The sequence below is a fragment of the Kitasatospora sp. NPDC057738 genome, from assembly GCF_042798815.1.
Taxonomy (GTDB): Bacteria; Actinomycetota; Actinomycetes; order Streptomycetales; family Streptomycetaceae; genus Kitasatospora; species Kitasatospora lactacystinica.
In genome coordinates this window covers 1-55,115 of sequence record NZ_JBHVJT010000064.1, presented here as the reverse complement: position 1 = coordinate 55,115, position 55,115 = coordinate 1, and the positions used below count along the sequence as shown (strand labels likewise).

The 55,115-nt window shown below is 74.7% G+C and carries 48 protein-coding genes (1 of these 48 running past the window's edge); 28 read left to right on the top strand and 20 right to left on the bottom strand.

Features of this window, described 5'->3' with window-relative positions; genetic code table 11:
- The 3 genes in view from ACFVGO_RS29290 to ACFVGO_RS29280 are tightly spaced (at most 21 nt apart) and all read right to left on the bottom strand, a layout consistent with a single transcriptional unit that may run on beyond the window.
- Window positions 1–454: the 5' portion of an HAD family phosphatase gene (locus tag ACFVGO_RS29290; protein ID WP_359914244.1), read on the bottom strand. Its footprint begins 215 nt before the window's first position; 454 of the gene's 669 nt are visible here — the first part of the coding sequence; its start codon is at window positions 452–454; its stop codon lies beyond the left edge, outside the window.
- Between the two features lie 21 nt (window positions 455–475).
- Entirely contained in the window at window positions 476–2,986 is a 2,511-nt protein-coding gene (gene hrpB, locus ACFVGO_RS29285; RefSeq protein WP_359914247.1) for an ATP-dependent helicase HrpB, read from the bottom strand.
- An 8-nt stretch (window positions 2,987–2,994) separates the two neighbouring features.
- Window positions 2,995–3,873, bottom strand: a complete 879-nt coding sequence (locus ACFVGO_RS29280) for a class I SAM-dependent methyltransferase (protein ID WP_359914248.1) — start codon at window positions 3,871–3,873, stop codon at window positions 2,995–2,997.
- A gap of 413 nt (window positions 3,874–4,286) precedes the next feature.
- On the opposite strand from ACFVGO_RS29280, the gene rpsA reads away from it, so the two are divergent.
- Together rpsA and ACFVGO_RS29270 are read left to right on the top strand one after the other, a co-directional pair.
- The gene (gene rpsA, locus ACFVGO_RS29275) at window positions 4,287–5,777 is read left to right on the top strand and encodes a 30S ribosomal protein S1 (RefSeq protein WP_316520647.1); all 1,491 of its coding nucleotides are present in this window, start codon (window positions 4,287–4,289) and stop codon (window positions 5,775–5,777) included.
- Between the two features lie 209 nt (window positions 5,778–5,986).
- Window positions 5,987–8,335, top strand: coding sequence for an MMPL family transporter (locus ACFVGO_RS29270; protein WP_380635011.1), 2,349 nt, complete (start codon window positions 5,987–5,989; stop codon window positions 8,333–8,335).
- On the opposite strand, the gene ACFVGO_RS29265 is transcribed toward ACFVGO_RS29270, so the two are convergent.
- Window positions 8,318–8,749 (bottom strand): MarR family transcriptional regulator, encoded by a 432-nt coding sequence (locus ACFVGO_RS29265; RefSeq protein ID WP_359914253.1) that lies wholly within the window; start codon window positions 8,747–8,749, stop codon window positions 8,318–8,320. The genes ACFVGO_RS29270 and ACFVGO_RS29265 overlap by 18 nt on opposite strands.
- A 62-nt stretch (window positions 8,750–8,811) precedes the next feature.
- On the opposite strand from ACFVGO_RS29265, the gene ACFVGO_RS29260 reads away from it, so the two are divergent.
- The gene (locus tag ACFVGO_RS29260) at window positions 8,812–9,453 is read left to right on the top strand and encodes an MBL fold metallo-hydrolase (RefSeq protein ID WP_380635009.1); all 642 of its coding nucleotides are present in this window, start codon (window positions 8,812–8,814) and stop codon (window positions 9,451–9,453) included.
- Between the two features lie 148 nt (window positions 9,454–9,601).
- Entirely contained in the window at window positions 9,602–10,201 is a 600-nt protein-coding gene (gene coaE / locus ACFVGO_RS29255) for a dephospho-CoA kinase (protein WP_359914259.1), read from the top strand.
- Between the two features lie 66 nt (window positions 10,202–10,267).
- Here coaE and ACFVGO_RS29250 read toward each other — a convergent pair whose 3' ends face one another.
- Window positions 10,268–11,500: a sensor histidine kinase gene (locus ACFVGO_RS29250; RefSeq protein WP_359914262.1), complete on the bottom strand. Its 1,233-nt coding sequence runs from the start codon at window positions 11,498–11,500 to the stop codon at window positions 10,268–10,270.
- Window positions 11,501–11,602: 102 nt separating this feature from the next.
- Between ACFVGO_RS29250 and ACFVGO_RS29245 the strand changes: the two genes are divergently transcribed.
- A complete protein-coding gene (locus tag ACFVGO_RS29245; protein ID WP_359914265.1) occupies window positions 11,603–12,157 on the top strand; it encodes a GNAT family N-acetyltransferase in 555 nt (184 codons plus the stop codon).
- Between the two features lie 111 nt (window positions 12,158–12,268).
- Here ACFVGO_RS29245 and ACFVGO_RS29240 read toward each other — a convergent pair whose 3' ends face one another.
- Complete coding sequence (locus ACFVGO_RS29240) at window positions 12,269–13,000, bottom strand: hypothetical protein (RefSeq protein ID WP_359914268.1); 732 nt, start codon at window positions 12,998–13,000, stop codon at window positions 12,269–12,271.
- 79 nt (window positions 13,001–13,079) lie between these two features.
- On the opposite strand from ACFVGO_RS29240, the gene ACFVGO_RS29235 reads away from it, so the two are divergent.
- Together ACFVGO_RS29235 and ACFVGO_RS29230 are read left to right on the top strand one after the other, a co-directional pair.
- On the top strand, window positions 13,080–13,970 hold the full coding sequence (locus ACFVGO_RS29235; protein ID WP_380357759.1) for a LysR family transcriptional regulator: 891 nt from the start codon (window positions 13,080–13,082) through the stop codon (window positions 13,968–13,970).
- A gap of 64 nt (window positions 13,971–14,034) precedes the next feature.
- Window positions 14,035–14,598, top strand: coding sequence for a GNAT family N-acetyltransferase (locus tag ACFVGO_RS29230; RefSeq protein WP_359914271.1), 564 nt, complete (start codon window positions 14,035–14,037; stop codon window positions 14,596–14,598).
- 157 nt (window positions 14,599–14,755) lie between these two features.
- Here ACFVGO_RS29230 and ACFVGO_RS29225 read toward each other — a convergent pair whose 3' ends face one another.
- Together ACFVGO_RS29225 and ACFVGO_RS29220 are read right to left on the bottom strand one after the other, a co-directional pair.
- Window positions 14,756–15,523 (bottom strand): hypothetical protein, encoded by a 768-nt coding sequence (locus tag ACFVGO_RS29225; RefSeq protein ID WP_359909589.1) that lies wholly within the window; start codon window positions 15,521–15,523, stop codon window positions 14,756–14,758.
- 467 nt (window positions 15,524–15,990) lie between these two features.
- Window positions 15,991–16,374: a hypothetical protein gene (locus ACFVGO_RS29220; protein WP_359909597.1), complete on the bottom strand. Its 384-nt coding sequence runs from the start codon at window positions 16,372–16,374 to the stop codon at window positions 15,991–15,993.
- A 99-nt stretch (window positions 16,375–16,473) separates the two neighbouring features.
- Here ACFVGO_RS29220 and ACFVGO_RS29215 point away from each other — a divergent pair, with 99 nt between their 5' ends.
- Entirely contained in the window at window positions 16,474–16,965 is a 492-nt protein-coding gene (locus tag ACFVGO_RS29215) for a MarR family transcriptional regulator (RefSeq protein WP_380635004.1), read from the top strand.
- A 49-nt stretch (window positions 16,966–17,014) separates the two neighbouring features.
- Here ACFVGO_RS29215 and ACFVGO_RS29210 read toward each other — a convergent pair whose 3' ends face one another.
- Window positions 17,015–17,728 carry a class I SAM-dependent methyltransferase gene (locus tag ACFVGO_RS29210; protein ID WP_380355278.1) on the bottom strand — a complete coding sequence of 238 codons (714 nt, stop codon included), beginning with the start codon at window positions 17,726–17,728 and terminating at the stop codon, window positions 17,015–17,017.
- A gap of 314 nt (window positions 17,729–18,042) precedes the next feature.
- Between ACFVGO_RS29210 and ACFVGO_RS29205 the strand changes: the two genes are divergently transcribed.
- The 3 genes from ACFVGO_RS29205 (at window position 18,043) to ACFVGO_RS29195 (ending at window position 22,129) form a co-directional block, all read left to right on the top strand.
- Window positions 18,043–20,133: a HelD family protein gene (locus tag ACFVGO_RS29205; protein WP_380635001.1), complete on the top strand. Its 2,091-nt coding sequence runs from the start codon at window positions 18,043–18,045 to the stop codon at window positions 20,131–20,133.
- A gap of 273 nt (window positions 20,134–20,406) precedes the next feature.
- Window positions 20,407–21,207: an aldolase gene (locus tag ACFVGO_RS29200; protein WP_380634999.1), complete on the top strand. Its 801-nt coding sequence runs from the start codon at window positions 20,407–20,409 to the stop codon at window positions 21,205–21,207.
- A gap of 1 nt (window position 21,208) precedes the next feature.
- Entirely contained in the window at window positions 21,209–22,129 is a 921-nt protein-coding gene (locus ACFVGO_RS29195) for a dihydrodipicolinate synthase family protein (RefSeq protein ID WP_380355270.1), read from the top strand.
- A gap of 70 nt (window positions 22,130–22,199) precedes the next feature.
- Here the strand turns inward: ACFVGO_RS29195 and ACFVGO_RS29190 are convergent, their stop codons facing one another.
- Window positions 22,200–22,775, bottom strand: a complete 576-nt coding sequence (locus ACFVGO_RS29190) for an XRE family transcriptional regulator (RefSeq protein WP_359909615.1) — start codon at window positions 22,773–22,775, stop codon at window positions 22,200–22,202.
- Window positions 22,776–22,949: 174 nt separating this feature from the next.
- Between ACFVGO_RS29190 and ACFVGO_RS29185 the strand changes: the two genes are divergently transcribed.
- Together ACFVGO_RS29185 and ACFVGO_RS29180 are read left to right on the top strand one after the other, a co-directional pair.
- Window positions 22,950–23,603, top strand: a complete 654-nt coding sequence (locus tag ACFVGO_RS29185) for a formylglycine-generating enzyme family protein (RefSeq protein WP_359909617.1) — start codon at window positions 22,950–22,952, stop codon at window positions 23,601–23,603.
- Between the two features lie 35 nt (window positions 23,604–23,638).
- The gene (locus ACFVGO_RS29180) at window positions 23,639–24,160 is read left to right on the top strand and encodes a GNAT family protein (protein WP_359909619.1); all 522 of its coding nucleotides are present in this window, start codon (window positions 23,639–23,641) and stop codon (window positions 24,158–24,160) included.
- Between the two features lie 7 nt (window positions 24,161–24,167).
- Here the strand turns inward: ACFVGO_RS29180 and ACFVGO_RS29175 are convergent, their stop codons facing one another.
- On the bottom strand, window positions 24,168–25,091 hold the full coding sequence (locus tag ACFVGO_RS29175; protein WP_380634996.1) for a phosphotransferase family protein: 924 nt from the start codon (window positions 25,089–25,091) through the stop codon (window positions 24,168–24,170).
- A gap of 43 nt (window positions 25,092–25,134) precedes the next feature.
- Complete coding sequence (gene soxR, locus ACFVGO_RS29170; RefSeq protein WP_359909625.1) at window positions 25,135–25,683, bottom strand: redox-sensitive transcriptional activator SoxR; 549 nt, start codon at window positions 25,681–25,683, stop codon at window positions 25,135–25,137.
- Between the two features lie 57 nt (window positions 25,684–25,740).
- On the opposite strand from soxR, the gene ACFVGO_RS29165 reads away from it, so the two are divergent.
- Together ACFVGO_RS29165 and ACFVGO_RS29160 are read left to right on the top strand one after the other, a co-directional pair.
- Window positions 25,741–26,472 carry a thiamine pyrophosphate-dependent enzyme gene (locus ACFVGO_RS29165; protein WP_380634994.1) on the top strand — a complete coding sequence of 244 codons (732 nt, stop codon included), beginning with the start codon at window positions 25,741–25,743 and terminating at the stop codon, window positions 26,470–26,472.
- Between the two features lie 86 nt (window positions 26,473–26,558).
- On the top strand, window positions 26,559–27,452 hold the full coding sequence (locus tag ACFVGO_RS29160) for a transketolase C-terminal domain-containing protein (protein WP_359909632.1): 894 nt from the start codon (window positions 26,559–26,561) through the stop codon (window positions 27,450–27,452).
- Window positions 27,453–27,479: 27 nt separating this feature from the next.
- Here the strand turns inward: ACFVGO_RS29160 and treZ are convergent, their stop codons facing one another.
- From treZ to glgX, 3 genes are all read right to left on the bottom strand, one after another.
- Window positions 27,480–29,252, bottom strand: a complete 1,773-nt coding sequence (treZ, locus tag ACFVGO_RS29155; RefSeq protein WP_359909635.1) for a malto-oligosyltrehalose trehalohydrolase — start codon at window positions 29,250–29,252, stop codon at window positions 27,480–27,482.
- Window positions 29,252–31,780 carry a malto-oligosyltrehalose synthase gene (treY, locus tag ACFVGO_RS29150; RefSeq protein WP_380634991.1) on the bottom strand — a complete coding sequence of 843 codons (2,529 nt, stop codon included), beginning with the start codon at window positions 31,778–31,780 and terminating at the stop codon, window positions 29,252–29,254. Before treY ends, treZ begins: the two co-directional genes overlap by 1 nt.
- 171 nt (window positions 31,781–31,951) lie before the next feature.
- Window positions 31,952–34,075: a glycogen debranching protein GlgX gene (gene glgX / locus ACFVGO_RS29145; RefSeq protein WP_359909641.1), complete on the bottom strand. Its 2,124-nt coding sequence runs from the start codon at window positions 34,073–34,075 to the stop codon at window positions 31,952–31,954.
- A 490-nt stretch (window positions 34,076–34,565) separates the two neighbouring features.
- Here glgX and ACFVGO_RS29140 point away from each other — a divergent pair, with 490 nt between their 5' ends.
- From ACFVGO_RS29140 to ACFVGO_RS29115, 6 genes are all read left to right on the top strand, one after another.
- On the top strand, window positions 34,566–35,756 hold the full coding sequence (locus tag ACFVGO_RS29140) for an SAV2148 family HEPN domain-containing protein (RefSeq protein WP_359909683.1): 1,191 nt from the start codon (window positions 34,566–34,568) through the stop codon (window positions 35,754–35,756).
- A 47-nt stretch (window positions 35,757–35,803) separates the two neighbouring features.
- A complete protein-coding gene (locus ACFVGO_RS29135; protein WP_359909644.1) occupies window positions 35,804–36,307 on the top strand; it encodes a GNAT family N-acetyltransferase in 504 nt (167 codons plus the stop codon).
- A 56-nt stretch (window positions 36,308–36,363) separates the two neighbouring features.
- Complete coding sequence (locus ACFVGO_RS29130; protein ID WP_359909647.1) at window positions 36,364–37,113, top strand: ABC transporter ATP-binding protein; 750 nt, start codon at window positions 36,364–36,366, stop codon at window positions 37,111–37,113.
- On the top strand, window positions 37,110–39,050 hold the full coding sequence (locus ACFVGO_RS29125; protein WP_380634990.1) for an FtsX-like permease family protein: 1,941 nt from the start codon (window positions 37,110–37,112) through the stop codon (window positions 39,048–39,050). The genes ACFVGO_RS29130 and ACFVGO_RS29125 overlap by 4 nt, the downstream gene beginning before the upstream one ends.
- 366 nt (window positions 39,051–39,416) lie before the next feature.
- Window positions 39,417–40,118, top strand: a complete 702-nt coding sequence (locus ACFVGO_RS29120; RefSeq protein ID WP_359909653.1) for an exonuclease domain-containing protein — start codon at window positions 39,417–39,419, stop codon at window positions 40,116–40,118.
- On the top strand, window positions 40,115–40,582 hold the full coding sequence (locus tag ACFVGO_RS29115) for a GNAT family N-acetyltransferase (protein ID WP_359909656.1): 468 nt from the start codon (window positions 40,115–40,117) through the stop codon (window positions 40,580–40,582). The genes ACFVGO_RS29120 and ACFVGO_RS29115 overlap by 4 nt, the downstream gene beginning before the upstream one ends.
- 126 nt (window positions 40,583–40,708) lie before the next feature.
- On the opposite strand, the gene ACFVGO_RS29110 is transcribed toward ACFVGO_RS29115, so the two are convergent.
- From ACFVGO_RS29110 to ACFVGO_RS29100, 3 genes are all read right to left on the bottom strand, one after another.
- Entirely contained in the window at window positions 40,709–41,803 is a 1,095-nt protein-coding gene (locus ACFVGO_RS29110; protein WP_380634988.1) for a polysaccharide deacetylase family protein, read from the bottom strand.
- A 173-nt stretch (window positions 41,804–41,976) separates the two neighbouring features.
- A complete protein-coding gene (locus ACFVGO_RS29105; protein WP_359909662.1) occupies window positions 41,977–42,870 on the bottom strand; it encodes an aminoglycoside phosphotransferase family protein in 894 nt (297 codons plus the stop codon).
- Between the two features lie 195 nt (window positions 42,871–43,065).
- Complete coding sequence (locus tag ACFVGO_RS29100; RefSeq protein WP_380635019.1) at window positions 43,066–45,300, bottom strand: MMPL family transporter; 2,235 nt, start codon at window positions 45,298–45,300, stop codon at window positions 43,066–43,068.
- A gap of 572 nt (window positions 45,301–45,872) precedes the next feature.
- Between ACFVGO_RS29100 and ACFVGO_RS29095 the strand changes: the two genes are divergently transcribed.
- From ACFVGO_RS29095 to ACFVGO_RS29080, 4 genes are all read left to right on the top strand, one after another.
- Window positions 45,873–48,062: an MMPL family transporter gene (locus ACFVGO_RS29095; RefSeq protein ID WP_359909665.1), complete on the top strand. Its 2,190-nt coding sequence runs from the start codon at window positions 45,873–45,875 to the stop codon at window positions 48,060–48,062.
- A gap of 314 nt (window positions 48,063–48,376) precedes the next feature.
- Complete coding sequence (locus ACFVGO_RS29090) at window positions 48,377–48,583, top strand: cold-shock protein (RefSeq protein ID WP_030060364.1); 207 nt, start codon at window positions 48,377–48,379, stop codon at window positions 48,581–48,583.
- Window positions 48,584–48,742: 159 nt separating this feature from the next.
- Complete coding sequence (locus tag ACFVGO_RS29085) at window positions 48,743–50,413, top strand: DEAD/DEAH box helicase (protein WP_380355242.1); 1,671 nt, start codon at window positions 48,743–48,745, stop codon at window positions 50,411–50,413.
- A 330-nt stretch (window positions 50,414–50,743) separates the two neighbouring features.
- Entirely contained in the window at window positions 50,744–51,457 is a 714-nt protein-coding gene (locus ACFVGO_RS29080; RefSeq protein WP_359909667.1) for a ricin-type beta-trefoil lectin domain protein, read from the top strand.
- 72 nt (window positions 51,458–51,529) lie between these two features.
- On the opposite strand, the gene ACFVGO_RS29075 is transcribed toward ACFVGO_RS29080, so the two are convergent.
- On the bottom strand, window positions 51,530–52,423 hold the full coding sequence (locus tag ACFVGO_RS29075) for a helix-turn-helix transcriptional regulator (protein ID WP_359909669.1): 894 nt from the start codon (window positions 52,421–52,423) through the stop codon (window positions 51,530–51,532).
- A gap of 115 nt (window positions 52,424–52,538) precedes the next feature.
- Here ACFVGO_RS29075 and ACFVGO_RS29070 point away from each other — a divergent pair, with 115 nt between their 5' ends.
- The 3 genes from ACFVGO_RS29070 to ACFVGO_RS29060 all read left to right on the top strand — a co-directional run bounded on the left by ACFVGO_RS29070 (window position 52,539) and on the right by ACFVGO_RS29060 (window position 54,266).
- Window positions 52,539–53,555, top strand: a complete 1,017-nt coding sequence (locus ACFVGO_RS29070; protein ID WP_380634984.1) for a hypothetical protein — start codon at window positions 52,539–52,541, stop codon at window positions 53,553–53,555.
- An 82-nt stretch (window positions 53,556–53,637) separates the two neighbouring features.
- Complete coding sequence (locus tag ACFVGO_RS29065; protein ID WP_380634982.1) at window positions 53,638–53,859, top strand: type II toxin-antitoxin system VapB family antitoxin; 222 nt, start codon at window positions 53,638–53,640, stop codon at window positions 53,857–53,859.
- Complete coding sequence (locus tag ACFVGO_RS29060; RefSeq protein ID WP_380634980.1) at window positions 53,856–54,266, top strand: PIN domain-containing protein; 411 nt, start codon at window positions 53,856–53,858, stop codon at window positions 54,264–54,266. The genes ACFVGO_RS29065 and ACFVGO_RS29060 overlap by 4 nt, the downstream gene beginning before the upstream one ends.
- Window positions 54,267–54,279: 13 nt before the next feature.
- Here ACFVGO_RS29060 and ACFVGO_RS29055 read toward each other — a convergent pair whose 3' ends face one another.
- Window positions 54,280–55,014, bottom strand: a complete 735-nt coding sequence (locus ACFVGO_RS29055) for a sirohydrochlorin chelatase (protein WP_359909680.1) — start codon at window positions 55,012–55,014, stop codon at window positions 54,280–54,282.
- Between the last annotated feature and the right edge of the window lie 101 nt (window positions 55,015–55,115).

Sequence of the window (55,115 nt, the reverse complement as noted above, 5' to 3'; positions counted from 1 at the left end):
AGATCACCGTCACGTCGAACAACTCCCATACGCCCAGGGCCTCGTACGGGTCGTACGGGTCGAGGCCGAAGGAGTTGGACAGCAGTGCGACCTTGAGGCCGGCCCGCCGCGCCGAGCGGGCGAGTGCGATCATGTCGTCGGCCGGACGGACGCCCGACCACGCCCGGCCCATGAGGTTCTCGTGCTGCGGCACGCCGAGGATGGGAGCCACCTGCCGGTTCCACTCCGACTGGCTCAACCGGCCGGCTTCGAGTTCGGTGTACAGGCGGCCGGCTTCCGGCTCCTGGCCGAGCGTGTGCCGCCATGCCTCGGCGTCGAGGCCCTGGGTGAGGCACCATTCGCGGTGCGCCGGTCCGGCATTGGCGGTCAGTACGCCGACGAAGTCCAGGATCAGAGCCGCGAAGGGGAGTTCGGCTTCGCGGGGGCGGGTGACGGTCGGGGCGGTCAATGCCATGGCGAATGTCGTCCTCTCCTGTCACTTCCGGGTGTTGGTGCGGCGGGTGGGTTCGGCCGTGGTCGGGTCTTCGGGCCAGGGGTGGCGGGGGTAGCGGCCCCTGAGGTCGGCGCGGACGGCGCGGTAGCCCTCGCGCCAGAAGCTCTCCAGATCACCGGTGACGGCGGCGGGGCGGCCGGCGGGGGAGAGCAGGTGGATGGTCAGCGATATGCGGCCGCCGGCCAGGGCGGGGGTCGCTGTCCAGCCGAAGAGTTCCTGCAACTTGACTGCCAGTACTGGGCGTTCGGTGGTGTAGTCGACTCGTATCTTCGAGCCGGACGGCACGGTGATGCGTTCGGGGGCGAGTTCGTCGAGGCGTCCTGCTTCGCCGCTCGCCCAGGGGAGGAGCCTCTGGAGAGCGGCCGTGGTATCGATCCTCGCCAGGTCGGAGCGGCGGCGGGCGCGGGAGAGTTCGGGCTCCAGCCATTCCTCCGCGCGTTCCAGCAGCGCCTCGTCGCTGACGTCGGGCCAGGGGTCTCCGAGGGCGGCGTGGAGGAACGCGAGGCGCTCGCGGAGGTTGGACGGGAAGCTCAACAGGGTGCTGACGCCCTCGCGGGCCAGGCCTTCGAGGAGCGCGGACCGGACGAGTGAAGGGTCGGGGCGGTTGAGGGGTTTCTCCGTGAGCTCGATCGCGCCCAGTGACTCGACCCGGCGGGAGACGACCTCGCCGCGCCGGGTGTCCCAGTGGACCTCTTCACGAGCGGTCAGCAGCGCCGCGCCCGCGACCAGAGCAGTGTCCTCGTCCAGCGTCGCGGCGTGCAGCACCCGGGCGGAGTGTGACCCCGCCGGGCGGTCGGCGACCGCGACGGCGAGCCAGGGCACGGCGCCGAGCGTGGTGCCGGGGGCGAGTTCGGCGGCCGTGCCGGAGGCCATCAGGTACGGGCTGCGCTCGCCGGGGGCGGGCTTGTCGACCCGGGCGCGGGCGATGCGTTCGGGGAAGGCGAGGGCGACGACGAGGCCGGCGGCGGCGCCGTCGGAGAGCTGGGTGGCGGGCTCGGAGCCGGCGCCGCGCAGGAGGCGGCGGACCTCGTCGCGCCAGCGGCCCGCGTAGGGGTCCCGGGAGGAGCGAACAGTCCGCCAGACCGCGCCGAGGTCGTCGCCGAGCGCCCTGGGCGGTTCTTCGGAGAGCAGCGCGACCACTTCGGCGGCCCGCCGCGCACCGACCGCCGCCGCGCCGTCGACCAGGGCGCGGCCGAGCCGGGGGTGCAGCCCGGTGCGGGCGAGCCGGATGCCGCGGGCCGTGGCCCGCCCGTCCGAGGAGACGGCGCCGAGGGCCTGGAGGGTCTGTCGGGCGGCGGCCATCGCCCCGGCGGGCGGGGCGTCGGGCAGGGCGAGGCCGGTGGCGTCCGGGTCGCCCCAGCAGGCGGCCTGGAGGGCGAAGGGGGTGAGGTCGGCGAGCGCGATCTCGGGGGTGGGGAAGCGGGCGGCGAGGGCGTCCTCGGCCTCGTTCCAGCAGCGGTAGACGGTGCCGGGGGCTTCGCGGCCGGCGCGGCCGGCGCGTTGGCGGGCGGCGGCGAGGGAGGCCCGGACGGTGACCAGTCCGGCCAGGCCGCGGGCGTGGTCGGTGCGGGGTTCGCGGGCCAGTCCGGCGTCCACCACGACCCGGACGCCCGGCACGGTGAGGCTGGACTCGGCGACGGCGGTGGTGAGGACGACCCGCCGTGAGGGGGACGGCGTGAGGGCGGCGTCCTGCACGGCTTGCGGGGCGCGGCCGTGCAGTTGCAGCACCTCGGCGGTGACGCCGCCCAGCTGCCCGGCGACCCGGGCGATCTCTCCGACGCCGGGCAGGAAGCAGAGCACGTCGCCGTCGCGCTCGTTCAGGGCCCGCCGGACGGTCGAGGCGACGTGGTCGAGCAGGGCCGGGTCCACCCGGGTGCCGTGGGCGGGCCGGACGGCGCGCGGCGGCGGCGCCCAGACCACCTCGACCGGGTGGGACGTCCCGTGCGCCTCCACCACGGGCGCGCCGCCGAGCAGTTCGGCCCAGGCCTCGGTGTCGGAGGTGGCCGAGGCGCAGACCAGCCGCAGTTCGGGCCGCAGTGCCGCCCGGACGTCGAGCAGGAAGGCGAGCGCGGTGTCGGCGTCCAGGTGCCGTTCGTGGCATTCGTCGAGCACCACCACGTCCACGCCGGGCAGTTCCTGGTCGCGCTGGAGCCGTTGCAGCAGCACGCCGGTGGTGACCACCTCGACCACGGTGTCCGGGCCCGCCGTGCGCTCGCCGCGCACGGTGTGGCCGATCCGGCCGCCGACCGGTTCGCCGAGCAGCCAGGCCATCCGCCGGGCGGCCGCCCGTACCGCGAGCCGGCGGGGCTCGGCGACCAGCACCCGGCGCACCGGACCCCCCGGATCGAGCAGTCCGGCCAGGGCGAGCGGCACCAGGGTGGTCTTGCCGGTGCCGGGCGGTGCGGCGAGGACGGCGGTGCCGTGTTCGTCCAACGCGCGGTGCAGGGCGGGCAGGGCGGTGCGGACGGGCAGTTCGCGCCAGGCCGGGTTCATGGAGGGGCTCAGCCCCGCTCGGTGACGAAGATCGCCGTGCCGGGGATCAGCCGCCCGCGCAGCGGGGACCAGCCGCCCCACTCCTGTTCCAGTCCGGCCGGCCACTCGGGTTCGACCAGGTCCACCAGTCGGAAGCCGGCGGTGACGAGTTCGCGGACCCGGTCGCCGAGGGTGCGGTGGTGTTCGACGTAGGTGGCGCGGCCCTGTTCGTCCTGTTCGACGTAGGGGGTGCGGTCGAAGTAGGAGGACACCGCGGTGAGGCCCTCGACGCCGGGCTCGTCCGGGAAGGCCCAGCGGATCGGGTGGGTCACCGAGAACACCCAGCGCCCGCCGGGCCGCAGCACCCGGTGGACCTCGCGCATCAGCGCGGTGGTGTCGGCGCTGAACGGGACGGCGCCGTAGGCGGAGCAGGCGAGGTCGAAGGAGGCGTCGGCGAAGGGCAGGACGGCGGCGTCGGCCTGGACGACGGCGACGGGGTCGGTGCCGCGGCCGAGGTCGATCCGGCGGGAGTGCTGGAGCTGGCGGTAGGAGATGTCCAGGGCGACCGGCCGGGCGCCCCGGGCGGCGAGCCAGCGGGAGCACTGGGCGGCGCCGGCGCCGATCTCCAGGACGTCCCGGCCGGCCACCTCGCCGAGCAGCCGGGCGTCGGCCTCGTCCAGGCCTTCGGGGCACCAGGTGAAGCGGTCGTCGCCGAGGAACTCGCCGTGTTCGTCCTGGTACTCGTCGGCGTTGCGGTCCCACCAGTGCCGGCTGGCGCGGCTGCTCTCCCCGGTGCCGGCCTCGCGGCGGATCGCGTCGTCGCCGTCCTCCTCCTCGGCCCGCGAGGGGGAGGTGTCAAGATCGTGCAGGTCCGACTGGGGGGTGGTGGCCACGGTGACAATGCCCATCGCGTAGGGTATGGAGTGCGGAAGCGCCGCTGCCGCGAACCGGCCCGTCAGGGTCCGGATCCTGGCGGTGGCATCCGGGGACGTGGCCCCTTCGGGTGTCGCCGCAAGGCGCGCATTCGGAGGATATGGCCTGATCCGTACCGGGCTCCACCGTCTTGCCGTCCTTCGGCATTGACCGTGCCTGGCCGTCCCCGTATGCTACAAGTTGCGCTGCGGGCCTGCGCGCCTCGGACGGAGCAGGTCGCGCTCGCATCTGTCGAAGACCCCACGGTCGCAAGACGGACGCCGGTTCTCGTTGTACGGGAATCCCGGTGTGCCGTGTTCTTGGCTGTCCGGCTTTCGGTGGGAGCGATACGGGCCCTCCGCGTGGCATTACCTACGACTTTCATGTCCGTACCGGAGCCCTTTTCCTAATGACGAGCCCCACCGACTCCTCCCTCAGCACCACCCCGCAGGTCGCGGTCAACGACATCGGCGACGCGGAGGCCTTCCTCGCCGCCATCGACGAGACCATCAAGTACTTCAACGATGGCGACATCGTCGAGGGCGTCATCGTGAAGGTCGACCGTGACGAGGTTCTCCTCGACATCGGTTACAAGACCGAGGGCGTCATCCCGTCCCGCGAGCTCTCGATCAAGCACGACGTTGACCCGCACGAGGTCGTCGCCGTCGGTGACAACATCGAGGCCCTGGTTCTCCAGAAGGAGGACAAGGAGGGTCGTCTCATCCTGTCCAAGAAGCGCGCTCAGTACGAGCGTGCCTGGGGCACGATCGAGAAGATCAAGGAAGAGGACGGCATCGTCACCGGTACCGTCATCGAGGTCGTCAAGGGTGGTCTCATCCTCGACATCGGCCTCCGGGGCTTCCTCCCCGCCTCGCTGGTCGAGATGCGTCGCGTCCGCGACCTCCAGCCCTACGTGGGCAAGGAGCTCGAGGCCAAGATCATCGAGCTGGACAAGAACCGCAACAACGTGGTCCTGTCCCGCCGTGCCTGGCTGGAGCAGACCCAGAGCGAGGTCCGCCAGACCTTCCTCACCACCCTGCAGAAGGGCCAGGTGCGCTCCGGCGTCGTCTCCTCGATCGTCAACTTCGGTGCCTTCGTGGACCTGGGTGGCGTCGACGGCCTGGTGCACGTCTCCGAGCTGTCCTGGAAGCACATCGACCACCCGTCCGAGGTTGTCGAGGTCGGCCAGGAGGTCACCGTCGAGGTTCTCGACGTCGACATGGACCGCGAGCGTGTCTCCCTGTCGCTGAAGGCGACCCAGGAGGACCCGTGGCAGCAGTTCGCCCGGACCCACCAGATCGGTCAGGTCGTCCCGGGTAAGGTCACCAAGCTGGTTCCGTTCGGTGCGTTCGTCCGCGTGGACGAGGGCATCGAGGGTCTGGTCCACATCTCCGAGCTGGCCGAGCGCCACGTCGAGATCCCGGAGCAGGTCGTCCAGGTCGGCGACGAGATCTTCGTCAAGGTCATCGACATCGACCTCGAGCGTCGTCGCATCAGCCTGTCGCTGAAGCAGGCCAACGAGGCCCTGGGTGCCAACCCGGCCGAGGTCGAGTTCGACCCGACCCTGTACGGCATGGCCGCCTCGTACGACGACCAGGGCAACTACATCTACCCGGAGGGCTTCGACCCCGAGGCGAACGACTGGCTGCCCGGCTTCGAGAAGCAGCGCGAGGAGTGGGAGCGCCAGTACGCCGAGGCGCAGACCCGCTTCGAGCAGCACCAGGCCCAGGTCATCAAGAGCCGCGAGGCCGATGCCCAGGCCGCCGAGGAGGGTGGCGACGCCGTCGCCGCTGCCGCCGGTGGTTCCTACTCGTCCAGCAGCGACGAGGGCTCGGGCGCCCTGGCCTCCGACGAGGCCCTGGCCGCTCTGCGCGAGAAGCTGGCCGGTGGCCAGAGCTGAGGCTCTCGCTTCCCGCTAGCCGATAGCTAGACGGTGGGCCCCACCCGGATTTCCGGGTGGGGCCCATTTCGTTTTTCGCCATGACTTATCACGCTTTGACTTATGTGTGTTTTATGTGAAGGAAAGTGTGAGATGAGGCTCATTGCCCATCTATAGGCCGGAGTTCGGGTTGCACCTAGATTGAGGGGAGCTGCCCGAAAGGCTCCTTCATGCGAAACCCCTTTTTCGCCACCCCCGCCTCCGCCCCCACCGCCGTGGTCGGCGGCCGGCTCGCGGCCCTCGGCCGGTTCTGCTTCCGCCACCGTCGCTGGGTGCTCGGCCTGTGGGCCGTCGTCCTGGTGGTCGGGGTCCTGATCGGGGGACGCGTCTTCGAGGGCTCGGTGGCCGGAGCCTCCTCCGCCAGCGCCGAGGCCGACCGGGGCGGTGCGGTGGTCGCCGCGGCCGACCCGGCCAAGGGCACCGTGACCGCCGTGGTGGACGGCAGGCCGGTGGACGATCCGGCGGTGAAGGCCGCCGTCGAGAAGGCCACCGCCGAGATCGCCGCCCTGCCCGGGGTCTCCTCCGCGCTCGACGCGTACGGCTCCGGCCCGGCCCCCGCCGCGCTGCGCTCCGCCGACGGGACGGCGAGCCTGGTCACCGTGCGGATGGCCGACACCGCGAGCACCGCCCAGACCGACGCCGTCACCGAGCGGCTCGGCGCGCTGAACGGGGCGGGCGGTGCCCACGTCACGGTCGGCGGGGACCTGGTGCTCCAGCAGGAGGTCAAGCAGCAGACCGAGAAGGACACCCGGTTCGGCGAGATGGTGACGCTGCCGCTCACGCTGATCGTCATGGTGCTGGTCTTCGGCGGGCTGGCGGCGGCCTCGCTGCCGGTGATCGGGGCGGTCGCCTCGGTGGGCGGCGCGCTGCTGGCCATGTTCGGTTTCAGCCGGATCATGGACATCGACACCAGCGTGCTGCCGATCGCCACGGTGCTGGGGCTCGGACTCTCGATCGACTACGCGCTGCTCATGGTGAATCGTTTCCGCGAGGAACGCGGCCACGGCGCGGACATCGCCGCCGCCGTCGAACGGACCGCGGCGACCGCCGGACGCACCGTGGCCTTCTCCGGGCTGACCGTCGCCGTCGCGCTCTCCGGACTCTTCGTCTTCACCAGCCCGGTGCTCGGCGCGGTGGCGGCCGCCGGGGTGAGCGTGGTGGTGATCGCCGTCGCCGCCGCGCTGACCCTGATCCCCGCACTGCTCGGCTTCGCCGGCGCGCGGATCAAGACACCCGCCGCGCCCGTGGCGGACGAGGGGTTCTTCAGCCGGACCGTGCGCCGGGTGCGCAAGCGGGCGGTGGCGGTCACCCTCGCCTCGGTGGCGCTGCTGATGGCGGCCGGCGCGCCGTTCCTCCACGCCGACATGCGCAGCTCCGGCGCCGCGGTGCTGCCCGCCTCCTCGGCCGGGCGGCAGGTCGCCGAGGCGATCGACCAGCGTTTCCCGCAGGCCTCGGCCGCGCCGATCACCGTGGTGGTCGAGGGCGGGGCGTCGGTGGCGCAGGCGTACGCGGACGACGTGGTCGCCAAGCTGCCCGGGGTGAGCGGGGTGCGGGCGGTGTCGCCGGTGGGCGACGCGGTCTCCACGATCGACGTGCTGGTGCACGGGGACCCGCAGGGCGGGCAGGCCAAGCAGGTGGTGGAGGAGCTGCGGGCCGACCGCGGCGGGCTGACCACCTACGTCACCGGCGGCGCGGCCTCGGTGGTGGACTTCCAGGACGAGCTGCTCTCGCGCGGACCGTGGGCGCTCGGGCTGGTCGCGGTCGGCACCCTGGTGCTGCTCTTCCTGATGACCGGCTCGGTGGTGATGCCGGTCAAGGCGCTGCTGATGAACCTGCTCTCGCTGGGCGCCTCGCTCGGCGCGCTCACCCTGGTGTTCCAGGACGGCTGGTTCAGCGGGCTGCTCGGGTTCAGCCCGACCGGCGGGCTGGAGACCTTCATCCCGGTCCTGGTCTTCGCCTTCGCCTTCGGGCTGTCGATGGACTACGAGGTGTTCCTGCTCGCCCGGATCAGGGAGCTGACCCTGCGCGGGCACGACTGCGTCCGGGCGGTGGAGCTGGGCGTGCAGCGCAGCGGTCGGATCATCACCTCGGCCGCGTTGTTGATGGTGATCGTCTTCGCCGGGTTCGCGCTCGGGGACATGCTGATGGTCAAGCAGATGGGCATCGCGCTGGCCGTCGCCGTCGCGGTGGACGCCACCCTGGTGCGCTGCCTGCTGGTGCCCGCCGCGATGAGCCTGTTCGGCGAGTTCAACTGGTGGGCGCCCGGCCCGCTGCGGCGACTGCACCGGCGGTTCGGGCTGAGCGAGCACGTCGACCTGCCGGAGATCGAGCCGGCGGTGCTCCCGGTGCCGCGCGCCGGGACCGGGTCGGAGAGCGTCGGGTCGGATGGCGTCGGGGTCGAGGCCGTCGGGGTCGGGGTCGGGTCCGAGAGTGCCGGATCCGCGGTTGTCGGGTCCGGGGGCGGCGCGGCCGGGGGCGGTGTGCCCAAGGGCCTGGTGGGTTCAGCCCAGCCGGCGTAGCAGGTCGACCGCCGAGCGGAGCCGGTCCTGTTCGGCGGGGTCGAGGCGGGACTCGATGGCGGTGGCGATCCGGTGTTCGCGGCGCGCGCGCTGGTCGAGCAGCGCGTCGCGGCCGGCCTCGGTGGCGGCGACCAGCAGTTTGCGGCCGTCGGTGGGGTGGGGCTGCTGGGTTACCAGTCCGGCGTCGGTCATCAGCGCGACGGTGCGGGCCATCGACTGGTGGCGGACCCGCTGGAGCGCGGCGAGTTCGGCGACGGTGCAGGAGAGCTCGTCGCGGACCAGCAGGCCGAGGACGGCGGCCTGGTTCTGCGGCAGCTCGTCGTCGGTGCGCAGGGAGCGGACCAGGGTGCCGAGGGCGGCGCGCAGGTCGGCGGCGAGTTCCAGGGTGTCCGGGTGCGGGGCTTCGCTGGGCATGGGAGAAGTCTATCGGCAATTCATACAGCAAGGCTGTACAGCATTGCTGTATGGTTTTTGCCATGCGAATCACCAAGTTCGGACACGCCTGCGTACGCGTCGAGCACCGCGGCACCACCGTCGTCGTCGATCCGGGATCGTTCACCGACCCCGCCGCACTGGCCGGGGCGGACGCCGTCCTGATCACCCACGAGCACATGGACCACTTCGAGGAGTCCCGGCTGCGCGCCGCGCTGGAGGCCGACCCGGCCCTGCGGGTGTGGACCAACCGGGCCGTCGCCGCCCAGCTGGACGGCGTGGCGCAGCGGATCGAGGCGGTCGGTGAGGGCGACGCCTTCGAGATCGGCGGGCTGGGCGTCTCGGTGCACGGCGAGTGGCACGCGCAGATCCACCCGGACATCCCGCGGGTGCAGAACATCGGCTTCCTCTTCGACGGGCGGCTGTTCCACCCCGGTGACGCGTTCACCGTGCCGCCGCACGCCGTGGACACCCTGCTGCTGCCGCTCGCGGCGCCCTGGAGCAAGGCCTCCGAGGTGATCGACTACGTCCGGGAGGCCGGGCCGCGCCAGGCGGTGCCGGTGCACGAGGCGGTGCTCAGCCCGATCGGGTTCGCGGTGCAGACCCTGCTGGTCGGGCCGCAGGGGCCGGGCACGGGCGCGGAGCTGACGGTGCTGGGGGAGGGCGAGAGCCTGGAGCTGGGCTGACGGCGTTGCCCGCCGGCGGCCCGTGCCGACGGTGCTCCTCGCGGGCGGCCCGTGCCGACGGTGCTCCTCGGCGGCTGCCCGTGCCGACGGTGCTCCTCGCCGGCGGCCCGTACTGACGGGCCCGGTGCCGCGCCGGTAGCCTGACGCCATGCTGAAGATCGGACTGACGGGTGGCATCGGCGCGGGCAAGAGCGAGGTGTCCCGGCTGTTCGCCGCGCGCGGCGCGGTGATCGTGGACTCGGACGTGATCGCCCGCGAGGTGGTCGCCCCCGGAACGGACGGTCTGGCGGCCGTGGTCGCCGAGTTCGGACCGCAGGTGCTGCGGGAGGACGGCGCGCTGGACCGTCCGGCGCTCGGGGCGGTCGTGTTCGCCGACCCGGAGCGGCTGAAGGCGCTGAACGCGATCGTCCACCCGCTGGTGCGGGCCCGCTCCGCCGAGCTGGAGGCGGCGGCCGCGCCGGACGCGGCCGTGGTGCACGACGTGCCGCTGCTGGCCGAGAACGGCCTGGCGCCGCTGTACGACCTGGTCGTGGTGGTGGACGCGGCCGACGAGGTACGGCTGGACCGGCTGGTGCGGTTGCGCGGGATGGCCGAGGAGGAGGCCCGGGCCCGGATGGCCGCGCAGGCCTCGCGGGAGGACCGGCTGGCGATAGCGGACCTGGTGATCGACAACAGCGGCGGCCTGGCGGAGCTGGAGGCACGGGTGGACGAGGTCTGGGCGGAGCTGGCGCGGCGCGCGACGGTCTGACGCCGGGCCGGGACCGGGCAGGCCCGGCCCGGGCGGCGCCCCTCCGTTCGGGCGGCGCCTCTTCGTTCAGGCGGCGCCGAGCGGCAGCCGGGCCCGGACGGCGAAGCCGCCCTCGGGCGTCGGCCCGGCGTGCAGGGTGCCGCCGAGGTCGCCGGCCCGGGTGCGCATGCCGCGCAGGCCGTGGCCGCCGGAGGGCAGTTCCGGGTGATCGGCCCGCCCGCCGCTGGCTTCGGCGTCCCCGTCGGCGGCGGGGGAGTTGACCACCGTCAGGCGCAGCCCGTCCGGTGCGACCTCGACGGTGACGGCCACCTCGGCGGCCGGGGCGTGCTTGTGCGCGTTGGTCAGCGCCTCCTGGACGATCCGGTAGGCCGCGTACTGCACGGCGGGCACCGGGTCGGGCAGCCCCTCGTCCGGTCCGCTGACGGTCAGCCCGACCGCCAGTCCGGCCAGCCGGGACTCCTCGACCAGGGCGGGCAGCCCGCGCAGCGAGGGCGCCTGTCCGGCGGGGGTGGTCAGCACGCCCAGCAGGCCGCGCAGTTCGGTGAGCGCCTGGAGGCCGAGGGCGCGGATCAGGCCGAGGGTCTCCCGGACGGCGGCCGGGTCCTCGGCCCGGGCGACCTGCCCGGCGCCCGCGTGCAGGGTGATCAGCGAGACCCGGTTGGACACCACGTCGTGCATCTCCCGCGCGAGCCGGGCGCGTTCGGCGGCCACCGCGCGCTCCTCGGCGTGCCGGCGGGCCTCCTCCAGCAGCCGGTTGCGCTCGCCGAGCAGCCGGTTGCGTTCGGCCAGCACGGCGACGGTGCGGGCGCGCTGGTGGGAGGTCAGCCCGAGGGCGAGCGGCACGGCGCAGAAGACCAGCGGGTCCTCGATCAGGTTGGCGAGCTCGGACGGGGCGTCGACGTCCCCGAGGTCGAACGGGACGAGCAGCCGCAGCCCGGCCAGTGCCGCCAGGACGTACACCGGCGCGGTCCGGCCGCGCCGCGCGGCCAGCCCGTAGAGGGCGACGGCCAGCGGGAGTTGGCCGCTCAGCAGGGTGACCGCGGTGACCGCGGCCGGGTGCCGGCCCCGCAGGGCCAGGGCGAGCGCGCCGAGCGCCATCAGGCCCGCGTTGGTCCCCGGCGAGGCGGTCGGGCCGACGTCCGGGTCGTTGGCGGCGAGCGGGACGAGGACCAGCAGCACCAGGGCGGTCGGCGCGAGGGCGCGGACCGGGCGGGGCAGGTGCAGCGGCGGGCCGGGCAGCGGTGCGGCGAGGTCGGCGGCCGACTGGTCGGCGGACGCCTGGTCGGTGGGCTGCTGCATGAGGGGCATGCTGCCACAGCGGCGCGGCACCGGGACGGCCGTCGGACCGAGTGGCTGGGAAGGGACTGGTTAAAGGCCCTGGCAGGAGGAGAGCATGGCGGGATGGATGATCGTTTCTCGCCCGGGCCGCACCCCGCCGGGCCGCCGGTGGTCGAACGGCTCGCGCAGTACGGCCGCGCCGAGCAGGAGGAGATCCTCGGCCCCGGGGAGGACCCGTACGGCGTCGCCCACACCGGGCTGACCTTCCTGCCCAAGGAGATCCACTTCGGTGTCCGGGCCGCCGACGGCCGACTGGTCGCCCACACCGGGCTGCTGCCGCTGCCGCTCACCGTGGGCGGCACCGACCTGACCGCCATGGGGGTCGGCGGGGTCTGCGTCGCGCCCGACCGGCGCCACAGCGGCCTCGCGCGGGCCGTGGTCGGGGCCGCCATCGACCACGCGCGCACGCTCGGCCACCGGTACGCGCTGCTGTTCTGCCGACCGCCGCTGGCCGCGTTCTACCGGGGGCTCGGGTTCCGGGAGGTGGCGGAGGGGGTGACGGTGGAGCAGCCGGAGGGCCGGCTGGCGGAGATGCCGCTGCGCACCATGTGGGCGCCGCTGGTGCCGGGGGCCGGATGGCCGGAGGGGCCGGTGCGGCTGCGGTCGCTGCCGATGTGAGGCGGGCTCGGGGCGCCCCGGCCGGGACCGCCGCCGGTGCGGCGCCGGGCCGGGCGCTCGTCGCCGCCCCGTGGGGTCCGGCCGGGTGGTCGACACCGCCGCGGCGTCGGGTCAGGCGCTCGTCGCCGCCGCCGTGGAGTCCGCGTGCGCCACGGCGGCGCGGGCCAGGGCGCGGACCATGGGGTGTGCCCGGGTGCCGTCGCCGGACAGCTCGGGCTGGAACAGCGAGGCCAGGAAGAACGGGTGTCCGGGCAGCTCCAGGACCCGCACCTCGCCCGAGGCGTCCGCGCCGCTGAACCGCAGGCCGTGCGTGGTCAGCCGGTCCAGGTAGGCGGAGTTGAGGCCGTACGCGCAGTGGTAGCGCTCCTGGGTGCGGGTGGCGCCGAGGACCCGCTCGGCGAGGCTCCCGGGGGTGATCGCGACGGCCCCCTCGTGGCCGACCAGTGAGCAGGCCAGCGGGGCGATCACCTGCTGCTCCGCCTCCGGGTGCTCCTCGCCGTGGACGGCCCCGGCGAGGCCGCAGACGTTCCGGGCGTACTCCAGCACCGCGTGCTGGAACCCGGCGCAGGTGCCCAGGAAGGGGATGCCGCGTTCGCGGGCGGTCCGGACGGCGGCCAGCGCGCCCGCCTCGCTGCGGTAGGGGCTGCCGGGCAGCAGCCAGACCGCGTCGAAGCCGTCCAGGGCGCCGGGTGCGGCGGCGTCCCCGGTCGGGATCCAGTAGGCGTCCAGGACGAGGTGGTCGTGCTCGGCGAGGGCGGCCAGCAGGCCCGGGATCCGGGCGTGCGAGCGGACGGCGGGGGAGCGGTCGCCGACCAGGGCGATCCGCGGGGTCAGGTAGGTCATGCGGCTATCCTGACCCTGCACCCGAGATCAGCGCCAACGATGATTCCTTAAGTATCGATCAGATCGGTTGATGACCGCCGTGGACCCGCAGCAGCTGCGCACCTTCGTCACCGTCGCCCGCCTGGCCTCCTTCTCGGAGGCGGCGCGGGAGCTCGGCTACACCCAGTCCGCGGTCTCCCAGCAGATCGCCGCGCTGGAGGCGGACCTCGGCACGACACTGCTGTCCCGCCGGCCGGTCGGCCCGACCGCGGCCGGGCGGCGGCTGCTGGAGCACGCCGCACCGCTGCTGGTCCGGCTGGAGGCGGCGCGCGCCGACGTCGCGCGCCTGGCCGGAGCCCCGAGCGCCCGGCTGGTGCTCGGGGCCACTCCGCTGGCGGTCGGGGCGACCCTGGGGCGTGCGCTCGGCGAGGTGCGCCGGGCCCATCCGCTGACGGAGCCGGTGGTCCGGGTCCTCGCCCAGGACGTGCTGCCCGCCCAGGTCGCCACCGGCGAGGTCGACCTCGCCCTGATCGACGGGCTGGCCGCGCCCAGCGACCCGCTGCCGCTGCCCGACGTCGGCCCGCTGCGCACCGTCGCGGTGGCCGAGCGGCCGGTCGCCGTCGCGCTGCCCGTCGGCCACCCGCTGGCCGGCCGCGGCGGCCTCGCGCTCGCCGACCTCTCCGCCGCCCGCTGGCTGGACGCCCCCGACCTCACCCCGACGGCGGCCCGGCTGCGCGCGGCCACCGGCGTCGACGGCTTCCGGCCCGCCATCCGCTACCAGGGCACCGACGTGCACGGACTGCTCGCGCTGGTGGCGGCCGGGCACGGGCTCACCCTGCTGCCCGAACCGGTGCTCGCGGCGGCACCCGGGGTCGGGTACGCGCCGATCGCCGCGCCCCGGCTGGTGCACCGCACCGAGCTCGTCCACGGCAGCCTGCCGGAGGGGCCGGCGGCCCTGCTGGCGCGGCTGCTGGCGCGGTCCCGGGCCTGAGCGGCCCGTCGGAGGCGCCGAATTCGGTTGCGCGGGCCGCCGGTGCCGATGACATCATCACGCGATGAATACCAGTACGACGATCATCAGACGAGTGCGGACCGACGAGTGGCAGCAGCTCAGGGACACCCGCCTGGACGCGCTGCTGGACCCGGTCGCGGCCGTGGCCTTCCTGGAGACCCACGAGCAGGCCGCCGCCAAGCCGGACGAGTTCTGGCAGGACCGCACGACCCGGGCGGCGACGGACCCGCACGTGGCGCAGTTCATCGCGCAGGCCGAGGACGGGACCTGGCTCGGCTCCATGACCGGAGTGGTCGAGCGGTCCGGCGGGGACGGGGCCCTGGAGGGCGACGTCGTCGAGGTCGACCAGGTGCACGTGGTCGGCGTCTACGTCCGGCCGCGGGCGCGCGGCACCGGGCTGGCGCTCGACCTGATCCGGACCGTCCAGGAGTGGGCGTGGTCGCTCACCGAGCCCCGGATCGAGCGGGTGCGGCTGTTCGTCCACGAGGACAACCCCCGCGCCGAGGCGATGTACCTCAAGGCCGGCTTCGAGCCGTCCGGGGTGGCGCTGCCGGTGCCCGGCGGCGGGACCGGCCGGGAGGTCGAACTGGCGGTCCTGCGGGGCTGACCGGCCGCCCGGCCCGCGGGCCGGGCCCGGGGGCGGACCCGAAGGAGCCGCCCGGCCCGTCCGGTCCCCTGTTCCGGACGGGCCGGGCGGCCGTCTGCGGGGCGCCGCGGGCGCCGGCGGTGCCGGCCGTCCGCGGCGTGTCGGGGCCCGTCGGGCGTCAGTGCCCGTCGCAGCCCGGGAGGGCCTCGCACATTGGCGCGGTCATGCCGGTGCCGACGTACTTGTCCTCGGGGGCCTTCCAGGCGTCCTTGGGCTGGGCGCCGGCCTTGGTGGTGGCCCAGACCGCCAGCTCGCTGACCGCACCGCCGTCGCTGACCACGTACTCGTGCAGGGTGACGGTGCTGCCGTCGGCCTGCGGGACCGTCAGGACGGCGGCGAAGTAGGGCGCGTCCGGGGCGCTGTCGACCTTCACGGTGGCGCCGGGCGCGGTCTTGGCGCAGGACTTGAGCGCCTCCGTCAGACGGCCCTCGGCCAGGTTGGTGCTCTGCTTGGTGCCGCTGCTGCGGGTCGGGTCGCCGTGGAACAGCAGGGTCTGCTCGGCCGTCCAGCGGTCCCCGCCGAAGCCGACCGAGGCCCGGGCGGAGGCGGTGCCGGTGAACAGCGGCTCGTCGTCCTTCGCGACCGCGGCGCGGCACAGCTCCATGCCCTTGAACTGGACCTGGCCGGAGAGCTGCTTGGCGTTGGCCGCCAGCGGCGTGTAGTGGTAACTCTCGTCCATCGGGATGCTCTTGGTGTCCATCCAGGCCTTGTCCGGGATGCCCTTGTCGGACCCGCTGGGCTTGTTGGGGTTGACACTGGGCCCGGTGGTGGCGGCGGGGAGGGCGGGGTTGGCGTCCTGGCTGCCGTTGTCCGGCCCGCAGGCGCTGAGGGCGCCCAGGCAGACGAGGGCTGCGGCGGTGGCGGTGACGACTCTGGTGGTGCGCAACTGACGGTTCCTCGGATGTCCGGTGGCGTGGGCGGGGGTCGGGCGCGCACCGGCCGTGGGCCGCTGGTGCGCGGCGCCGTCCGTCCGTCCCCGCCGCCCGGTCGACCCGTGGTCGCGGGCTTGCGGCATGGCAGCTCCTCCCCTGTGCATGCGGCCGCCTGGCCCCTCGCCCCGCTGTCCGCCCCGTGACTGATGGCCGGTCAGGGTCGATGGTGTGTCGACGGCGGTCGAAACCTATGCCACCGGACCGCCGGTCGCAAAGCCGGGTTCCGGCCGGAGGCCCGGATTCCCTTTGGGACTGGTGGGGCTCATGGGGTGAATGTGACCGGGCCCGGAGGGGTGCGGCGGGCGGGGCGCGGAGGGTCCCAGGGGTGCGCGACCGCCTCCGCGCGCGGGTCGGGGCGGCGCATCCGGGCTGGTGGGGGCGGGTGCGCGGCGCCGTGCGACGGATCCGCGGGCGGCCCCGGTCAGGCGACCCGGCCGCCGATCCCGGAGCGGCCCGCCGGGACGCCGTCGAGGGTGACCACGGTCTGCCGTCCGACGGCCTCGCCGAGCGCGCCGGTGATCGCCGCGGTGGCCGCCGCGACCAGACGGGCGGGCGCGTCGGGCACCTGCGGCAGGTGGTAGGCCGACTCCCGCAGGCTCAGCAGGACCACCGGCGCGACCTCCTCGGTCGGCAGTCCGCCGATGCCCCGGCGGCGCTGGGGGACCCCGATCAGCTCGACCGCGACCAGGGGGCGGACCCGTTCGCCGAAGACGGAGGTGACGGCCTCGGTGAGGCCGGCGATGAGGGCCCGCTCGACCTCGGGGTCGAGGGACTCCTCGCGGATGTGCAGGCTCAGGTGCGGCATGGTGGAGCTCCGTTCGGCTCGGTTCGTACCATGGGCTGACGGGTTCGCTTTGCACATAAAACAGCTTTGAAGTCAAAGGTAACTGAGGAGGGGTGTGCGATGTCAACGGCCGAAGGGGAATCGCGGAACACGCCGTCGTCGACCGGGGAGGGGCTCGACGACGCGGTGCGGTCGATGCTGCTGCTGATGCCCCGGCTGGTCGGGCGGGCCAAGCGGATCCCCGTCCCCGAGCCGCTGCGCGGCCTCGCACTGGCACCCCGTCACCTGTCGCTGCTGGCCTGCCTGCTGCTGGACGGAGCGATGGGCGTGAACGACCTCGCCGCCCGGCTGGAGGTCGCCCCCACCACGGTCAGCCTGATGGTCGGCGACCTCAGCCGGCAGGGCATCCTCGAACGGCGCGAGGACGAGGCCGACCGCCGGCGCCGGATCGTCGCGATCGCCCCCGCCCGGCTGCCCGCCATCGAGGCCTGGCTCGCCCCGGGGGCCGTCGCCTGGCGCACGGCCCTCGGGCCGCTCGACGCGGCGCAGCGGCGCCTGGTGGTGGACACGCTGCTGGCGTACGAGGCGGCGGTGGGGCGGGAGCGGGACTGACGGCGGCCGGTGCGCCGGGCGGGAGGCCGGTCAGTGGCCGGGAGCCCGGTCAGCGGCCGGGGGCCCGGCGGAAGAGCGCGGTGAGGAGGAAGGGGACGCCGAACAGCGTCGAACCGGGGCCCTGGGCGGCCATCGGGCGGATCTCCAGCGGGGTGAACTCGCGGAACAGCGAGCGGAGTTCGTCCGGCGAGTAGGCCAGGCCGCCCTCCAGGGCGCCGAGCCGGTAGAGCTCCTCGTCGGTCCGCTCGGAGCCCGTCGCGCCGGCCGCGAAGGCGGTGACGGCGAAGTGCCCGCCCGGTGCCAGCACCCGGTCGAGCAGGGCCAGGTAGCTGACCCGGCGGTGCGGCGGGAGGTGGTGCAGGCAGCCGGAGTCGTAGACCAGGCCGTAGTGGGAGTGGGGGAGCCGGGCCTCGAAGATGCTCGCCCGGTGGAACCGCAGGCCGGTGCCCGCGCCGGCCTCGCGGGCGCGCTCCTCGGCCCAGGCCACGGCGGTGGCGGAGAGGTCGACGGCGTCCACCTCGAAGCCGAGCGAGGCCAGGTGGACGGCGTTGCGGCCGGCGCCGCAGCCGAGGTCGAGCGCCCGGCCGGGGGCGAGCAGGCCGCGGTCCAGGTAGGAGGCCAGGTTCTCGTCCGGTTTCGGCGTGAAGAACGGGCGATCGGCGGACCGGTCCGCGTAGAACCGGTCCCAGAACGGTTCGGCCGGCGGGAAAAGGCCGTCGAGGAGGGCGAGGACGTCTTCGGTGGTGCGGATCGTACGGTTCATTCCGCCGATCGTAGGCCGTCCGGCGGGCGGGCGCGCGGGGCGCAAAGGCCGCTGTGCGGTGGGCTGTTGGGTCGCCGGGGCGCGGTACGGCAGAGGTGTTCCGGACCCGGGCGAGCGCGTGGCGGCACCCCCGCCCCGGGCCGGGAAAGGGCATTTTCGCGGAGCGGGGAGAGGCGCCCCGGGGGCGTGCCGGAATTCCGCCGGGAAAACTGCCGTACGGGATTCGAGGGCCACATGCGAACCGGACAAGTCAACATTTACTTCTCCGGATTTCCTCTGCATAGTGGCGGGTCGAATCGAGAGGGGGCTCTTCCTTGTCGCAGATCCACGACAACGCCGCACAGCAGGTGGAGCTGGAGCGGGTGCAGGTGTCCGTCATCGGCGAGCTGTTCGACGAGCGGCTCGCCGGGGCGCGGGAGCAGCTGGGGCGGGTGCTCGCGTCGGCGGCGGACGGCGCGGGCGAGGTGTACGAGCGGGAGGTGGCGGCCGGGCGGCTGGCGGGCGAGGTGCGCCGGCTGCAGGGTGCCGAGGGCGGGCTGGTCTTCGGCCGGATCGACCTGGCGGACGGGACGGTGCTGCGGATCGGGCGGCTGGGGCTGCAACGGGACGAGGACGAGCTGCCGTTGCTGGTGGACTGGCGGGCGGAGGCGGCACGGGCCTTCTACGAGGCGACGCCGGTCCACCCCCTGGGGCTGCGGCGGCGCCGCCACCTGAGCCTGACGGGCCGCACGGTGGTCGGGGTGAGCGACGAACTGCTGGACGGTTCGGAGCCGGCCGCCGGGGACGTCGTGGGGGACGGCCCGTTGGCGGCGGCGCTGCGGGAGCGGCGGACCGGGCGGATGGGGACGGCGGTCGCCACGCTCCAGACCGAGCAGGACGCGATCGTCCGCTCCTCGCACCGCGGGGTGACGGTGGTGCAGGGCGGCCCGGGTACCGGGAAGACGGTGGTGGCGCTGCACCGCGCCGCGTACGTGCTGTACGCGTTCCCGAAGGCGGCCGAGCGCGGTGTGCTGGTGCTGGGTCCGAACGCGCGGTTCCTCGACTACATCTCCCAGGTGCTGCCCTCGCTCGGGGAGAACGACGTCGTCCTGGCGACGTGCGAGGAGCTGGCCGGCGTCGCGCCGGGCGCCGTGGACGGGTTCGGGGCGGCGCGCCTCAAGGGCGGCGCCGAACTGGCCGACGCGCTGGCCGGGTCGGTCCGCTCGCGGCAGGCCCCGGGCGGGGACTTCACCGTCCGGGTCGGGCGGGAGTGGGTCCGCCTGGAGGAGGCGGAGGTCGCCGGGGCGCGGGCGGCGGCGCAGGCGAGCGGCCTCGCCCACAACCGGGCGCGCCGGCTGTTCCTGGAGCTGCTGGTGGACTCGCTGACCGGCGCGCTGGCCCGCGGCACGGTCGAGGCGCTGGAGCGCATCGACGCCGAGGTCGCGCTGCTCACCGGCATCGACCTCGACCGGATGGCGGCCCGGGACCTGCGCAGACTCGGCGTCGACGACGAACCCGCCACGGGGGCCGACGAGTTCGACGCCGACGCCGTCCGGGCCGCGCTCCTGGACGACGCGTACGTGGACCGGGCCGTCGAGGAGCTCTGGCCGCGGCTCGTGCCGGGCGAGGTCGTCGACGCCCTGCTGGCCGACGCCGACGCACTGGCCGAGCGCCTGCCGCACCTCGGCGACGACGAGCGGGCGTCGCTGCTGCGCACGCCCGGCGCGCCGTGGGCCGACGCCGACGTGCCGCTGCTCGACGAGGCGGCGAGCCTGGTCGACGGGCCGCCCGAGCAGGCCTTCGGGCACGTCGTCGTCGACGAGGCGCAGGAGCTGACGGCGATGCAGTGGCGGATGGTTCTGCGCCGGTGCCCGGGCCGGTCGATGACACTGGTCGGCGACTTCGCGCAGGCGGGCCCGGCGGCGACCGCACGGGACTGGCACGAGGCGCTCGCCCCGCACGTCGGCCGCCGCTTCGACCTGCGGACGCTGACCGTCAGCTACCGGACCACGCGGGAGATCCTGGCCACCACCGGGGAGTTGCTCGGCCGGATCGCCCCGGGGCAGCCGCCGGTCCGGTCGATCCGGCACGGTGAGGAGCCCCGGACCGTCGCGGTGGCGCCGGAGCGGCTCGCCGGTGAGCTGGTGCGCGAGCTGCGGGCGCAGGCCGCCGCGCATCCGGGCGAGCTGCTCGGCGTGGTGTGCGCGGACGGCCGGACGGCGGAACTGGCGGCCGCCGGGGTCGAGCGGTACGCCCGGCTGGTCCCGGCGTCGGAGGCGCGCGGCCTGGAGTTCGACGAGGCCGTCGTGGTCGACCCGGACGGGATCGTCGCCGCCCGGCCCGCGGGCGAACGGGACCTGTACGTCGCCCTGACCCGCGCCACCAAGCGGCTGTGCACGGTCACCCTTCGGGAGGCCGGGGCGTAGCGGGGTGCCTCCGCACGGGAAGTCGGCCCGGCCGACTTCCCGTGCGGGAGGGGCCGCGTCCGGGTTCCGGGGGCCGCGTCCGGGAACCGGGGTCCTGGTAGTGGGTGACCCGTCGACGTGAGGACACAAGGTGTCCTAAAGTGAATGACGTGTCTTCCCGGGGCTCCGCGGCGCCGCCGGGCGGGTCGCCGCCTGCCCGCGGCCCGCCGGTGCGCGCCGCACCCCGCGCCCCGGCGGACCGCTCCGACCGAAGAGCGAAGGAGAACCACGGCGATGGCCGACACGTTCGAGACGGGCAAGACCGACCTGGTGGACCTGGCCCACCAGCGGATGCGGACCGCGATCCCCGACAACGACTGGACGGTGCGCCAGAAACTGGCCCTGACCTGCCGCATCCTGTTCGACGCCGGCCACGACTCCGGGCTGGCCGGCCAGATCACCGCCCGGGCCGAACGCCCGGGCACCTACTACACCCAGCGCCTGGGCCTGGGCTTCGACGAGATCACCGAGGACAACCTCCTCCTCGTCGACGAGGACCTCCACGTCCTGGAGGGCGACGGGATGGCCAACCCGGCCAACCGGTTCCACAGCTGGGTCTACCGGGCCCGCCCGGACGTCAACTGCATCATCCACACCCACCCGCTGCACGTCTCCGCGCTCTCGATGCTGGAGACCCCGCTGGTCGTCTCGCACATGGACATGTGCCCGCTCTACGACGACTGCGCCTTCCTGGAGAAGTGGCCCGGCATCCCGGTCGGCAACGAGGAGGGCGAGATCATCTCCGCCGCCCTCGGCGACAAGCGCGCCCTCCTGCTCGCCCACCACGGCCAGCTGGTCGCCACCGGAACCGTCGAGGAGGCGTGCACCCTGGCCCTGCTCTTCGAGCGGGCCGCCGAGCTCCAGCTCCTCGCCGGGGCCGCCGGGAAGATCCAGGAGATCCCCGGACCGCTCGCCAAGGAGGCGCACGACTGGATCTCCACCCCCAAGCGCGGCCAGGCGAACTTCGCCTACTACGCCCGCCGCGCCCTGCGGGCCGGCCACGGCGACGCCCTCGTCACCCGGAAGGACTCCTGAGATGCCCGCGACCACCCTGGAAGGGATCATCGCCTACCCGGTGACCCCGTTCTCCGCGGCCGACGGCGGCCCGGACCTCGACCGGCTCACCGAGCTGATCGACCGGCTGGTCCGCTCCGGCTGCCACGCCATCGCCCCGCTCGGCTCCACCGGCGAGAGCGCCTACCTCGACGACCAGGAGTGGTACACCGCCGCCGAGGCGTCGGTGGCGGCCGTCGCCGGCCGGGTGCCCACCGTCGTCGGCATCGCCGACCTCACCACCCGCAGCGCCGTCCGCCGCGCCCGGTTCGCCGAACGGGCCGGCGCCGACGTGGTGATGGTGCTGCCGCTCTCGTACTGGCGGCTGGACGAACGCGAGATCACCCGGCACTACACCGAGATCGCCGACGCGATCGGCATCCCGCTGATGATCTACAACAACCCCGCCACCGCCGGGGTCGACCTCCGCCCGGAACTCATGCACCGGCTGGTCGACCAGGTGGAGAACATCACCATGGTCAAGGAGAGCAGCGGCGACATCCAGCGGATGCACCGGCTCACCCAGCTCTCCGACGGCGCCCTGCCGTTCTACAACGGCTCCAACCCGCTGGCCCTGGAGGCGTTCGCGGCCGGCGCGGCCGGCTGGTGCACGGCCGCACCCTGCCTCATCCCCGAGCTCACCCTCGACCTGTACCGGGCGGTGCGCGCCGGTGACCCGGAAACGGCCCGCCGGGTGTTCTACCGGCAGCTGCCGGTGCTGCAGTTCCTGCTCGGCGGGGGTCTGCCGACCACGGTGAAGGCGGGCCTGGCCCTGCGCGGCCTGGACGTCGGCGAGCCCCGGCACCCCTTGCTGCCGCTGGACGGGGCGCGGACGGCGCAGCTGTCCGCGCTGCTGTCCGCGGCGGGGGTCGCCCTGGCGGACGGCGCCGGGCCGAAGGCCTGACAGCGGCGTGGGGCCGCCCTGAAGCCGGGCTAGGGACGGCTTCAGGGCGGCCCCGGGCCCGCCGGGCCCGTCAGGGCAGCGTGGGAACCCGGTCCGAGGGGCCGTCCGGGTCGTCGTGGATGACCACGAGGATCTCGGCCGGCTCCGGCCCGGTGCTCCGGCAGCGGTGGGGCAGCGCCGAGTTGAAGTACACGCTGTCCCCGGGGCCGAGTTCGACGCTCCGCTCGGGGAACTCCAGCACGGCGGTGCCCGCGTGGACGAAGAAGAACTCCTCGCCCGTGTGCGACTTGAACGGCGGGTCCGCCGGTTCGGTCGGCGGGTACATCATGAACGGCACCATCCGCTTGCCGCTGAGCCCGGTCGCGATGCCCTCGTAACGGGAGACGCCGGAGCCCGCCCCGGTGCCCACCGGAGTGCGCTCACCGGCCCGGACGACGGTGACGAGCTCGGGCTCCACCTCGTCCGAGAAGAGCCGGCCGACGTCGACCTTGAGGGCGTGGGCCAGCTTGAGCGCCGTCGAGATCGACGGGTCGCTGATGCCGCGCTCGACCTTGGAGAGGTAGCTCTTGGTGACGCCGACCTGCTCGGCGAGTGCCTCCAGGCTGAGCCGGTTCTGCTTCCTCAGCACCCGCAACCTGCCGGCCATGCGCCACCTCTCACCCACGGAATCGTCCGGTCCATTATCGGTCCGGCGTGCGGGGAAGCGCGGTTGCGGTGCCGGTCGGTGCCCGGTGGTCGTCCGGTGGCCGGCCGGGCCGGGGGGCGGGGCGTTCCTGCGGCCCGTCCGACCGGACCCGCAGAAACGCCCTAGGATCGCCGGATGATCACCGTACCGTCCGGCCGGGTCACCCTCTCCGACCGTCGCACCCGGCGCAGTTGGGCCGTCGACGTCGCCCCGTTCCGGCTGGCGGCCTGTCCGGTGACCCGCGAGCAGTACGAGGGCGCGACCGGCGACCGCCGCCCCGCGCACAGCGTCTCCTGGCTGGACGCCGTCCGCCACTGCAACGAGCTGTCCCGGCGCGAAGGCCTCGCACCCGCCTACGAGGTGGACGGCGAGGACGTCTCCTGGGACCGTGCCGCCGACGGCTACCGGCTGCCCACCGAGGCCGAATGGGAACACGCCTGCCGCGCCGGCACGGACGGCCCGCGCTACGGCCCGCTGGACGACATCGCCTGGTACCGCGGCAACTCGGGCGAGCGCCCGCACGAGGTGGGCGGGCTGCGCCCGAACGCCCACGGGCTGTACGACCTGCTCGGCAACGTCTGGGAGTGGTGCTGGGACCGGTACGACCCCGAGGTGTACGGCGAGTACCGCGTCCTGCGCGGCGGCGGCTGGTTCGACGAGCACTGGAGCTGCCGCGCCTCCGTCCGCCGCCGGAGCCACCCGACGCTGCGGATCGACGACGTGGGATTCCGGCTCGCCCGCTCGATCCACAGCCTGCCGCGCACCGGTCCCCGGCCGCCGCTCGGTTGAGGAACCGTCGCGTCCGCTCGGGCGTTGGCGCCTGCATGAGTGAAGAATCAGTGTCCCTGCGCCCGATAGCCGAGGCCGACCTCCCCGTGGTCGAGGGACTGGTGAACGACCCGGAGATGCTGGGGGAGTTCCAGTGGTACGGCTGGCGCGATCCGCAGCGGTACCGCCGCCGGTGGCTGGAGAGCGGGCTGCTGGAGGAGGGGCAGTGGATGCTCGCGGTCGAGGTCGGGGGCAGGTTCGGCGGTTTCGTCGCCGCCAACCGCAGCGGGGTGCGGCCGTCCGCCCCGTACTGGAGCATCGGCGTGCAGCTGCTGCCGCACGTGCGCGGGCGCGGCATCGGCACCCGGGCCCAACGGCTGCTGGTGGACCACCTGTTCGCGCACTCCCCGGTGATGCGGCTGGAGGCGGACACCGAGGCGGGCAACCTGGCCGAGCAGCGCGTCCTGGAGAAGCTCGGCTTCACCCGGGAGGGCGTGCAGCGCGCGGTGACCTTCCGGGCCGGCGCGTGGCGCGATGTCGTCCGGTACAGCCTGCTGCGCACCGACCCGCGTCCGTAGGGCGTGCCTAGGCGATCCCGAACCACTCCTCGGCGAGGGCGTCCAGCGTCCGCGCCGAGGGCTTCAACTCCCGCAGGTACCACGGCAGGTTGCTGTACACGTGGAGCAGGGTGCACGCCATCAGCAGCCTGGGCTCGAAGCGGCGGCCGTAGGCGTTCAGCAGGTGGCCGAGCAGGTGCGGGTCGGCCCGGGTGGTGAAGAGTCCGACGGCGACCAGGTCGTAGGCCGGGTCGCCGATCATCGCGGGCTCGAAGTCGATCAGGCCGGTGAGGCGCCAGCCGTCGGCCGGGTCGGTGAGCAGGTGCTCGCGCATGAACTCGGTGTGCAGCAGCGAGCGCCCGGGGGCGGCGAAGAGCGGGGCGGCGGCGAGGAAGTCCGGGATCTGCTCCAGCCACTCCCGCGCCAGCCCGCGTTCGCGCTGGCGGGCCACCGCGCCCGCGGCCCGGCGGGCCAGGAAGGCCGGCCAGTCGCCGGGGCCGAGGACGTCGGCGAGCGGCTCGGGGTCGAGGGCGTGCAGGGCGGCGAGCGCCTCGCCGCAGCGGCGGGCGATCCGCTCGCGGTCGGGCGGGGGGATGCGCGGCCAGGCCGGGGCGAGGCCCTCGCCGGGCAGACGGGACATCAGGACGTGGCGCCAGCCGTTGACGTACTCGCCGGCCTCGTGGACGGTCGGGGTGGGGATCGGCAGCGCGCCGTCCAGGCGGGTGAGCACGCGCTCCTCGACGATGCCGTCCCGGGCGGCGGCGGCCGGGAACAGCTTGAGCACCAGCGCGTCGCCGACCGCGTAGACCGGCACGGAGCCCTCCGGGAAGCGCTCCAGGGGCAGGCCCCCGACGCCCAGCCGGGCGCAGAGCGCCTCGGCGCCGGGGCGCATCACCGTCTCGTCGGGGACGACCGCGTCCCACTCCTCGTCCGTCAGCACCAAGGGCAGCACCGGCGTACCGTAGGCGGGCGAACGGCCCCGGCGCAAAGGGTTTTCAGTGCCCCTCCGGGCGGGTGCCGCAGGTCTCCATGCCCGACGGGACCGGTTCGGGCCCGCCGTCCGGGTCGCGGGTGAGCAGGTAGCGGGCGCCGGGGCCGGCCTCGCCGGCGCGGTCGGCGGCGTTGTAGAGGGCGCAGCGGGAGAGGGACAGGCAGCCGCAGCCGATGCAGCCGGTGAGCTTGGCCTTGAGCCGTTGGAGTTCGGCGATCTGCTCGTCGATCCGGCTCTGCCAGGACGCGGCGACCCGGTCCCACTCGGTGCCGCTGGGGGCCGGGCGCTCGGGGAGGCGGTCGAGGGCGACCTTCGCCTCGTCCAGGGACAGGCCCACCCGCTGGGCGGCGCGGATGAAGGCGATCCGGCGCAGCGTGCCGCGGGTGTAGCGGCGCTGGCCGCCGGAGGTGCGGGTGGCCTGGATCAGGTCGAGGCTCTCGTAGTAGCGCAGCGCGGAGGCGGCGAGGCCACTGCGGCGGGCGAGTTGGCCGATGGTGAGCAGGTCGCCGTGGTGCGGGCCGGGGGCCCGGCGGCCGTCGGAGTGGGCGGTCATGGGAACCCACTGTAGCCGCTTGACCTCAAGTCGGCTTTAAGGTGCAGCATCGTGGTCATGACGACGAACGCGACCGCCACGAACGCGACCGGCACGACCGCGACCGGCACCCGATTCGAGGACCTGCCCGCCCTGATGGCGCTGATGACCGGCGCCGAGAAGCACGGCCCGGCCGCCACCTCCACCCTGGACGCGCTCTGGGTGCTGTACGACCGGGTGCTGCGGGTGACCCCGGAGACCGCCGAGGCCCAGGACCGCGACCGCTTCCTGCTCTCCAAGGGCCACGGCCCGATGGCGTACTACGCCGTACTGGCGGCCAAGGGCTTCCTCGACCCGGCCGTGCTGCCGAGCTTCGGCGGCTACGACTCGCCGCTCGGCCACCACCCGGACCGCACCCTGCTCGCGGGCGTCGAGATCGCCTCCGGCTCGCTCGGACACGGCCTGCCGCTGGCCGTCGGCACCGCGCTCGGGCTGCGGGCGCAGGGCCTGACCGACCCGGCGGTGTGGGTGCTGGTCGGCGACGCGGAGTTCGACGAGGGCTCCAACGCCGAGGCGGTGGCCTTCGCCGGGGCCTACGGGCTGGAGCGGCTGCACGTGGTGGTGATCGACAACTCCTCGGCCACGCACGGCTGGCAGGGCGGCATCGCCCAGCGCTTCGCGGCCGAGGGCTGGTCGACCGCCACGGTGGACGGGCGCGACCACGGGGCGCTGCACCGCGCGTACACCGCGGAGCACCCGGGCCGCCCGCACGTGGTGGTCGCCCGGGTCGAACCCAAGGAGCAGCACTGAGCACCCGGCGGCGGCCCCGCCCCGCCAAGACCGATCAGGCCGAGACCGATCAGGCCAAGACCGAGCCCCCGAGAGGAACTTCACCGATGGACACCATGCGCGAGCGCTTCGTGGACGTGACCACCCGCCTGCTGGACGAGGACCCCCGGCTGGCCGTGGTGCTCGCCGACATCACCGCCGCCGCCTTCGCCCCGGCACAGCGGCGCCACCCCGACCGGGTGGTCAACGTCGGCATCCGCGAGCAGCTGCTGATCGGCGCGACGGGCGGCCTGGCGCTCACCGGGATGCGTCCGATCGCCCACACCTTCGCCAGCTTCCTGATCGAGCGGCCCTTCGAACAGGTCAAGCTGGACCTCGTCCACCAGGGCGTCGGCGCCGTGCTGGTGAGCGCGGCGGGCTCGTACGACTGGCCGGCCGGCGGCCGCACCCACATGTCCCCGGGCGACGTCGCCCTGCTGGACACCCTGCCGGACTGGACGGTCCACGTCCCCGGCCACCCGGACGAGGCCGAGCAACTGCTGCGCCACGCCTACGCGGACGGCGACCGCAATGTGTACGTCCGGCTCTCGGAGCACCGGAACGCGGCCGCGGTGCCGGTCGAGCCGGGCCGCTTCACCACCGTCCGGTCCGGCTCGCGCGGAGCCGTGCTCGCCGTCGGGCCGATGCTGGACGCGGTGCTCGCGGCCACCGAGGGCCTGGACGTCGCCGTGCTGTACGCGGCGACGGTGCGCCCCTTCGACGCCGCCGGGCTGCGTGCGGCGCTCGGCGACCGGGCGGACGTGGTGCTGGTCGAGCCGTACCTGGCGGGCACCTCCGCGAACGAGGCGCACGCGGCGCTCGCCGACCGCCCGCACCGGGTGCTGGGCCTGGGGGTGCCGCGCGAGGAGCACCGGCACTACGGCTCGATCGCGGAGCACCTGGCCGCCTACGGCCTGGACGCCCCGGCGCTCCGGGAGCGGATCGGCACCTTCCTCCGGTGAGCCCGGCCGCTCCGGTGGGCCCGGCCGCTACGGTGGGGCCGTCGTGCCGGCGGGCGTCCGGCCGGGCCGCACGGCGACGACCGCCACCGCGTCCGCCGCCAGCCGCACCGCCGTCCCCTCCAGCTCCGCCGCCCCGAAGGCCGCCACCACCTCGCGCCCGGTGGCCCCGAGCGGCAGCGCGGCCCCGTCCGGCCCGAGGTTGACGGCGATCCGGTACGGCCCCCGGTGCACCACCAGCCGGCCCGCCGCCTCGTCGAAGTCCGCGCGCACCGCGCCGAGGTCGGGGTCGGACAGCTCCGGGTGCTCGCGCCGCAGCCGGATCAACGTCCGGTACCACGTGAGCAGTTCGGCGTGGGGGGCGCGCCGGAGCTCGGTCCAGTCGAGGACCGAGCGCAGTACGGTGGCCGGCTCCTGGGGGTCGGGGACGGCCTCGGCGGCCCAGCCGTGCCCGGTGAACTCCCGGCGCCGGCCCTGCCGGACGGCCTCGGCGAGGTCCGGGTCGGTGTGGTCGGTGAAGTACTGCCAGGGGGTGGCGGCGCCCCACTCCTCGCCCATGAAGAGCATCGGGGTGAACGGTGAGGTGAGCACCAGCGCCGCGCCGCAGGCGAGCCGGCCGGGCGAGAGGCTGGTGGAGACGCGGTCCCCCAGCGCCCGGTTGCCGACCTGGTCGTGGGTCTGGAGGTAGCCGAGCAGCCGGTGGCCGTTGCCGGGCGGGGTGAACGGGCGTCCGTGCCGGCGGCCGCGGAACGAGGACCAGGTGCCGTCGTGGAAGAACCCCCGGGTGAGCGTCTTGGCGAGGGCGGCGAGCGGCGCGTGCGCGAAGTCCCCGTAGTAGCCCTGGGATTCGCCGGTGAGCGCGCAGTGCAGGGCGTGGTGGAAGTCGTCGCTCCACTGCGCGGTGAGGCCCTGTCCGCCCGCCTCGGGCGGGGCGGTGGTGGCCGGGGTGTTGAGGTCGGACTCGGCGATCAGGAACAGCGGCCGGTTGGTGGCGACCGCCAACCTCCCCACCTCGGCGGAGAGTTCCTCCAGGAAGTGGACGGCCCGGTCGTCCGCGAGGGCGTGCACGGCGTCCAGCCGCAGCCCGTCGATGCGGTAGTCGCGCAGCCAGGCCAGCGCGCTGCCGATCAGGTAGGCGCGCACCTCGTCCGAGCCGGGCGCGTCCAGGTTGACCGCCGAGCCCCACGGGGTGTGGTGCCGGTCGGTGAAGTACGGGCCGTACGCGGGAAGGTGGTTGCCGGACGGGCCGAGGTGGTTGTGCACCACGTCGAGCACCACTCCGAGGCCCTTGCGGTGGGCGGCGTCCACGAAGCGCTTGAGCCCCTCGGGCCCGCCGTAGGGCTCGTGGACGGCCCAGGGCGAGACCCCGTCGTAGCCCCAGCCGTGCCGGCCGGGGAACGGGCAGACCGGCATCAGCTCGACGAAGTCCACGCCCAACTCGACCAGGTGGTCCAGGCGTTCGGCGGCGGCGTCGAAGGTGCCGCGGGCGGTGAAGGTGCCCACGTGCAGCTCGTACAGCACCGCGCCGGGCAGTGCCCGGCCGCGCCGGCCGGGCCGCGACCAGCGGAACGCGGCGTGGTCCACCGCGCGGCTGGGCCCCTCCGGGCCGTGCGGCTGCCGGGCCGAGCGCGGGTCGGGCAGCGGCGGGCCGTCGTCCAGCCGGAAGGCGTAGTCGCCCGCCGGGGCCTCGCCGGACCACCAGCCGTCCCGGTCCGGGCAGCGGGCCAGGTCGTAGCCGAAGCCGTTGACGTCGACCCGCACGCGGGAGGCGGCGTTGGGCGCCCACACCTCGTAGCGCGGCATCAGTCCCTCCTCGTCAGCAGGGCCACCGGCAGGGCCGCCAGCAGCTCCGCCACCGGCACCGTGCCCGCCGGGAGGCCGCGCCCGGTCAGCTCGTCCGTCCAGGGCCCGCCGGCCGGCAGCTCCAGCACGGTGTCGCGCCAGCCGCCGGCCCGCTCCAGCCCGTACGGCAGCCGGGTGACGGCGGTGACCACGTCCCCGCCCCGGGCGAAGGCCAGCAGGTGGTCACCGGCGGGGCCCGCGGCGTGCAGCGGCCGGTACGGGCCGAGCGGGCGGGTGCGGCGCAGGTGCAGCGCGGTGGCGGTGAGGTGCAGCTTCTCCCGGGCGAGGTCGCCGGGGCGCGGCGCGGCCGCGTCGGTGAGCCGCACGGCGAGCGCGCCGAAGTCCACCACGCCCCGGTTGTCCGGGTCGACCAGGGTGTACAGCGGCTCCTCGCTGCCCTGGTAGAGGTCCGGCACGCCCGGCACGGTGAGGTGCAGCAGCGCGGCGGCCAGGGTGTTGGCGCGGGCGTACGGGGCGAGGGCGTGGACGGCGCCCTCGATCCGGGGGAGCAGCCCGGGGTTGGCGTGGACCGCGCGGGCGCGCTGCTCCAGGGCCCGCTCGTAGCGGGGGTCGGGGGTGGTCCAGGAGGTGTGGAGCTTGGCCTCGCGGGCGGACTTGAGCAGGGCGGCGACCAGCCGGTCCGGGTCGATCGGCCAGGCGGCGACCAGGGTGTGCCACAGCAGCCAGTCGGCGTCCGGGTCGAAGCCGGGGCCGGCGGCGGTGGACCAGGCGGCGGCCTCGGCGGCCCAGGCGTCCGGCCGCTCGGCGAGCACGGCGAGCCGGGCCCGGGCGTCGGCGCTGCGCTTGGTGTCGTGGGTGGACAGCACCGTCATGCTGTGCGGCCAGGTGCGCTCCAGGTAGCGGCACCAGTCGTGGAAGTCCGCGGGACGCAGTCCGGGCCGGGCGGGCTCGCCGCCGACCTCGTTGAGGCCGGGCAGGGCGTTCCAGCGGTAGAAGGCGGTGTCCTCGACGCCCTTGGCGGCCACCGCGGCGGCGGTCTGGGCGAAGCGGGTGCAGAACTCGTCCTTGTCGGCGCCCCGGCCCAGCTCGCCGAGCGCGAGCGCGGCCACCAGCCGGTCGGTCGGGTCGGCGGAGCCCTCCAGGGCGGCCCGCAGCTGCTGCGCCGAGGCGGCCGGGACCGCCTCGCCGGGCCGGGCGTACGGCCGGTACGCCGGGTAGCCGGTGAGCAGCCGGCCGAGCGCGGCCCGCAGCTGCCCCGGCGAGTGGTCGGCGTGCGCGGGCTCGGCGGCGCCGATCCGCAGCGCGATCCGCACCAGCCGGTCGACCTCGGCGGCGAGTTCGCCGTCCGGCCCGGCCATGTCGGCCCGCCCGCGGCGGGCCTCGGCGACGGCGGGGTGGGGGTCCGCGCAGACGTCCCGGACCGGGCCGCCGTGCCGGAAGGACTCGTACGCCCCGGCCAGCCGGCAGGCGCCCGCGTGGTCGGTGAGCACGCCGTCGATCCGGCGCAGCGCGTCGTAGCCGGTGGTGCCGGCCACCGGCCAGTCCTCGGGCAGCCGCTCCTCGCCGGTGAGGATCTTCTCGACCACGACGTACGCCCCGGCCGCGCCCCCCGCCTGCCCGCCGGTGGTGCCCGGCTCCCCGCCGGTGGTGCCCGGCTCCCCGCCGGTGGCCGCTGCCAGGCGCCGCAGGTAGCCGCGCGGGTCGGCGAGCCCGTCCGGGTGGTCGATCCGGAAGCCGTCCAGGACGCCGTCCGCGTGCAGTCCGAGCAGGACGGCGTGGGTGGCGGCGAACACCTCCGGGTCCTCGGCCCGCAGGGCGATCAGCTCGTTGACGGTGAAGAAGCGCCGGTAGTTGAGCTCGGTGCGGGCCAGGCGCCACCAGGCGAGCCGGTACCACTGGCGGCCGAGCAGCTCGGGCAGCGGCAGCTCCTCGGTGCCGGGGCGCAGCGGCAGCTCGTGCTCGTGGTAGCGCAGCACGCCCCCCGCCGGGCGGCCGGGAGGCGCCCCCACGGCGTCCACGGTGAGCTGGTCCAGGACGGCGCCGAGCCGGTCGCCGAGCAGCGGCAGCAGCACCCGGCCGCGCCCGGGGGCGTCGGCGGGTCCGGCCTGGGCGGTCCAGTCGATGTCGAACCAGCGCGCGTACGGCGAGTCGGGACCGTCGCGCAGCACCTGCCACAGCGGCCGGTTGAGCCGTTCGGGGGCGGGCACGGCCATGTGGTTGGGCACCACGTCGGCGATCAGCCGCAGGCCGTGGCGGTGCGCGGCGGCGGCCAGTTCGCGCAGCGCCGGCTCGCCGCCGAGCTGCTCGCTGATCCGGGTGTGGTCGACGGTGTCGTAGCCGTGGGTGGAGCCGGGGACGGCCTCCAGCAGCGGGGACAGGTGCAGGTGGGAGACGCCGAGGGCGGCCAGGTAGGGGACGGCGCCGGTGGCGTCGCGGAGGGTGAAGCCGGGCTGGAGCTGGAGGCGGTACGACGACGAGGGGACGGTGGCGGCCGGGCGGGGCTGCGCGGGCTCGGCGGCGGGGGTCATAGCTCCATAGGTACCCGGGGGAGGCCGCCGCCAAGACCCGCTGCTGGCCCGAACAGGTGACCGCCCCCGGCCGTCCGAAGGGCCCGCGCCGCGTCCGGCGACCGGCCAGGCGGGGCGCCGCGGCACCGCCGGCACGGGCGCCCGGGTCAAGGCCCGCACGGACCGGAGCACCTAGGCGGGCCGCTGCAGCACCATCAGCGAGCGGTCGGTGAGCCAGAGGGCGTCCCCGGCCTTGACCCGGGCGCCGGTGCCGGGGGCGGGCAGCCGGGGCCGGGCGGTGTCGACCACGACCTGCCACTCCTGCCCGTGGTCGGCGGGCACGGTGAACTCCAGCGGTTCGGAGTGGGCGTTGAACATCAGCAGGAAGGAGTCGTCGACGATCCGGCCGCCGCGCCGGTCCGGTTCGGAGATCGCGTAGCCGTTGAGGAAGACGGTCAGCGACTTGGCGTAGCTGGTGCCCCAGTTGCGCTTGGTCATCTCCTCCCCGGTCGGGGTGAACCAGGCGATGTCGGTGAGGTCGTCGAAGCCGCCGGAGGCGGACACCGGCCGCCCGTGGAAGAACCGCCGCCTCCGGAACACCGGGTGGTCGCGGCGCAGCCAGATCATCCCCTGGGTGAACTCCAGCAGCCGCGCCTGCGGCCCGTCGCCCTCGGGCCAGTGCACCCAGGTGAGTTCGTTGTCCTGGCAGTAGGCGTTGTTGTTGCCCAGCTGGGTGCGGCAGAGCTCGTCGCCGTGCGAGAGCATCGGCACGCCCTGGGAGAGCATCAGGGTGGCGATGAAGTTGCGCTGCTGGCGCTCCCGCAGCTCCTCGACGGCCGGGTCGGCGGCGGGGCCCTCGGTGCCGCAGTTCCAGGAGCGGTTGAAGGACTCGCCGTCCCGGTTGTCCTCGCCGTTGGCGTCGTTGTGCTTCTCGTTGTACGAGACCAGGTCGCGCAGGGTGAAACCGTCGTGGCAGGTCACGAAGTTGATCGAGGCGATCGGGCGGCGGCCGTCGTCCTGGTAGAGGTCGGCGGAGCCGGTGAGCCGGGAGCCGAACTCGGCGAGGGTGGCGTTCTCGCCGCGCCACAGGTCCCGCACGGTGTCCCGGTACATGCCGTTCCACTCCGTCCACAGCGGGGGGAAGTTGCCCACCTGGTAGCCGCCCTCGCCGAGGTCCCAGGGTTCGGCGATCAGCTTGGCCTGGGAGACCACCGGGTCCTGCTGGACCAGGTCGAAGAAGGAGGACAGCCGGTCCACCTCGTGGAACTGCCGGGCGAGGGTGGCGGCGAGGTCGAAGCGGAAGCCGTCCACGTGCATCTCGGTGACCCAGTAGCGCAGCGAGTCCATGATCAGCTGGAGCACGTGCGGGCTGCGCATCAGCAGGCTGTTGCCGGTGCCGGTGGTGTCCTCGTAGAAGCGCTGGTCGCGGGCGAGGCGGTAGTAGGAGACGTTGTCCAGGCCGCGCAGCGACAGCGTCGGCCCCAGGTGGTTGCCCTCGGCGGTGTGGTTGTAGACGACGTCCAGGATCACCTCGATACCGGCCGCGTGCAGCGCCTTGACCATGGACTTGAACTCCTGCACCTGCTGGCCGCGGTCGCCGGTGGAGGAGTAGGAGGAGTGCGGGGCGAAGAAGCCGACGGTGTTGTAGCCCCAGTAGTTGGCGAGGCCGAGGTCCCGCAGCCGGTGGTCGCGGACGAACTGGTGCACCGGCATCAGCTCGATCGCGGTGACGCCGAGCTTGGCCAGGTGCTCGATCACCGCCGGGTGGGCCAGGCCCGCGTACGTCCCGCGGATCTCCTCGGGGATGCCCGGGTGCAGCCGGGTCAGGCCCTTGACGTGGGCCTCGTAGATGACGGTGCGGTGGTAGTCGGTGCGCGGCGGCCGGTCGGTGCCCCAGTCGAAGTACGGGTTGATCACCACCGAGTGCATGGTGTGCGGGGCGGAGTCCAGGTCGTTGCGGCGCTCGGGGGCGCCGAAGTGGTAGCCGTAGACCGACTCGTCCCAGTCGATGTGCCCGCTCATCGCTTTGGCGTACGGGTCCAGCAGCAGCTTGGCGCTGTTGTGCCGCTGGCCCAGGCCCGGATTGTACGGGCCGTGCACGCGGAAGCCGTAGCGCTGGCCGGGCTGGACGCCCGGGAGGTAGGCGTGCCGGACGAAGGCGTCCGTCTCGCGCAGCTCGACGGCCGTCTCGGAGCCGTCCTCGGCGATCAGGCACAGCTCGATCCGGTCGGCGCTCTCGGAGAACACGGCGAAGTTGGTGCCGGCCCCGTCGTAGGTGGCGCCGAGCGGGTAGGGCGTACCGGGCCAGACCTGCATGACTTCTCAACTTCCTTGCTGCCGACGGAAACTGACGTGTGCTCCGACAACGGGACCGGCCGCCTGCCGGGGCCCGGACGCTCTCTTCCCGGCCGGGCGGCCGGGCATGTGCGTGACCGTGCGCCGTGACGCACGGCACAGCCGCCGTGACGCGCGGCACAGGGCATACTCCCCGAGCCCCTCCCCGGGGGCCGGGACATCCGGCCCGGGTTGGGCCGAACGAGCGCCCGTCGAGCATTCGTGTGAAGAGTGCTCCGGTGGTGCGGGAGGGGCCCCGGGCAACCGGCTGCGATCGGCTCGCGGCGGGCAGTACCCTTGATCGTCCGGCCGCCCGGGGCGGGCCGACAGGCTTTCGACGGTCCCCGCGCCCGCGGGGGCCGGCCGCAGCAACCAGATGAGGTGGCGCATGGTGTTCCCCGCCGGCGGCCGTGGTTCCGGGCCCGGCGGCCCCGACCGGGGCGCGACCCGCAGCGAGGCGCCCACGGTGGTCATGCGTCCCACCCTGACCGGCCGGGCCCTGGTGCCCGCCCAGGGCGGCCCGGTCGAGATACCCGCACTGGCCTGGTCGGCCGGCGAATGGGAGGACGCCTACCAGCGGGTCCGGCTGTCCGGCCGCGCCTACGTCTGGCTCAACCTGGTCGAACAGCGGCTGCGCGCCCTGGTCGACGAGGTGCTGCACCCGATCTACGCACCCGCCCACGGCGAGGACTGGGTCACCGCCGCCGCCGGGCCGGCCGGCGAGGAGTGGGCGCACCGGGCCGGGGCCGTGCGCGAGGTCAGCCGCCGCAAGGGCTACCTCCTCGACCCGGCCGACGACGACCCGCTGGTCTTCCTCACCCTGCCCCAGCTGCGCGAACTGATGGTGCAGCACTGGCCCTGCTTCGAGCCGTACCTGGCCGACCGGCGCGAGATCGAGCTGGCGCTCGACGAGCTGGAGGTGGCCCGGCACGTGGTCTCCCGCAACCGGGTGCTCACCCAGACCGTGCTGGCCCAGACCGAGCGGGCCGCCGCCCGGCTGCTGGCCGTGCTGGACGGGGGCGCCGGCGGGGTGCCCGCCGACGTGGTCGAGTCCCTGGTGGCCGGCCGGTACGCGGACGTCGTCGCCGTGCACGCCGACCGGGTCCGGCTCCAGCGCGACCTCCCCGTCGAGGACCTGCTGGACGGCGCCCGGCGCCTCGACGCCCTCGGCATCGGCCTCGGCATGCTCTGCCAGAACTACACCGGCAAGCGCCTGGTGCGCCTGGCCGGCGAAGGCTGCCGGGTGCGGCTGCTCTTCCTCAACCCGGCGAGCAGCGCGGTGCGCCGCCGCGAACGCGAACTCGGCCTCGGCCGAAGCGAGTTGTCGCGCTCCATCGAGATGAACATCATGCACGTGCGGCGGGTGCGGGCCCGGCTGCGGGACCAGGGAGGCTTCGAGATCCGGGTCTTCGACGAAACCCCGCGCTTCACCGCCTACCTGGTCGAGGGCCCCCGCACGGCCGGCCAGGCGGGCGGCCGCCGGCAGGGCCGCGACCTCGGCGTCATCCAGCCCTACCTGCGCCGCGCCCGCGGCATGGAGTCCCCGGCCCTGGTGCTGCGCGGCGGCGCCGGCCAGCAGCCCGGCGGCACCGAGGCGGGACTGCTGGAGGTCTACCGCGAGGAGTTCGAGGGCGTCTGGGCCGACTCCCGGCCGGTGTCCTGACGAAAACGGCTGGTCGGAGCGGCGGCGCGGCTGCCAGACTGCGGGCCGTGAACAACGCCCCCGACTGGAGCCTGCGCCCCGCCGCGCCCGAGGACCTCGAACCCGTCACGGACCTCAAGGCCCAGGTCATGCGCGCCGACCTGGAACGCCTCGGCCGCTGGGACCCGGCCCGCTCCCGGGAGCGGGTGAGGGCGTCCTTCTCGACCAGGTACACCTCCGTACTCCTGGTGGACCGGGCCTTCGCCGGCTGCGTCACCGTCCGCCCCGACGAGCGGGGCGGACGCCACCTGGAGCTGTTCTACCTGGCCCCGCACCTCCAGGGGCGGGGCCTGGGCACCGCCGTGCTGCGCCACCTCCTCGCCGAGGCCGACGCCGCCGGAGAACCGTTCCGCCTCATCGTCCTCCGCGGCAGCGCCGCCCAGCGGCTGTACGAACGCCACGGCTTCACCGTCGTCCACGAGGATCCGGTCGACGTCTTCCTGTACCGCCCCGTCGGCGGGGCCGAGGTCCGCGCCGAAGTCCGCGCCGGAGCACGGCGGCTGACGGCATAACGATTCCCCCAAACCGCCTGGTCGGGGCCGTGGCCCCCGTGGTAGGTGTGGCTGCTGTGAAGATCACGGGGGAGAACGGGGCCGTCCTGCGCCTCGACGACGTACACCGCACCTACGGAACCGGCCCGGAGGCCGTACGGGCGCTCAGGGGGGTGGACGTCGAGTTCGCCCGCGGCGGCTTCACCGCCGTCATGGGCCCCTCCGGCTCCGGCAAGAGCACCCTGCTGCAGTGCTGCGCCGGCCTCGACCGGCCCGACAGCGGCCGGGTCACCCTGGACGGGGCCGACCTCGGCGCGCTGGGCGAGACCGAGCTCACCGTGCTGCGCCGCCAGCGGATCGGCTTCGTCTTCCAGGCCTTCAACCTGGTCGGCTCGCTCACCGCCGAACAGAACGTCGGCCTGCCACTGCGGCTGGCCGGCCGCCGCCCCGACCCCGCGCAGGTCCGCCGGGCACTCGCCCAGGTCGGCCTCGGCGAGCGCGCCGGACACCTGCCCTCCCAGCTCTCCGGCGGCCAGCAGCAGCGCGTCGCGATCGCCCGCGCGCTGATCACCCGGCCGCGCATGCTGTTCGCCGACGAACCGACCGGCGCCCTCGACTCCGCCAGCAGCCGCGACGTCCTCGCCCTGCTGCGCGACCTCGTCGACCAGGAGGGCCAGAGCACCGTCATGGTCACCCACGACCCGGTCGCCGCCGCCTACGCCGACCGCGTGCTCTTCCTCGCCGACGGCCGGATCGTCGACGACCTGCCCCACCCCACCGCCCAGCACGTCGCCGAGCGGATGACCGCCCTGGAGACGGCGGCATGACCTCGATCACCACCCTGCTGCCGGTCGCCACCGCGAGCCTGCGGCGGCGCAAGTCCGCCTTCGCCGGCTCCTACGTCGCCCTCACCCTCGGCGTCCTGCTCGTCGCCACCATCGGCAGCCTGCTCCACGACACCGCCGGCGACGACTCCCCGCTCGGCGCGCCCTCCCTGCACAAGGTGCTCCAGTTCACCGCCGCGATGGCCGCCTTCGTCGCCGTCTTCGTCGTCGCCGGGACCTTCGCCTTCGCCGTCGCCCAGCGCCGCCAGGAGATCGCGATGCTGCGCGCCGTCGGCGCCACGCCCCGGCAGATCGTCTGGCTGATCACCGGCGAGGCCGCCGTCGTCGCCCTCGCCGCCGCCGTCAGCGGCTGCCTGCTCTCGCTGCCCGGCGCACCCGCGCTCGCCGCCTGGCTGGTCGCCCGCGGCGCCGCCCCCGACGGATTCACCGCGCACCCCGCCGCCGGGCCGATGCTGCTCGCCGCCGCCGTCGGCCTCCTCGTCGCCCTGCTCGGCGCCGTCACCGCCGCCCTGCGGGCCGGCCGGGTGCGCGCCGTCGAGGCGCTCGGCGACGCCGCCGCCGACCGCGCGGCCATGACCCCGCTGCGCTGGACCTGCGCGCTGCTCGGCCTCACCGCCCTGGCCGGCACCGTCGGCTACTACCTGGCCGCGCCCACCATGGCCCCCGCCCCCGGCGACCAGCCCGACGACCCGCAACTCGCCTCCCAGTGGGTGCTCGGCGCCGACCTGCTCGCCGTCACCGCGCTCGCCCTGTTCGCACCGGCCGTCGTACCGCCGCTGCTGCGACTGCTCAGCGCCCCGCTCGCCCGGGCCGTCGCCGCCGCCCCGCTGCTCGCCCGGCAGAACGCCCTCACCGCCGTGCGCCGCACCGTCTCCACCGCCACCCCGGCCTTCCTCGCCATCGCGCTCACCGGCACCGTGGTCGGCTCCACCGCCGCCTTCGCCGACGCCATGACCGCCCAGAACCGGGCCCTCGCCGCCGCCGCGTACGTGCTGCGCCCCGGCGGCGCCCCACTGCCCGCCGACGCCGCCCACCGGCTCACCGCCGCCCGCCCCGGACTGCACGCCACCGCCACCACCGCCACCGTGGTCACCGGCCTCGGCGCCGCCGCCCCCGCCTTCGACGACCACGGCGAGGACTCGCCCGCGAGCGCGCCCTCCGCCGCCACCGTCGTCGACGGCGACCTCGCCACCGCCTGGACACTGCCCGCCGTCGACGGCAGCGCCGCCGACCTGCGCGGCGCCACCCTCGCCGCCTCCACCGACCAGGTCCGCGGCCACGGCTGGAAACTCGGCGACCAGGTCAACCTGCGCCTCGCCGACGGCACCGTCACCAGCCTGCGGCTCGCCCTCGTCTACCGCACCCAGCTCGGCCTGGACGAGATCCTGCTCAGCGGCGACGCCGTCGCCGGCCACCTGGCCGGCGCCCGCCCCGCCGCCGTCCACCTCGACGCCGAACCGGCCGACCGGCTCGGCGGCACCCTCACCGACGCCCACCACCCCGGGCCCGACCCCGGCGCCCACTACGCCTGGATCGCCACCACCACGATCCTCGGGCCCGCCCTGCTCTACGCGCTGATCGCGATCGTCAACACCATGGTGATGAGCACCGCCGACCGCCGGCGCGACTTCGGCGTGCTGCGGCTGGCCGGGACGGTGCGCCGCCAGGTCACGTGGATGGTCGCGCTGGAGGCCGTCCTGGTCGTCGCCACCGCCGCCCTGCTCGCCCTCGCCGTCACCGCGCTCACCCAGTACGGCACCACCGCCCTGCTCAACCACCGCATCCTGGCCGGCCGGGCCACCGTCGCCCTGCGACTGCCCTGGGCAGCGCTCGGCGCCGGCACGGCCCTGTGCCTGCTGCTCGCCGTCGCCTCCAGCGTCCTCCCCAGCCGGCTCGCCCTCGCCACCCCGCCCCGCTAGCCCACCCCGCCCCGCTGGCCCACCCCGTTCGCCCCGGTCGCACCCCGCGACCGGGGCGGTCGGCATGACGGGCTCTCAGCACTCCCACGGGCTCTCAGCACTCCCACGGGTTCGGCACGGCCGCGCCGGGCGGCTCGACGTCACCGCCGGACGCCCGTCCCGGCGCTCTTCGCGCCGGCCGCGAACGGTGCGGCATCGGGCCGAGGAGGGGGCACGGGCAGGACCGGGGCACCGCTCGGGGGCGGCCCCTTCGTCCGCGCCCGGGGCCCGGGCGGGCCCGTGACCGGTCTCCCCGCGGGCCGGGTTGTCGGTGGGCCGGGTGATGATAGGGGCTGTTTCGAGAGGCAGGACGGAAGGACACACCTGATGAGCTGGTGGCAGCAGCCACTGGTCGGCTTCGACCTGGAGACCACGGGCACCGACCCGGCCGTGGACCGCATCGTCACGGCCGCACTCGTGGACACCGTCGGGGCCGCCCGGGTGGGCGCCGCGCACTGGCTGCTCGACCCCGGGGTGCCGATACCCGCCGAGGCGGCGGCGATCCACGGGATCGGGGACGAGGTGGCGCGGAGCAAGGGCAGGCCCGCGAAGGAGGCGGTGGAGGAGATAGCCGCCGCGCTGTGCGAGCGGATCGCCGCCGGGCGGCCGGTGGTGGCGTTCAACGCGCCGTTCGACCTGTCGCTGCTCGACGCCGAGCTGCGCCGGCACGGGCTGGCGACGCTCGCCGAGCGCCTGGGCGGGCCGGTCGGGCCGGTGCTGGACGCGCTGGTGATCGACCGGGCCGTGGACAAGTACCGCAAGGGCTCGCGCACCCTGCAGCGGGTCTGCGAGCTGTACGGGGTGGAGCTGACGGACGCCCACGAGGCGGGCAGCGACGCGCTCGCCGCCGTCCGGGTCGCCGTCGCGCTGGCCGGGCGCTACCCGGCCGAGGTGGGGGCGCTGGAGCCCGCCGAACTGCACCGCCGGCAGATCGACTGGTACCGGCAGTGGGCCGAGGGCCTCCAGGCCTGGCTGCGCCGCGGCAAGGACCCGCAGGCGGTGGTCGACCCGCGCTGGCCCGCCCGGTGACGGCCGTGCGGCCCGCGCGCCCCGCGGACCTGCCCGGCTTCCTCGCCCTCGCCGCCGAGGTCGAGCACTGGTTCGGCCCGATGGTCGCCGAGCCGGGGTTCCACCGCGCGGTGCGCGGCAGCATCGACGGGGGCCTGGCGACCGTCGCCGAGGACGGCGAGGGGCTGCTCGGCGGCCTGCTGTTCGGCGCCGCTGACCCGGGGCCGTACCACCTGCACTGGCTGGTGGTGGCCGGGCGCGCCCGGGGCACCGGTGTCGGCCGGGAGCTGGTCGAGGACGTGCTGCGCCGTCATGTCCGGGGCCCGGCCACCGTCGAGGTGGTGACCTTCGGCCCGGACCACCCGGGCGCGGTGGCGAGCGGCGCCCGGGTCTTCTACGAGCGGCTGGGTTTCACCCCGGCCGAGGCCGCCGCCCCGGGCCCGGAGGGCGGCTCCCGGCAGGTCTACCGGCTGCGCGTGCCCTGACGCGCCCGGACGGCCGCGGTGCGGGAGCCGTCCGCGGTACGGGAACCGGGAACCGGGGACGCGGGGGAGAACCGGGGGAAACTCCGGAGCGCTCCGGCCGGAGCCGAGGCCCCGACGGCCCTGGCCCTACGCGGCCGGGAAGTCGAAGGTGTAGCCCTGGGCGACCAGCCAGGGCAGCAGCTGCTTGAGCGCGGCCACGGTCTGGCTGCGGTCGCCGCCGCCGTCGTGCATCAGGATCACGCCGCCGGGCCTGAGCTGCTTCTGCACGGCCGAGACGATGGCCGGCGTGCCCGGACGCGCCCAGTCGCGCGGGTCGACGGACCAGCCGAGGGAGGACATCCCGAGGCTCGCGGTGATGTGCTCGTTGTCGGCGTTGAAGCCGCCGCCCGGGGCGCGGAACCAGCCGACCCCGGTGCCGGGGCCGCCGGCCTGGACGATCATGTTCCGGGCGTCGGTGATCTCGGCCACGGCCTTGTCGTGCGGGAGCTTGGCGAACGGCTGCGGGTGGTGGACGCTGTGGTCGCAGAGCCGGTGCCCGGCGGCCAGGACGCGCTTGACCATGGCGGGGTTGGCGGCGGCGTTCTGGCCGATCTGGCAGAAGGTGGCCTTGACGTGGTACTGGGCCAGCAGGTCGAGGATCTGGCCGGTGGCCGGGCCGGGGCCGTCGTCGAAGGTGAGCGCCACGGTGCGGCCGCCGGAGGCGGTGGAGCCGATCACGGTGCCCGCGCCGGTGTGCGGGGGCGGCGCGGCGGGCGAGGACGGTGCGGCGGGCGAGGACGGCGCGGCGGTCGGGGACGGCGCGGCGGTCGGGGTGGCCGGTGGGGCCTGGGTGGCCGGAGCGGTGGGTGTGATGGGCGTGGTGGGAGCGGTCGGCACGGTGGAGACGGGGGAGCCCGTGGCCGCGGTCGGCCTCGGCTTCGCCGGCACCGCCGGTGCGGGGGCGGCCGGTTCGGTGGCGGCCGGGGAGCCCGCGCCCGGCGGCACGGCGTCCGCTCCGGGCGCCGGCGCGACGGTGGCCGCCGCCGTCCCGCCCGGTTCGGTGGCGGCCGGCGACTGCGTCCCGGACGGCGCCGCCGCGCTCGGCGGCCGGAGCGCCCCGCTGGCGGTCCCGCACGCGGCCAGCCCCAGGGCGGCGGCCACCGCGACGCAGCCCGCGAGCAGCCGGCGCCTGGATCGGGACGGTCGGGTCGGGGCGGAGGGGCGGCGGGCGGTCCGGTGCATGGCGGCGGCTCCTGAGGTGCGAGTGCGGTGCCGATCTCTCGGGTCAGGACGACTGTCCGACAGGACGCCGATCGTACGTTCCGCGGTTGCGGACCGGACCGACCCGCCGTAAGAGTCTTCTCACACTCGCCCCGCTGGCGGCCCCGCCGCTCCACGGGTAACGGGGAGGGCCGTCAGAAGGGGTACCAGCGCACCTCGGTGGCCCCGTCCCGCAGCGAGTCGACCCGGCGCCGGAACTCCTTCAGCGCGGCCGGGTTGCTGGCCGCCTGCTGCGCCACCCAGGAGGCGCTGGCGGTCTCCCGGGCGCCGCGCAGCACCGTGAAGCCGGGCCACTCGCGCACGTCCCAGCCGTACGCCCCGGTGAACGCGCGGTACTCCTCGACGGGCACGCCGTAGCGGTCCTGGCTGAGGGCGAGGACCACCAGGTCGTGCTCGCGCAGGTCGTTCGCCATGAACTCCAGGTCGAGCAGCACGGGCCCGTCCGGGCCGATGTGGAGGTTGCGCGGCAGCGCGTCGCCGTGGATCACCCCGGGGTGCAGCTGCGGGACGAGGTCGGGCAGGGCGGCCGCGAAGGCGTCCCGGCGGTGGCGCAGGAAGGCGACGTCCACCGGGTCGACGTGGCCCTCGGCGGAGGCCAGCCAGCGCTCGACCGGGGCCAGCAGGTCGCGCCGGCCGAGGGTGAAGGGCGGCAGCGGCAGCTGGTGCAGGGCGTGCAGCAGCGGGGCGAGGTCGACCGGGCGGGCGGGCCGGACGGCGGGCGCGAGCCGGTGCCAGAAGGTGACCGGGTGGCCGTCGGCCAGCTGCGGCTCGGGCGCCACCGCGTCGTACGGGCGGACCACCGGGACGTCCTGGCCGGCCAGCCAGTGGGCCAGGGCCAGTTCGCGGTGGGCGCGGTCGTACAGCTCGGGGCCGCGGCCGACCTTGGCGACCACGGCCGGGTCGCCGAGGTCGAAGACGGCGTTCTCGCCGAGCGCGAGCAGCGTGGCCCCGTCGGGGGCGGCCAGCCCGGCCGACTCGCAGGCCCGGGCGAGCAGCAGCCGGGCGCGGCCCTCGTCGAAGGGGATCATGACTGGGTTTCCGTTCCGCCGACGTTCATCCGGGGAACCCCGGACGGTGATCATCATGACGCAAGGACGCCGGGCCCCGCGCGCTGCGGAGCCCGGCGTCGGGCGGGTCGGAGGGGGCTCCGACGGGTCTCAGAGGGGTTCTCGGAGGGGTCGGGACGCCGGGGCTCCGAGGTTGCCGGGGGTGCCGGGGGAGGCTCAGACCTCGGCCCGGTGGCGCGCCCCCTGTGCCGGGGCGGCCGGCGGCCCGTGCGGGGCCGGGTCGGTGCCGGGCGGCGGGACGGACTCGCCGTGCGAGAGGTCCGGCAGCCAGTTCAGCCAGCGCGGCAGGTACCAGTTGCGCTCGCCGAGCAGGGTCATCACCGAGGGCAGCAGCACCGCGCGGATCACCGTGGCGTCGATCAGCACCGCGACCGCCAGGCCCACGCCCATCTGCTTCATCACCTGCATGGACAGCGAGCCGAAGACCGAGAACACCGCCACCATGATCACCGCGGCGCTGGTGACCACCCCGGCCGTGGAGCGGATGCCGTGGGCGATCGCGTCCCGGGTCGGCAGGCCGCGGTCGTGGCCCTCCTTGATCCGGGAGACCACGAAGACGTGGTAGTCCATCGAGAGTCCGAAGAGGATCACGAAGAGGAACAGCGGCACCCAGGACTCCACCGCGCCGACCCCGGCGGTGCCCAGCAGCGAGGCGCCCATGCCGTGCTGGAACACCAGCGTCAGCACCCCGTACGCGGCGCCCACCGAGAGCAGGTTGAGCACCACGGCGGTGAGGGCGACGACCGGGGAGCGGAACGAGGTGAGCATCAGCAGGAAGGCGAGGACCACCACGAAGCCGAGGACCAGCGGCATCGAGCCGGTCATCTTCCGGTTGAAGTCGTACGAGGCGGCGGTCTGGCCGGTGACCGGGGCCTCGGTGCCGGGCACCGCGAGCACGGTGGCGGGCACCAGGTCCTCGCGCAGGCTCCGCAGGGCTTCGTTGCTGGTGGCGTCGTTGCCGGTGCCGTTGAGCGGGATGTCGACGGTGGCCACGTTCTTGTCGGGGTGCACCGTGACCTCCACCGGGCCGTGCATCCGTCCGCCGGCCAGCGCCCTGGCCCTGAGCTCGGCGATCGCGGCGGTCATCGCGGGGGAGTCGATGTCGGCGGCCCTGATCACCACGGTGGCGGGGGCGGGGCTGCCCGGGAAGGCGGCCTCGATCTTCTGCGAGGCGGCGACCAGGGCGTTGCCCGCGGGCAGCTGCTGCTGGAAGGTCAGCTTGGCGGTGTGCATGGTGAGCAGCGGTGCGGCCACGGCCAGCAGGAAGGCGCCGGCGAGGACGGTGGCGGCCAGCGGGTGGCGCAGCACCGGGGTCAGCACCGCGTTCCAGAACCGTCCGCCGCTCCGGTCCCCGGCGGCCGGGCGGCGCGGCCTGGCGAGGAACGGCACCCGGCCCTTCTCGACCCGGTCGCCGAGCATCGACAGCAGTGCGGGCAGCACGGTGAGCGAGCCGAGCACGGCGGTGATCACGACCACGATGGTGGCGAAGGCCATCGCCTTGAAGGTGGCGATCCCGGTGAGGAACATGCCGGCCATGGCGACCACCACGGTGACGCCGGAGACCAGTACGGCCCGGCCGCTGGTGGCGGCGGCCACGGCCAGCGCGGTGGCGGCGTCGCGTCCGGCGGCCCGCTCCTCGCGCTCGCGGCGCAGGTAGAAGAGGCAGTAGTCGACGCCGACGGCGAGGCCGACCAGCAGCATCACCGAGGAGGCGTCGCCGCTGGTGTGCAGGAACCCGCTGCTGAGGGCGACCAGCCCGGCGGCGGCGACGAAGGCGGTGAGCGCGAGCACCACCGGCAGCACGGCGGCGACCAGCGCGCCGAAGGCGATCAGCAGGATGCCGAGGGCGAGCGGCACGGCCGTCCACTCGGCGCGGGCGAAGTCGTTCGTGAGCTGGTCCTGCATCCACTTGTCGGAGCTGGCGTCGCCGAGCTGGACCACGGTGAGGTCGGGGTGCTGCCGCTGCACGCCGGCCACCGCGTCCAGCACCGGCTGGACGTGGTCCGGCGCCTGCTCGCGGTCGCCCTTGAGCGTCAGCGTCACGAGCGCGGAGTGGCCGTCCGCGGAGACCGCCCGGGTGTCGTACGGCGAGCGGACCTCGGCGGCCTTTCCGGTGCCGTTCACCGCGGCGACCACCTGGCCGACGGCGGCGCGGAACTCCGGGTCGTCGGCGTTGCGGGTGGTGCTCTGGACCAGGACGGTCTCGCCCGCCGGGCTCTGCAGCCCGGCCTCGTCGAGGATCCGCGCGGCCCGGGAGACCTGTCCGGGGATCGACTCGGCCTCGGTCACCTTGGTGCTGCCGTGCGCGGTGCCGAGCGCGGCGGCCAGGACGACGAAGAGCAGCCAGCCGAACACGGCGGTCTTGCGGTGCCGGGCGCTCCAGGCGCCCATGGCGGCCGCCGGGCCGAGTCTGGACTTCACGGGCTTCACGGTGGGTCTTCCCCCCTGGGAGAGCGGCGGTGGTCGCCGGACGGGAGCGGCGGCGGCCCTGGGTCGGGGGAGCCGCCGGTCGCGGTGCGCCGGCTGCTGTCCGGCGTCCCGATCGACAGTAGGGAAGCGGGGGTTGACGGGTAATCCGGCTGGCGGGTGGCCCTCTCCTGGTGTTCTCCTCGGGTCCGGGGTGGGGTTTTCCCTACCCCCGGACCCCGAGATCTCCTCCTGGGGGGTAGGGGATGCGCCTCCACCCTGAGGGGGAGAAGACTCCACCCGGAGCACGAGGTCTACAGGGCTGCGGGCGGGGGAAACTGGGGCGGGGCCGCTTCGGGGCGGCCTACGGGGGTTGAAGCACACGGGGGCTCCTTGCCGGGCGGCAAGCAAGTGCTCGTAGGATGATGCCCCAGATTCACTTACCTGCCGACCGGCAAGGGAGTGCCCGCCGGGCATTCCCCGAGCCGGTCCTGCCGTCGCCCAGCGTCCCGTCCCCCAAGGGCTGCGGTGAACCATGCCCAGGAGGCATCACGAGCATGTTCCACCGACTTGGACAATTCGTCGTTCGCCGTGCGTGGTGGGTGATCGCCGCATGGATCGTCGCGATGGTCGCCATCGTCGCGACGGCGCCGAAGATCACCGCGCAGACGGACGAGGCGTCGTTCCTCCCCAAGCACTACGAGTCGATCCAGGCCGCCGCGCTCCAGGAACAGGCGTTCCCGGCCAGCTTCACGCCGTCCGCGCTGGCACTCTTCGAGCGCAACGACGGCGGTGCGCTGAACGAGGGCGACAAGGCCGCGATGGCCAAGATCGTCCAGGGCCTCACGGACAAGAAGATCGAGGCGGTCGAGAAGATCATCCCGGTCGGCGAGCAGACCACGTCCAAGGACGGCAAGTACGCGCTCGCGCCGATAGCCATCGACAAGACCAAGCAGCAGGACCCCAAGGCGTTCGGCGACGTCGCCAAGCACCTCCGCGAGGAGGGCAAGGCACTCAGCGCGGGCACCGACGTCAAGTTCCAGCTCGGTGGCGCCGCCGCCCAGTCGCTGGACCAGCAGGACGCCTCCGGCTCGGCCGACGCCCTCATCGGACTGGCGACGATCGTCCTGGTCGCGATCATCGTCGGGATCATCTTCCGCAGCATCCTGGCCGGCCTGCTGCCGCTCCTGGTCTCGCTCGTGGTCGCCATGCCGACCTCCAACGGCCTGATCAACTACGCCACCAAGGCCTTCGGCCTCGAAAGCACCCCGATACTCTCGGCGATCCTGATCGTCGTCGTGCTCGGCGTCGGCACCGACTACTTCCTCTTCCTGGCGTTCCGCTACCGCGAGCGGCTGCGGGCCGGTGACGACCGCAAGGACGCCGTGGCCAACGCGGTCGGGCGGGTCGGCGAGGCGATCGCCTCCGCCGCCGGCGCGGTCACCGTCGCCTTCGCCGTGCTGATCCTCTCCAGCCTGGGCATGTTCAAGGCCCTCGGCCCCGCCCTGGCCATCGCCGTCGTGGTCACCGCCTTCGCCTCGCTCACCCTGGCCCCGGCCCTGCTCGCGGTCATCCCGGCCCGTGCCGTGTTCTGGCCGGGCAAGAAGTGGATGCGGGAGCCGAACGACGCGCGCTTCGCCGCGCTCGGCCGGATGATGCAGAAGCGCCCGGCGGTGGTCGCGCTCGCCTCCGGCGGCGTGCTGCTGGCGCTGTCCGTCGGCGCCCTGGGCTACAACGGCACCTTCGACCTCGCGGGCAGCTCCATGCCCAAGGAGAAGGAGTCGATGGTCGTTCAGGACAAGATGATCCACGGCTTCTCCGCCGGTGCGGCCGACCCGACCCACGTCTTCCTCACCAGCACCAGCGGCGCCAAGCTCGACCCGGGCGCGTTCGACTCCTACGCCGCCAAGCTCGGCGAGGTCTCCGGAGTGGCCCAGGCCGCGCCGAAGCCCCAGCTCAGCGCGGACGGCGCGACGGCCGACTTCACCGTCATGCTGAAGGACAAGCCGGACAGCAACGAGGCGATCGCGACCCTCACCCGGCTCCGGGAGGCCGCGCACGGCCAGGTGCCGGCCGGGACCGAGGCGAAGGTCGGCGGCCTGACCGCCATCTACAAGGACATCAACCTCGCGATGACCCACGACTACAAGTTGGTCTTCCCGATCGCGGGTCTGCTGATCCTGCTCATCCTCGGCCTGCAGCTGCGCAGCGTCGTCGCCCCCTGGTACCTGATGGCCTCGGTCGGCCTGGGCTTCACCGCCACCCTCGGCGCCACCACGCTGCTCTTCCAGAACCTCGGCGGCGAGACCGGCCTGATGTTCATGCTGCCGATCCTCATCTACCTCTTCGTGGTGGCGATCGGCACCGACTACAACATCCTGATCATCGCCCGCCTCCGCGAGGAGGCCCGCGAGGGCCGCAACCCGCGTGAGGCCGCGCGCGAGGCTCTGCGCCACGGCGGCCCGACCGTCGCGGCGGCCGGCTTCATCCTGGCGGCGTCCTTCGCGACCTTCATGCTCGCGGGCAACATCTTCATGCTGGAGTTCGGCTTCGCGATGGCCTTCGGCATCATCCTGGCCGCCTTCGTGATGGCGATGTTCTTCACCCCGGCGCTCACCGCGCTGATCGGCAACAAGGCCTGGTGGCCCGGCCACGGCGCCGACCCCGGCCACGGTCACGGCCACGGCGAGGGCCCGGCCCCGCTGCCCGGCACGCACGGCATGCCGGAGCCGGCCGGCCGGCACTGACCCGACCGGTCGGCCCTGGCCCGACCGGGTCCGCGAGGACAGGCGGCGTCCCGCTTCGGCGGGGCGCCGCTGCCCCTTTGCCGGAGCCGCCAAACGTGATCTCCGAGGCGGAAAATCCCCGGTCACGCCCGGTTCCACCGTGCTACAGTCGATGCAGTTGCAGTTTTGGTTCCCATGAACGTGGTGTGCGCCTGCTGGTTCCAACCGACAGGCGCATTTGTTTTGTCCGGTGTTTCAGTCTCCGGATGGGGATCGCGGCTACTTGGGGATCCACGAGGTGTGGGTCCCTGATGCCCCAGTTAGAGGAGACGGTTATGGCTACCGGCACCGTGAAGTGGTTCAACAGCGAAAAGGGCTTCGGCTTCATCGAGCAGGATGGTGGCGGCGCCGACGTGTTCGCCCACTACTCGAACATCCAGGCTCAGGGCTTCCGTGAGCTGTTCGAGGGCCAGAAGGTCGAGTTCGACGTCACCCAGGGCCAGAAGGGCCCGCAGGCCGAGAACATCCAGATCATCGGCTGACGTCAGCTCCACGCTGACTCGCGATCATCGCGAAGCGGGGGCCCGCACCGCACGGTGCGGGCCCCCCCCCCTCCCCCCGTGCGGCCCGGGCAGCCAACACAAACCCCCCACGGCCGAACCACCCGCAGCCCAGGATGCCAACCGAACGGAGGAGCTCCCGTGACCACCCCTGCCCGCCCGCCGCGCGACCGCGGCCCCCGCACCACCGACCAGGCCCGCCGCACCGCCGGCGGCGACCGCCCGCGCAAGCCGCGCAACCGCGCCGGCGCCCCCAAGCAGGGCCGCCCCGCCGCCGTGCCCGAGGCCACCGAGTTCACCGTGGTCCAGGGCACCCCGCCCCGGCCCCCGGCGGCCTCCTTCGCCGAGCTGGAACTGCCCAGGGCGATCCTCTCCGCGCTCACCCGCGAGGGCGTCACCGAGCCCTTCCCGATCCAGGCCGCCACGCTGCCCGACTCGATCGCCGGGCGCGACGTGCTCGGCCGCGGCCGCACCGGCTCCGGCAAGACCCTGGCCTTCGGCCTGCCGCTGCTCGCCCGCACCGCCGGGCGCCGTGCCGACGCCCGGCACCCGCTGGCACTCGTGCTGGTGCCCACCCGCGAGCTGGCGCAGCAGGTCACCGAGGCGCTCACCCCGTACGCCACCGCCGTCAACCTGCGGATCACCACCGTCGTCGGCGGCATGTCGATCAACCGGCAGGCCAACGCGGTGCGCCGCGGCACCGAGGTGCTGGTGGCCACCCCGGGCCGGCTGGACGACCTGATCGGGCGCGGTGACGTCAATCTCTCCGACGTCGCGATCACGGTCCTCGACGAGGCCGACCAGATGGCCGACATGGGCTTCCTGCCGCAGGTCAGCAAGCTGCTGGAGCAGGTCGCCGAGGGCGGGCAGCGGATGCTGTTCTCCGCCACCCTGGACCGCAACGTCGACCGGCTGGTCAAGCGCTTCCTCGCCGACCCGGTGACCCACTCGGTCGACCCCTCGGCCGGCGCGGTCAGCACCATGGACCACCACGTCCTCCAGCTGGAGCAGACCGACAAGGTCTCCGCCACCGCGCACATCGCCTCCCGCGACGGCCGCGTGATCATGTTCGTGCACACCAAGCACGGCGCCGACCGGCTGGCCAAGCAGCTGCTCGCCAACGGCGTGAAGGCCGCCGCCCTGCACGGCGGCAAGTCCCAGCCGCAGCGCAACCGGGTCCTGGACCAGTTCCGGGACGGCCACGTCACCGCGCTGATCGCCACCAACGTCGCCGCCCGCGGCATCCACATCGACGGCCTGGACCTGGTCGTCAACGTGGACCCGCCGGTCGACCACAAGGACTACCTGCACCGCGGCGGCCGCACCGCCCGGGCCGGCGAGTCCGGGACGGTCGTCACCCTGGTGCTGCCCGAGCAGCGCCGCGAGGTCAACCGGCTGATGACGGTCGCCGGCATCCGCCCGACCGTCACCAAGATCCGCCCGGGCGACGCCGACCTGGCCCGGATCACCGGCGCCCGCACGCCCAGCGGCGTCGCGGTGACGCTGGCCGTACCGGTCGTCGCGGCCCAGGCCGGTGCCTCGGCCAAGGACGGCGCCGACAAGCCCGCCGGGGCCAAGTCCGGCGCCCCGCGCCGCCGCTCCGGCAAGCGCTCCGCGCTGCCCGCCGACGTCGACATGAACGGCAACCCGCGCCGCCCCCGCCCCAAGCAGCGCATGGGCGCCGCCGCCCAGGGCGACCGCCCGCAGGCGGCCGGCTTCATCGGCCGCTCCTCGGGCCGCGCCAAGCCCGGCAGCGGCTCCAAGTCCGGCTCCAACTACGGCACCGGCCGCCAGCGCCGCAAGACGGACTGACGCCCTTCCGCTCCGACGACGGCCCGGTTCCCCGGCAGGGGGAGCCGGGCCGTGCGCTGTCCGGTCGGCCCGGCGATCCGCCCGGGAACGTCCCCGCTTCCGCGGCCCGGCCCCTCGACGGCCCGGCCGTGCGGACCCGGCGAAACTGCCGCCCGGGACAACGTCCCTGCTCAGCCCCATCGCACCCGGCAGCTGCCGGTGACCTGCCGGTTGACGGCCGACCGCGCACCCCCGAGTCTTTCACGCGGCCCACACATCCGACGCACCGTCACCGACGGGGCGTGGACGGTGAGTCGACGTGATTCCCCGATTCGGAAGGACGACCCTCCCATGCGCCGAACCTCCGCCCTGCTGACCACCGCCCTGCTCGCCGGGGCCGCCGCCGTGGTGGCACCGGCCACCGCCGCCCAGGCCGCCCCCGCCTGCGCCGCCTACACCTCCGCCTGGAACGCCATCGGCAGCTGTAGCGGCCTCGACCCGATGCAGACCTGGACCGTGACCGCCAACTGCCTCTACTGGAACTCCACCCACACCGTGCAGTTCTCCCGCCCCGCCATCGGCGGCCTGGGGATGGGCGACGGCACCGTGTCCGCCTCCTGCATGATCGGCGACTCCGTGATGTTCCCGCGCGTCGTCCTCGGCGCCGCGCCGCCGGCCGGCCCGACCGGCCAGATCACCGGCTACGTCAACAAGTGCGTCGACGTGCGGGGCGCCAACCTCGGCAACGGCACCGCCGTCCAGATCTACGACTGCAACGGCTCGGTCGCGCAGAAGTGGCGGATCGGCGTCGACGGCACGATCCGCGCGCTCGGCAAGTGCCTGGACGTGTCGGGCGGCAACACCGGCAACGGCACCAAGGTGCAGATCTGGGACTGCAACGGCAGTGGCGCCCAGCAGTGGCAGGCCCGGGCCGACGGCTCGCTGCTCAACCCGCAGTCCGGCCGCTGCCTGGACGACCTCGGCTTCGCCACCGAGAACGGCAACCAGCTCGGCATCTGGGACTGCAACGGCGCCGCCAACCAGAAGTGGAACCTCCCGGTCTGACGGCCGTCCCCGGTCCGCCGCTCCCGGTCCGCCGCCCCCGCGCCGTGCGGGGGCGGCGGACCGCTGTCCGCGCTACACCGGGGCCGGGGTCACCGCCGTTGCCGTTGCCGTTTCCGGGGCCGGTGCCAGGGTGCGCAGCCGCTCCTCGGTGCCGGCGTCGCGCGGCGACATCACGATCAGCTGCAGGCCCTCGGCGGCCAGCAGCACGTGCTGGTCGATCCGCAGCACGCCCACCCGCTCGTGCCGGATCACCTTCTCGGTGCCGGAGCGCTCCGCGACCTGGTGCTCGTCCAGCCAGCGGTCCGCCTCCGGGTACTCGCCGCGGACCTGCCGGATCATCCGGGCCAGCCGGCGCCCCACGGCCGTCGCCTCGCCGCCGCGTTCGGCATAGGCGGAGCGCAGCTGGGCCAGGAAGCGCCGGGCGTGCTCCTCCCAGTGCTCCACCCGGGCCCGGTGCACCGGGTTGCCGAACACCACCCAGGCCAGGTTGCACTCCTGCGGCGGGCGGCCGGTCAGGCCGAACAGCGCGTCCGCGCCCGGGTTCCAGGCCCGGATGTCCCAGTTGGCGTCCATCACGAAGGACGGCGCCGGCCACTGCGCGCGCATCAGCCGCAGCAGCGGGGCCGGCACGTCCCCGGGCGCGGCCACCTCGCCGTCCAGCGGATGCCCGCCGGCCAGCCGGAACAGGTACGCCGTCTCCGCCCGGTCCAGCCGCAGCGTACGGGCGAGGCTCGCCAGCACCTCCGGCGACGGGTGGATGTCCCGCCCCTGCTCCAGCCACGTGTACCAGGTCACCCCCACCCCGGCGAGCAGCGCCAGCTCCTCGCGGCGCAGCCCCGGGGTGCGCCGCCGCACCCCGGGCGCCAGCCCGACCTCCTGCGGCGTCAGCCGCGCGCGGCGACTGCGCAGAAAGCTCGACAGCGCCGAGCGGCGCTCCCCGGTGTCGTCCACGTCCCTCACGTCCACCCCGTCCCCCGTCCTTCCCGGTAGTCCGACTACCAGTATTCCCACGCACTGCTGCGGGCCGGCCGATCGGGCGAGGCTTGACCGCGTCAACGACCGCACACGCGAGGGAACGCCGATGAGCCACCGTCAGAACCGTACTGCCCGCCGGGCCCTGGCCGCCGTCGCCGCCGCGGCCGCCCTCCTCGGCACGGCCGGGGCGCTGCCCGCCGCGGCCGCCGCCTGCCCGGCACCCGCCGTGATCCAGGGCCGCGCGCCCGGCCTCGTCCCCGAGTCGGGCGACTGGGACGCCGCCCACCACCGCTTCCTGCTCGGATCGCTGCGGCACGGCACCGTCTCCGCCGTCGGCACCGACGCCGGCGTGCGCACCCTGGTGGACGACCCCGGCACCCTGATCGAGATCGCCGGCCTGCGGATCGACCCGGTCCACCGCCGCGTCCTGGTCACCAACCTCGACAACGGCATCGGCGAGCGCAGCACCCCCGCCACCCTGGGCAAGGTCGCCGGGATCGGCGCCTACGACCTGGACACCGGCCGGCGCCTCTTCTACACCGACCTCGCGGCGGTCGCCGCCGACGGCGCCGGCCACCTGGCCAACGACATCGCGATCGGCCCCGACGGCACCGCGTACGTCACCGACTCCTTCGCCCCCGTCGTCTACCGGGTCGCCCCGGACGGCAGCGCCGCCGTTCTGCTGCGCGACCCGCGACTGGCCCCCGCCCCCGGCGCGTACGGCCTCAACGGCATCGTCCACCGGGACGGCCGGCTGATCCTCGGCAAGTGGGACGACGGCACCCTGTGGCAGGTCCCGCTGGGGAACCCGGCCGCGCTGCGGCGCGTCGAGGTGGCCGGCGGGCAGGCGCTGCTCCACCTGGACGGCCTGCTCGGCCGCCCGGACGGCTCGATCGCGGGCGTCACCAACGCCTTCTTCGGCGCGGGACGGGACGCCGAGGTCGAGTTGCGCTCCGAGGACCACTGGCGCACCGCCCGCCTCACCGCCGTCCGCCCCTCGGCCGACCCCACCCCCACCGCGGTGGTCGGCGGCCCGGCCGGCAGCCTCTACCAGCTCGCCGGCGGCCTCGCCGAGGCCAACGCCGGGCACCCGACGGACACCTTCACCCTGCGCCGGGTGTGACCCGGTCGCGTCCTCATGCGGATCGATGTTGGCGAGGTACAATGCTATGTACATTACCAACATCGATCGCCGGAGGTGCCGGATGTCCGTGACGCAGATCGACATCGATGAAGAGGCCCTGGAACGGGCGATGGCCGTCGCCGGAGTCCGGACCAAGAAGGACGCCGTCAATCTCGCGCTCCGCTTCTACGCCGAACAGCAGGAGCGCGCGGCATGTCTCACCAGGCATTTCGAGCGGGCCCAGCACTGGGAGGCCGTCGAGCGCGCCGAGCGGCTTCACCGGGCGGAGAAGGACGCTCGGTGATCTACCTCCTCGACACGTCCGCGCTGGTCCGGCTGCTGCGTGAACCCAAGCTCCAAGCCGTCTGGTTCGACGCGATCAGCGCGGGGTCGATCGCGTCGTGCTACCCGCAGCGCGCCGAATTCCTCTACACGGCGCGCGACGGCCGGGAGTACGACGAGATTGCCGAGATGTTCGCGGAGTTCTACCCGGACGTGTCGGTGCCCAAGAGCGCGGGACGCTGGATCGACACGGTGCAACGCCGGATGGCGCTCGCCGGGCAGCACCGCAGCGCATCCGCCGTGGACCTGGTGATCGCCGCGACGGCCGCGCACCACGGACTCACGGTCCTCCACGACGACGGGGACTACCGCAACGTGGCACGTCACGCCCCCGACCTCAGCGAGCACAGCGTGATGGAGCACGCCTGAGAGGTCTTCGCACTCAGGCAGTGAGGGCCGGGGCCGCTTCGGCGGCCCGCAGGGCCTCGTCGTGGCGCTGCAGGAGGAGGGCCGCCACCTCGGGGGACGGGCCGAGGACCGGGGCCAGCACATCCGCCCCGGCCTCCTCGGCGGCGGCCGCGATGCGGTCGGGGAGCAGGCCCGGAGCCAGCAGGTAGGGGGCGACGGCGGTGTGCTCGGAGCCCGCGGCGCGCAGCGCGGCGAGGGCGTCGGGGACACGCGGGCCCTCGGCGGAGGCGTACGCGACCTCGACGGCGGCCCAGCCCCGGGTACGGCGCCACTCGGCGGCGACCGCGCGGGTCGCGGCGTCGGCGGCCGGGTCCGAGGAGCCGGCCGCCGCCAGCACGACGCCGGTACGGGCCCGGACGGCGGGCGAGCCGAGCGCCGGAGCGGCCTCGGCGAGGCGGCGGTCCAGGGCGGCGAGCAGCAGGGGCGAGGGGCCGAGCACGTCCGCGACCGGCAGCCGGGAGCCGGCGGCGCGCAGCGCGGCCGGGATGTCGTGCTTGGCGTGGAACGCCCGGTTGAGCAGCAGCGGCACCGCCACCGCGTCCGCCAGCCGCCCGACCACCTGCGGGATCCGCGGCGCGCAGTGGTCCAGATAGGCGGTGGCGACCTCGATGCCGGGCCGCTGCGCCCGCACCTCCTCCACGAGCGCGGCCACCGTCGCGGCGTGGCGCGGGTCGCGGCTGCCGTGGGCGATCAGGAGGAGGGCGGGCATCAGCGGTGCCTCACTTGCTCGTGGTGAGGAGGCCGCGGTTGCGCAGGACGCGGCGTTCGACGGGGGTGAAGACGAGGAGTTCGATGGCGATGCCGACGAAG

What these genes read in the sequence shown, in the direction of transcription:
- hrpB (WP_359914247.1), bottom strand. Translation starts at nt 2,986, where the DNA reads ATGAACCCGGCCTGGCGCGAACTGCCCGTCCGCACCGCCCTGCCCGCC.
- ACFVGO_RS29280 (WP_359914248.1), bottom strand. Translation starts at nt 3,873, where the DNA reads ATGGGCATTGTCACCGTGGCCACCACCCCCCAGTCGGACCTGCACGAT.
- rpsA (WP_316520647.1), top strand. Translation starts at nt 4,287, where the DNA reads ATGACGAGCCCCACCGACTCCTCCCTCAGCACCACCCCGCAGGTCGCG.
- ACFVGO_RS29270 (WP_380635011.1), top strand. Translation starts at nt 5,987, where the DNA reads ATGCGAAACCCCTTTTTCGCCACCCCCGCCTCCGCCCCCACCGCCGTG.
- ACFVGO_RS29265 (WP_359914253.1), bottom strand. Translation starts at nt 8,749, where the DNA reads ATGCCCAGCGAAGCCCCGCACCCGGACACCCTGGAACTCGCCGCCGAC.
- ACFVGO_RS29260 (WP_380635009.1), top strand. Translation starts at nt 8,812, where the DNA reads ATGCGAATCACCAAGTTCGGACACGCCTGCGTACGCGTCGAGCACCGC.
- coaE (WP_359914259.1), top strand. Translation starts at nt 9,602, where the DNA reads ATGCTGAAGATCGGACTGACGGGTGGCATCGGCGCGGGCAAGAGCGAG.
- ACFVGO_RS29250 (WP_359914262.1), bottom strand. Translation starts at nt 11,500, where the DNA reads ATGCAGCAGCCCACCGACCAGGCGTCCGCCGACCAGTCGGCCGCCGAC.
- ACFVGO_RS29245 (WP_359914265.1), top strand. Translation starts at nt 11,603, where the DNA reads ATGGATGATCGTTTCTCGCCCGGGCCGCACCCCGCCGGGCCGCCGGTG.
- ACFVGO_RS29240 (WP_359914268.1), bottom strand. Translation starts at nt 13,000, where the DNA reads ATGACCTACCTGACCCCGCGGATCGCCCTGGTCGGCGACCGCTCCCCC.
- ACFVGO_RS29230 (WP_359914271.1), top strand. Translation starts at nt 14,035, where the DNA reads ATGAATACCAGTACGACGATCATCAGACGAGTGCGGACCGACGAGTGG.
- ACFVGO_RS29220 (WP_359909597.1), bottom strand. Translation starts at nt 16,374, where the DNA reads ATGCCGCACCTGAGCCTGCACATCCGCGAGGAGTCCCTCGACCCCGAG.
- ACFVGO_RS29215 (WP_380635004.1), top strand. Translation starts at nt 16,474, where the DNA reads ATGTCAACGGCCGAAGGGGAATCGCGGAACACGCCGTCGTCGACCGGG.
- ACFVGO_RS29210 (WP_380355278.1), bottom strand. Translation starts at nt 17,728, where the DNA reads ATGAACCGTACGATCCGCACCACCGAAGACGTCCTCGCCCTCCTCGAC.
- ACFVGO_RS29200 (WP_380634999.1), top strand. Translation starts at nt 20,407, where the DNA reads ATGGCCGACACGTTCGAGACGGGCAAGACCGACCTGGTGGACCTGGCC.
- ACFVGO_RS29195 (WP_380355270.1), top strand. Translation starts at nt 21,209, where the DNA reads ATGCCCGCGACCACCCTGGAAGGGATCATCGCCTACCCGGTGACCCCG.
- ACFVGO_RS29190 (WP_359909615.1), bottom strand. Translation starts at nt 22,775, where the DNA reads ATGGCCGGCAGGTTGCGGGTGCTGAGGAAGCAGAACCGGCTCAGCCTG.
- ACFVGO_RS29185 (WP_359909617.1), top strand. Translation starts at nt 22,950, where the DNA reads ATGATCACCGTACCGTCCGGCCGGGTCACCCTCTCCGACCGTCGCACC.
- ACFVGO_RS29180 (WP_359909619.1), top strand. Translation starts at nt 23,639, where the DNA reads ATGAGTGAAGAATCAGTGTCCCTGCGCCCGATAGCCGAGGCCGACCTC.
- soxR (WP_359909625.1), bottom strand. Translation starts at nt 25,683, where the DNA reads ATGACCGCCCACTCCGACGGCCGCCGGGCCCCCGGCCCGCACCACGGC.
- ACFVGO_RS29165 (WP_380634994.1), top strand. Translation starts at nt 25,741, where the DNA reads ATGACGACGAACGCGACCGCCACGAACGCGACCGGCACGACCGCGACC.
- ACFVGO_RS29160 (WP_359909632.1), top strand. Translation starts at nt 26,559, where the DNA reads ATGGACACCATGCGCGAGCGCTTCGTGGACGTGACCACCCGCCTGCTG.
- treZ (WP_359909635.1), bottom strand. Translation starts at nt 29,252, where the DNA reads ATGCCGCGCTACGAGGTGTGGGCGCCCAACGCCGCCTCCCGCGTGCGG.
- treY (WP_380634991.1), bottom strand. Translation starts at nt 31,780, where the DNA reads ATGACCCCCGCCGCCGAGCCCGCGCAGCCCCGCCCGGCCGCCACCGTC.
- glgX (WP_359909641.1), bottom strand. Translation starts at nt 34,075, where the DNA reads ATGCAGGTCTGGCCCGGTACGCCCTACCCGCTCGGCGCCACCTACGAC.
- ACFVGO_RS29140 (WP_359909683.1), top strand. Translation starts at nt 34,566, where the DNA reads ATGCGTCCCACCCTGACCGGCCGGGCCCTGGTGCCCGCCCAGGGCGGC.
- ACFVGO_RS29125 (WP_380634990.1), top strand. Translation starts at nt 37,110, where the DNA reads ATGACCTCGATCACCACCCTGCTGCCGGTCGCCACCGCGAGCCTGCGG.
- ACFVGO_RS29120 (WP_359909653.1), top strand. Translation starts at nt 39,417, where the DNA reads ATGAGCTGGTGGCAGCAGCCACTGGTCGGCTTCGACCTGGAGACCACG.
- ACFVGO_RS29110 (WP_380634988.1), bottom strand. Translation starts at nt 41,803, where the DNA reads ATGCACCGGACCGCCCGCCGCCCCTCCGCCCCGACCCGACCGTCCCGA.
- ACFVGO_RS29105 (WP_359909662.1), bottom strand. Translation starts at nt 42,870, where the DNA reads ATGATCCCCTTCGACGAGGGCCGCGCCCGGCTGCTGCTCGCCCGGGCC.
- ACFVGO_RS29100 (WP_380635019.1), bottom strand. Translation starts at nt 45,300, where the DNA reads ATGGGCGCCTGGAGCGCCCGGCACCGCAAGACCGCCGTGTTCGGCTGG.
- ACFVGO_RS29095 (WP_359909665.1), top strand. Translation starts at nt 45,873, where the DNA reads ATGTTCCACCGACTTGGACAATTCGTCGTTCGCCGTGCGTGGTGGGTG.
- ACFVGO_RS29090 (WP_030060364.1), top strand. Translation starts at nt 48,377, where the DNA reads ATGGCTACCGGCACCGTGAAGTGGTTCAACAGCGAAAAGGGCTTCGGC.
- ACFVGO_RS29080 (WP_359909667.1), top strand. Translation starts at nt 50,744, where the DNA reads ATGCGCCGAACCTCCGCCCTGCTGACCACCGCCCTGCTCGCCGGGGCC.
- ACFVGO_RS29070 (WP_380634984.1), top strand. Translation starts at nt 52,539, where the DNA reads ATGAGCCACCGTCAGAACCGTACTGCCCGCCGGGCCCTGGCCGCCGTC.
- ACFVGO_RS29065 (WP_380634982.1), top strand. Translation starts at nt 53,638, where the DNA reads ATGTCCGTGACGCAGATCGACATCGATGAAGAGGCCCTGGAACGGGCG.
- ACFVGO_RS29055 (WP_359909680.1), bottom strand. Translation starts at nt 55,014, where the DNA reads ATGCCCGCCCTCCTCCTGATCGCCCACGGCAGCCGCGACCCGCGCCAC.